Origin of the sequence: Candidatus Phycosocius spiralis, assembly GCF_030158815.1 — a bacterium.
GTDB classification, from domain to species: domain Bacteria; phylum Pseudomonadota; class Alphaproteobacteria; order Caulobacterales; family Aquidulcibacteraceae; genus Aquidulcibacter; species Aquidulcibacter spiralis.
The window spans coordinates 115344-172761 of the sequence record NZ_BPFZ01000003.1; the positions used below are offsets into that span (position 1 = coordinate 115344).

55 protein-coding genes and 1 pseudogene (2 of these 56 only partly in view) are annotated in these 57418 nt (G+C 52.2%); 28 read left to right on the forward strand and 28 right to left on the reverse strand.

The genetic code is table 11. From position 1 onward, the window contains the following. Nucleotides 1-548 carry the 5' portion of a DUF3422 family protein gene (locus tag PsB1_RS03660; protein WP_284359129.1) on the reverse strand. It extends 733 nt beyond the left edge of the window, so 548 of the gene's 1281 nt are visible here — the first part of the coding sequence; it begins with the start codon at nt 546-548; its stop codon lies beyond the left edge, outside the window. 240 nt (nt 549-788) lie between these two features. Here PsB1_RS03660 and bchO point away from each other — a divergent pair, with 240 nt between their 5' ends. Together bchO and PsB1_RS03670 are read left to right on the forward strand one after the other, a co-directional pair. Beyond that, nucleotides 789-1673: an alpha/beta fold hydrolase BchO gene (gene bchO, locus PsB1_RS03665; RefSeq protein ID WP_284359130.1), complete on the forward strand. Its 885-nt coding sequence runs from the start codon at nt 789-791 to the stop codon at nt 1671-1673. Nucleotides 1674-1737: 64 nt separating this feature from the next. Next, entirely contained in the window at nt 1738-3282 is a 1545-nt protein-coding gene (locus PsB1_RS03670) for a phytoene desaturase (RefSeq protein WP_284359131.1), read from the forward strand. Nucleotides 3283-3645: 363 nt separating this feature from the next. Here PsB1_RS03670 and crtD read toward each other — a convergent pair whose 3' ends face one another. Further along, nucleotides 3646-5133, reverse strand: coding sequence for a 1-hydroxycarotenoid 3,4-desaturase CrtD (gene crtD / locus PsB1_RS03675; RefSeq protein WP_284359132.1), 1488 nt, complete (start codon nt 5131-5133; stop codon nt 3646-3648). Next, the gene (locus PsB1_RS03680) at nt 5130-5876 is read right to left on the reverse strand and encodes a hypothetical protein (RefSeq protein ID WP_284359133.1); all 747 of its coding nucleotides are present in this window, start codon (nt 5874-5876) and stop codon (nt 5130-5132) included. The genes crtD and PsB1_RS03680 overlap by 4 nt, the downstream gene beginning before the upstream one ends. 141 nt (nt 5877-6017) lie before the next feature. Here PsB1_RS03680 and PsB1_RS03685 point away from each other — a divergent pair, with 141 nt between their 5' ends. The 3 genes from PsB1_RS03685 to PsB1_RS03695 are packed head-to-tail and all read left to right on the forward strand — an operon-like array spanning nt 6018 to nt 9758. Then, nucleotides 6018-7415 carry a cytochrome P450 gene (locus PsB1_RS03685; protein ID WP_284359135.1) on the forward strand — a complete coding sequence of 466 codons (1398 nt, stop codon included), beginning with the start codon at nt 6018-6020 and terminating at the stop codon, nt 7413-7415. Beyond that, nucleotides 7412-8602 (forward strand): ATP-grasp domain-containing protein, encoded by a 1191-nt coding sequence (locus PsB1_RS03690; protein WP_284359137.1) that lies wholly within the window; start codon nt 7412-7414, stop codon nt 8600-8602. Before PsB1_RS03685 ends, PsB1_RS03690 begins: the two co-directional genes overlap by 4 nt. Beyond that, nucleotides 8595-9758 (forward strand): phytoene/squalene synthase family protein, encoded by a 1164-nt coding sequence (locus tag PsB1_RS03695; RefSeq protein ID WP_284359138.1) that lies wholly within the window; start codon nt 8595-8597, stop codon nt 9756-9758. The genes PsB1_RS03690 and PsB1_RS03695 overlap by 8 nt, the downstream gene beginning before the upstream one ends. 128 nt (nt 9759-9886) lie before the next feature. Here PsB1_RS03695 and PsB1_RS03700 read toward each other — a convergent pair whose 3' ends face one another. Next, nucleotides 9887-10849, reverse strand: coding sequence for a carotenoid 1,2-hydratase family protein (locus PsB1_RS03700; RefSeq protein ID WP_284359140.1), 963 nt, complete (start codon nt 10847-10849; stop codon nt 9887-9889). A gap of 95 nt (nt 10850-10944) precedes the next feature. Here PsB1_RS03700 and PsB1_RS03705 point away from each other — a divergent pair, with 95 nt between their 5' ends. The 12 genes from PsB1_RS03705 (at nt 10945) to dxs (ending at nt 22531) form a co-directional block, all read left to right on the forward strand. Next, nucleotides 10945-11814 carry a polyprenyl synthetase family protein gene (locus PsB1_RS03705; protein WP_284359142.1) on the forward strand — a complete coding sequence of 290 codons (870 nt, stop codon included), beginning with the start codon at nt 10945-10947 and terminating at the stop codon, nt 11812-11814. Nucleotides 11815-11820: 6 nt separating this feature from the next. Further along, nucleotides 11821-12939 (forward strand): methyltransferase, encoded by a 1119-nt coding sequence (locus tag PsB1_RS03710; protein ID WP_284359143.1) that lies wholly within the window; start codon nt 11821-11823, stop codon nt 12937-12939. A gap of 144 nt (nt 12940-13083) precedes the next feature. After that, a complete protein-coding gene (gene bchC, locus PsB1_RS03715) occupies nt 13084-14022 on the forward strand; it encodes a chlorophyll synthesis pathway protein BchC (RefSeq protein ID WP_284359144.1) in 939 nt (312 codons plus the stop codon). Beyond that, entirely contained in the window at nt 14019-15008 is a 990-nt protein-coding gene (locus tag PsB1_RS03720) for a chlorophyllide a reductase iron protein subunit X (protein WP_284359145.1), read from the forward strand. The genes bchC and PsB1_RS03720 overlap by 4 nt, the downstream gene beginning before the upstream one ends. A gap of 6 nt (nt 15009-15014) precedes the next feature. Next, nucleotides 15015-16562, forward strand: coding sequence for a chlorophyllide a reductase subunit Y (gene bchY / locus PsB1_RS03725; RefSeq protein WP_284359146.1), 1548 nt, complete (start codon nt 15015-15017; stop codon nt 16560-16562). Beyond that, on the forward strand, nt 16559-17998 hold the full coding sequence (bchZ, locus tag PsB1_RS03730; RefSeq protein WP_284359148.1) for a chlorophyllide a reductase subunit Z: 1440 nt from the start codon (nt 16559-16561) through the stop codon (nt 17996-17998). The genes bchY and bchZ overlap by 4 nt, the downstream gene beginning before the upstream one ends. Before the next feature lie 9 nt (nt 17999-18007). After that, nucleotides 18008-18184 carry a hypothetical protein gene (locus PsB1_RS03735; protein ID WP_284359150.1) on the forward strand — a complete coding sequence of 59 codons (177 nt, stop codon included), beginning with the start codon at nt 18008-18010 and terminating at the stop codon, nt 18182-18184. A 3-nt stretch (nt 18185-18187) separates the two neighbouring features. Then, a complete protein-coding gene (gene pufB / locus PsB1_RS03740; protein ID WP_284359151.1) occupies nt 18188-18415 on the forward strand; it encodes a light-harvesting antenna LH1, beta subunit in 228 nt (75 codons plus the stop codon). A 12-nt stretch (nt 18416-18427) separates the two neighbouring features. Continuing rightward, nucleotides 18428-18613 (forward strand): light-harvesting antenna LH1, alpha subunit, encoded by a 186-nt coding sequence (gene pufA, locus PsB1_RS03745; protein WP_284359152.1) that lies wholly within the window; start codon nt 18428-18430, stop codon nt 18611-18613. Nucleotides 18614-18766: 153 nt separating this feature from the next. Then, nucleotides 18767-19594 carry a photosynthetic reaction center subunit L gene (gene pufL, locus PsB1_RS03750; RefSeq protein WP_284359153.1) on the forward strand — a complete coding sequence of 276 codons (828 nt, stop codon included), beginning with the start codon at nt 18767-18769 and terminating at the stop codon, nt 19592-19594. A 15-nt stretch (nt 19595-19609) separates the two neighbouring features. Then, the gene (gene pufM, locus PsB1_RS03755) at nt 19610-20542 is read left to right on the forward strand and encodes a photosynthetic reaction center subunit M (protein WP_284359155.1); all 933 of its coding nucleotides are present in this window, start codon (nt 19610-19612) and stop codon (nt 20540-20542) included. 66 nt (nt 20543-20608) lie between these two features. Next, the gene (gene dxs, locus PsB1_RS03760) at nt 20609-22531 is read left to right on the forward strand and encodes a 1-deoxy-D-xylulose-5-phosphate synthase (RefSeq protein WP_284359157.1); all 1923 of its coding nucleotides are present in this window, start codon (nt 20609-20611) and stop codon (nt 22529-22531) included. Between the two features lie 332 nt (nt 22532-22863). Here the strand turns inward: dxs and PsB1_RS03765 are convergent, their stop codons facing one another. The 4 genes from PsB1_RS03765 to PsB1_RS03780 form a co-directional block, all read right to left on the reverse strand. Then, nucleotides 22864-23760 carry an RNA polymerase factor sigma-32 gene (locus PsB1_RS03765; protein ID WP_284359158.1) on the reverse strand — a complete coding sequence of 299 codons (897 nt, stop codon included), beginning with the start codon at nt 23758-23760 and terminating at the stop codon, nt 22864-22866. A 233-nt stretch (nt 23761-23993) separates the two neighbouring features. Beyond that, nucleotides 23994-25514, reverse strand: a complete 1521-nt coding sequence (locus PsB1_RS03770) for a serine hydrolase (protein ID WP_284359159.1) — start codon at nt 25512-25514, stop codon at nt 23994-23996. Nucleotides 25515-25608: 94 nt separating this feature from the next. After that, a complete protein-coding gene (locus PsB1_RS03775) occupies nt 25609-25767 on the reverse strand; it encodes a hypothetical protein (RefSeq protein ID WP_284359161.1) in 159 nt (52 codons plus the stop codon). Between the two features lie 70 nt (nt 25768-25837). Beyond that, nucleotides 25838-26158 carry a DUF1476 domain-containing protein gene (locus PsB1_RS03780; RefSeq protein WP_284359163.1) on the reverse strand — a complete coding sequence of 107 codons (321 nt, stop codon included), beginning with the start codon at nt 26156-26158 and terminating at the stop codon, nt 25838-25840. 219 nt (nt 26159-26377) lie between these two features. Here PsB1_RS03780 and purC point away from each other — a divergent pair, with 219 nt between their 5' ends. After that, a complete protein-coding gene (gene purC / locus PsB1_RS03785; RefSeq protein ID WP_284359164.1) occupies nt 26378-27127 on the forward strand; it encodes a phosphoribosylaminoimidazolesuccinocarboxamide synthase in 750 nt (249 codons plus the stop codon). A gap of 41 nt (nt 27128-27168) precedes the next feature. Continuing rightward, the gene (gene purS, locus PsB1_RS03790) at nt 27169-27411 is read left to right on the forward strand and encodes a phosphoribosylformylglycinamidine synthase subunit PurS (protein WP_284359166.1); all 243 of its coding nucleotides are present in this window, start codon (nt 27169-27171) and stop codon (nt 27409-27411) included. A gap of 49 nt (nt 27412-27460) precedes the next feature. Here the strand turns inward: purS and chrA are convergent, their stop codons facing one another. Continuing rightward, entirely contained in the window at nt 27461-28735 is a 1275-nt protein-coding gene (chrA, locus tag PsB1_RS03795; RefSeq protein ID WP_284359167.1) for a chromate efflux transporter, read from the reverse strand. Nucleotides 28736-28989: 254 nt separating this feature from the next. Here chrA and PsB1_RS03800 point away from each other — a divergent pair, with 254 nt between their 5' ends. After that, nucleotides 28990-31383, forward strand: coding sequence for a TonB-dependent receptor (locus PsB1_RS03800; protein WP_284359169.1), 2394 nt, complete (start codon nt 28990-28992; stop codon nt 31381-31383). Nucleotides 31384-31502: 119 nt separating this feature from the next. Here the strand turns inward: PsB1_RS03800 and PsB1_RS03805 are convergent, their stop codons facing one another. The 7 genes from PsB1_RS03805 to PsB1_RS03835 form a co-directional block, all read right to left on the reverse strand. Further along, nucleotides 31503-32696 (reverse strand): serine hydrolase domain-containing protein, encoded by a 1194-nt coding sequence (locus PsB1_RS03805; RefSeq protein ID WP_284359171.1) that lies wholly within the window; start codon nt 32694-32696, stop codon nt 31503-31505. Between the two features lie 5 nt (nt 32697-32701). Then, complete coding sequence (gene rpsP, locus PsB1_RS03810) at nt 32702-33241, reverse strand: 30S ribosomal protein S16 (RefSeq protein WP_284359174.1); 540 nt, start codon at nt 33239-33241, stop codon at nt 32702-32704. Nucleotides 33242-33276: 35 nt separating this feature from the next. Then, on the reverse strand, nt 33277-34812 hold the full coding sequence (gene ffh, locus PsB1_RS03815) for a signal recognition particle protein (protein ID WP_284359177.1): 1536 nt from the start codon (nt 34810-34812) through the stop codon (nt 33277-33279). Between the two features lie 201 nt (nt 34813-35013). Beyond that, nucleotides 35014-35295: an HPr family phosphocarrier protein gene (locus PsB1_RS03820; protein WP_284359179.1), complete on the reverse strand. Its 282-nt coding sequence runs from the start codon at nt 35293-35295 to the stop codon at nt 35014-35016. Next, entirely contained in the window at nt 35295-35696 is a 402-nt protein-coding gene (locus tag PsB1_RS03825) for a PTS sugar transporter subunit IIA (protein WP_284359180.1), read from the reverse strand. The genes PsB1_RS03820 and PsB1_RS03825 overlap by 1 nt, the downstream gene beginning before the upstream one ends. A 123-nt stretch (nt 35697-35819) precedes the next feature. Next, nucleotides 35820-36140 (reverse strand): 2Fe-2S iron-sulfur cluster-binding protein, encoded by a 321-nt coding sequence (locus PsB1_RS03830; RefSeq protein WP_284359183.1) that lies wholly within the window; start codon nt 36138-36140, stop codon nt 35820-35822. A 40-nt stretch (nt 36141-36180) separates the two neighbouring features. After that, complete coding sequence (locus tag PsB1_RS03835; protein WP_284359185.1) at nt 36181-37410, reverse strand: NAD(P)/FAD-dependent oxidoreductase; 1230 nt, start codon at nt 37408-37410, stop codon at nt 36181-36183. A gap of 218 nt (nt 37411-37628) precedes the next feature. Between PsB1_RS03835 and ftsY the strand changes: the two genes are divergently transcribed. Together ftsY and metZ are read left to right on the forward strand one after the other, a co-directional pair. Then, nucleotides 37629-38918, forward strand: coding sequence for a signal recognition particle-docking protein FtsY (gene ftsY / locus PsB1_RS03840; protein WP_320412715.1), 1290 nt, complete (start codon nt 37629-37631; stop codon nt 38916-38918). Nucleotide 38919: 1 nt separating this feature from the next. Beyond that, a complete protein-coding gene (gene metZ / locus PsB1_RS03845; RefSeq protein ID WP_284359187.1) occupies nt 38920-40137 on the forward strand; it encodes an O-succinylhomoserine sulfhydrylase in 1218 nt (405 codons plus the stop codon). Nucleotides 40138-40143: 6 nt separating this feature from the next. On the opposite strand, the gene PsB1_RS03850 is transcribed toward metZ, so the two are convergent. The 5 genes from PsB1_RS03850 to PsB1_RS03870 all read right to left on the reverse strand — a co-directional run bounded on the left by PsB1_RS03850 (nt 40144) and on the right by PsB1_RS03870 (nt 44524). Then, nucleotides 40144-40623 (reverse strand): hypothetical protein, encoded by a 480-nt coding sequence (locus PsB1_RS03850; protein WP_284359189.1) that lies wholly within the window; start codon nt 40621-40623, stop codon nt 40144-40146. After that, complete coding sequence (locus PsB1_RS03855; RefSeq protein WP_284359192.1) at nt 40620-41153, reverse strand: response regulator; 534 nt, start codon at nt 41151-41153, stop codon at nt 40620-40622. The genes PsB1_RS03850 and PsB1_RS03855 overlap by 4 nt, the downstream gene beginning before the upstream one ends. 112 nt (nt 41154-41265) lie before the next feature. Beyond that, nucleotides 41266-41697, reverse strand: a complete 432-nt coding sequence (locus tag PsB1_RS03860; protein WP_284359194.1) for a hypothetical protein — start codon at nt 41695-41697, stop codon at nt 41266-41268. A gap of 31 nt (nt 41698-41728) precedes the next feature. Beyond that, entirely contained in the window at nt 41729-41944 is a 216-nt protein-coding gene (locus PsB1_RS03865; RefSeq protein WP_284359197.1) for a hypothetical protein, read from the reverse strand. 501 nt (nt 41945-42445) lie between these two features. Continuing rightward, nucleotides 42446-44524 carry a hypothetical protein gene (locus PsB1_RS03870; RefSeq protein WP_284359199.1) on the reverse strand — a complete coding sequence of 693 codons (2079 nt, stop codon included), beginning with the start codon at nt 44522-44524 and terminating at the stop codon, nt 42446-42448. Nucleotides 44525-44759: 235 nt separating this feature from the next. Here PsB1_RS03870 and PsB1_RS03875 point away from each other — a divergent pair, with 235 nt between their 5' ends. The 3 genes from PsB1_RS03875 (at nt 44760) to PsB1_RS03885 (ending at nt 48378) form a co-directional block, all read left to right on the forward strand. Further along, nucleotides 44760-45254, forward strand: a complete 495-nt coding sequence (locus tag PsB1_RS03875; RefSeq protein WP_284359201.1) for an Hsp20 family protein — start codon at nt 44760-44762, stop codon at nt 45252-45254. A 282-nt stretch (nt 45255-45536) separates the two neighbouring features. Then, the gene (locus PsB1_RS03880; protein WP_284359202.1) at nt 45537-46916 is read left to right on the forward strand and encodes a serine hydrolase domain-containing protein; all 1380 of its coding nucleotides are present in this window, start codon (nt 45537-45539) and stop codon (nt 46914-46916) included. Between the two features lie 79 nt (nt 46917-46995). Next, nucleotides 46996-48378, forward strand: a complete 1383-nt coding sequence (locus PsB1_RS03885) for an APC family permease (RefSeq protein ID WP_284359203.1) — start codon at nt 46996-46998, stop codon at nt 48376-48378. Here PsB1_RS03885 and PsB1_RS03890 read toward each other — a convergent pair. The 3 genes from PsB1_RS03890 to PsB1_RS03900 all read right to left on the reverse strand — a co-directional run bounded on the left by PsB1_RS03890 (nt 48325) and on the right by PsB1_RS03900 (nt 51029). Continuing rightward, a complete protein-coding gene (locus PsB1_RS03890; protein WP_284359206.1) occupies nt 48325-48966 on the reverse strand; it encodes an exopolysaccharide biosynthesis protein in 642 nt (213 codons plus the stop codon). The genes PsB1_RS03885 and PsB1_RS03890 overlap by 54 nt on opposite strands. 170 nt (nt 48967-49136) lie before the next feature. Continuing rightward, nucleotides 49137-49715: a TlpA family protein disulfide reductase gene (locus PsB1_RS03895; RefSeq protein WP_284359207.1), complete on the reverse strand. Its 579-nt coding sequence runs from the start codon at nt 49713-49715 to the stop codon at nt 49137-49139. 111 nt (nt 49716-49826) lie between these two features. Beyond that, nucleotides 49827-51029 (reverse strand): acetyl-CoA C-acyltransferase, encoded by a 1203-nt coding sequence (locus tag PsB1_RS03900; protein ID WP_284359208.1) that lies wholly within the window; start codon nt 51027-51029, stop codon nt 49827-49829. 296 nt (nt 51030-51325) lie between these two features. On the opposite strand from PsB1_RS03900, the pseudogene PsB1_RS11915 reads away from it, so the two are divergent. The 3 genes and pseudogenes from PsB1_RS11915 to PsB1_RS03910 all read left to right on the forward strand — a co-directional run. Further along, nucleotides 51326-51652 (forward strand): annotated as a pseudogene (locus PsB1_RS11915) (DNA cytosine methyltransferase); the annotation flags it as partial. A gap of 257 nt (nt 51653-51909) precedes the next feature. Next, nucleotides 51910-52317, forward strand: a complete 408-nt coding sequence (locus tag PsB1_RS03905) for a DNA cytosine methyltransferase (RefSeq protein WP_284359210.1) — start codon at nt 51910-51912, stop codon at nt 52315-52317. A 217-nt stretch (nt 52318-52534) separates the two neighbouring features. Then, a complete protein-coding gene (locus PsB1_RS03910; RefSeq protein WP_284359211.1) occupies nt 52535-53173 on the forward strand; it encodes an O-methyltransferase in 639 nt (212 codons plus the stop codon). Nucleotides 53174-53195: 22 nt separating this feature from the next. Here the strand turns inward: PsB1_RS03910 and PsB1_RS03915 are convergent, their stop codons facing one another. The 4 genes in view from PsB1_RS03915 to PsB1_RS03930 are tightly spaced (at most 36 nt apart) and all read right to left on the reverse strand, a layout consistent with a single transcriptional unit that may run on beyond the window. Continuing rightward, complete coding sequence (locus tag PsB1_RS03915; protein WP_284359213.1) at nt 53196-54092, reverse strand: hypothetical protein; 897 nt, start codon at nt 54090-54092, stop codon at nt 53196-53198. A gap of 36 nt (nt 54093-54128) precedes the next feature. Then, entirely contained in the window at nt 54129-55598 is a 1470-nt protein-coding gene (gene astD, locus PsB1_RS03920) for a succinylglutamate-semialdehyde dehydrogenase (protein WP_284359215.1), read from the reverse strand. Beyond that, nucleotides 55591-56613, reverse strand: a complete 1023-nt coding sequence (gene astA / locus PsB1_RS03925; RefSeq protein ID WP_284359217.1) for an arginine N-succinyltransferase — start codon at nt 56611-56613, stop codon at nt 55591-55593. Before astA ends, astD begins: the two co-directional genes overlap by 8 nt. After that, nucleotides 56607-57418: the 3' portion of a hydrolase gene (locus PsB1_RS03930; RefSeq protein WP_284359218.1), read on the reverse strand. It continues 469 nt past the right edge of the window; the window shows 812 of its 1281 coding nt (coding positions 470-1281); its start codon lies off the right edge, out of view; the stop codon is at nt 56607-56609. Before PsB1_RS03930 ends, astA begins: the two co-directional genes overlap by 7 nt.

Genomic DNA, 57418 nt, shown 5'->3' on the forward strand with positions numbered 1-57418 from the left:
GGATCGGACTGCACCATGACAAAGCGGGTAAATGAATCAGGGCCGGGCCTAAAATCACTGAACACATCAACCGTCCCGTTGGCGACACGGGCAGCGATGGTCTCGCTTTCGGCAAATGGCAAGCGATCAGGTGGTGTAACCGACAAAACCACATGGGCGGCGCACAAAATCTCGCCCGGTAATGCAGCTAGCCAATCTTGAGGAACAAGGTTGAGCGCTGTGCTTTCAAACATAAAATCTGGACTAGGTGGGCTTTCGCAAAATACAGTCCAAGTAGAAATCTCAGTGTGACGCTCCCAGCGAAGGCGCCAGTTGCCACCATCTAAAACACACCATCGCGCATCTGGACCGGGCTCTGAGGTTCCGATTTTTCGACACAGCGCCGCCATATGCGCACGGTCGGCATCAACACCACCTTCACCCGACATGGTTGCAATCCTTGAAGCTAAATGAGGTGCTAGTACGGGCGTTGAGGGGCGTGCATGGGCTTCAGCCAGAAGAACATCGCGTTGGGGATGAAACTTCCATTGTAAATTTTGGCTTCTCATGCTGTGTGTTTTCTCCAATTCGCAACCTTTACGTGGTTGCTAGGCACGGATCGTCAAGCAGACTGTGCCATTATGTGAACGCTAGGCTTTAGCCATCATAGGATCAGATTTGGTGGAACGCGCCTCATTGTCTTTATATCATTCTAGACATGTCCACCAAGTGGACAGGATAGAAGTGCTCTTAAGTTGCTCTAGTTCCCATTTACGAACTCTAACTTTGCGATGGCTGGGTCAAACCTGATGTATCGCAAGCCGAATTGGAACGTGGAAGGACGCGCTTGGCCCCATCGCAATCATAGTCGCTTTATCACCGTTGGGGGCTTTGGCTGGCACGTTCAAATTATGGGTAAGGGACCCTCAATTTTAATGCTGCATGGCACTGGTTCATCGTGTCATTCTTGGGCCGATCTCGCTCCATTATTGGCCGATCGCTATTGTCTGATCATACCTGATTTGCCCGGACATGGTTTCAGTGACACACCTAAAAGAGAGGGCTTATCATTGCCAGGCATGGCCGACATGTTACAGGGTCTATTGGCTGCATTTGACTATCAGCCATTTGGCATTCTCGGTCATTCAGCTGGGGCGGCAATTGGGGCACACATGGCATTGTCCGATCCCATTAAACCAAAGATTTTGATTGCAATCAATGGCTCTTTTGCCCCCTTTGAAGGTCTTGCAGGCATGGTACTTCCCGGAGCGGCCCAGCTTTTAGCCCTCAATGGCATTATCGTGCATGCAATTGCCAGCGGTGCCAAGGACATTGGACGGGTTGAAAGATTGATCCGCAGTACCGGCTCGCAAATCCCACCACAAGCTTTGGACCGATATCGTGATTTATTCGCCGCCCCGGGCCATGTAGCGGGCGTCCTGCGCATGATGGCGGCTTGGGATTTGCGGGCGCTGAACCAACAATTGGTCAACCTTCAAGTACCGCTTTTTTTATTAACGGGATCGCGCGACACGGCAGTGCCACCCCTGTTTGCACACCGGCTGGCCAGGCGGGTTAAGCAGGCGCACGTGGTGGACTTACCAGGGCTTGGCCATTTAGCCCATGAAGAAAATCCAATCGCTGTCGCTGAAGCCATAGAGCAGGCATTCCTCACAATCAAACCACTTGCCTAGCAGGAAGTTCGGCTTTGGACATATTGATACTTGCGCGCAGCTGTTGAGCAGGCATACTGATCTGATGGATCTGACACTCACTCACTCATCCGGCGCCAGCCATTCCTTCGACAACCGTCCCCATGCCTTGGTCATTGGTGCAGGCTTTGGCGGCTTGGCGGCTGCGATCCGATTAGGTGCCAAGGGCTACCGCGTTACGATTGTTGAAAAGCTCGATGGGCCAGGAGGGCGCGGTTATGTCTATCGTCAAGATGGCTTCACCTTTGACGCCGGGCCAACCATCATTACAGCCCCCTTTATCTTTGAAGAGCTTTGGCGGTTGTGCGGTAAGACCCTGTCTGACCACGTCGATTTGCGCAGCATTGATCCATTTTACAAAATCCGCTTCGACGATGGTAGTGTGTTTGAGGCCACCGCTGATTTGGAGGCCATGCGCGCTCAAATCCAACGTTTTGAGCCCAATGATCTCAACGGCTTTGATCGCTATATGAAGACCAGCGAGGCCATTTATGATGAAGCCTTCACGAAGCTGGTAGATCAGCCGTTTCACCAGCTTTCAACCTTGTTCAAATCCGCGCCAGAATTGATCCGCTTGGGTGGGTTTCGCACGGTCTATGGCAAAGTGTCTGAGTTTTTCAGCAATGAAAAGCTGCGTATCGCTTTTAGCTTTCATCCGCTGCTCATCGGCGGCAACCCCTTCACCACCACCTCCTATTATTGTCTGATTGCGCATCTAGAGCGTACCCATGGCGTGCATTATGCCATGGGAGGTACCGGGGCCTTGGTGATGGGCATGGTCGATTTGATTGAAGGGCAAGGCAATAGATTGATTTTCAACACCGAAGTTGATGAAATCCTCATCAAGAACGCTCGTGCAGTCGGGGTGCGTACTACCACGGGCGCGATCATCGCAGCCGATTTGGTGGTCTCCAACGCCGATATCGGCTGGACCTATACAAGGCTTTTACGCCATCAGCCCAGCAAAACCTGGACCGATCAAAAAATAGCACGCGCCGATTATTCGATGAGCCTTTTTGTCTGGTATTTTGGAACCGATCGAATCTATGAGGATTGTTATCAGCATACGATGGTTTTGGGGCCACGCTATAAGGAATTACTAAACGATATCTTTGAGAAAAAGGTCTTAGCAGACGATTTCAGCCTTTATCTGCATCGCCCCACTGCCAATGATCCAAGCCTCGCACCGGAGGGCTGCGACGCATTTTACGTCCTGGCCCCTGTTCCCCATCTCGGTAGCGGCGTCGATTGGCAAGAGAAGGCAGAGCCTTTCCGCAAAAAGATCGAACAGCGCTTGGAGGAAACTATGTTGCCAGGATTGAGCAGCGCGATTGTCACATCCCACATGCTCACGCCGCAAGATTTTCAGGACCGTTTGCTCTCGACCATGGGCGCAGCATTTGGGATGGAACCCAAATTATTCCAAAGTGCTTGGTTTAGACCCCACAATGAAAGTTCTGATGTGCGAGGACTCTATTTTGTCGGCGCGGGTACCCATCCAGGTGCCGGCCTGCCGGGGGTCGTTTCGTCCGCCAAAGTCATCGATCATATGATCCCTCATGCTGCTCATTTGCCAAAGCGGGCGGATTAGGGAGAGGTACTCAACATATAAGGGGTCTGGGACGCGTTTTTGGTGACCTTTAGGATCCCAACCCGCTTTACGAGCATGACCGGGCGTTTTGTCGCGTCAAGTCCAGCTTTCTTTCAGAAAGCTGCCGCCCTAGGTCCGCTTCTTTTCTGCAATAAAAGAGGCGGCCTAATTTTTTGATTTAACGCGCAACTTGGTTCTAAAGAACCAAACGCGTGCCAATGGCGCGAAGCGGACTTGACCCGTCAAAATCGCCTACGAATAATGGAGTTAGGCCTTTGGGGTAGGCATGGCCTGCACCAAAGTCGTCCCAAGAAATGACGCTTTTTTCTGGCAGAATTGAATTTTAATTGAAACTCGAACCCGCTAATCCTTACCATAATCCTTAAGCAATTGCGCCGCTGCCAATCGACCCGAAAGTGTCGCCATAGGGATACCAGGTCCTGGATGGACAGAACCCCCCGCTAAATACAATCCCCGTAAGGCACTTCGCGCACCGGGCCTTTGGAAACTGGCAAAAGGACTATGATTCGCCCGGCCGTAGAGCGCACCACCCGTGCCTGGGAACAATGCATGAAAATCAGTTGGGATGGTCTGAACACTTTGTTCCATATCGATGGTAAGACCACATTGTTGCATGATGCGCCAAGCGGCTTGTTTAGCCTGCGCAGGATCAAAGGCTGGATTGTCAGATAAATCACCATCGGCGGGCGCATTGATCAGGATCAATAGGCGCTCTGCGCCATCGGGAGCAGTGCAGGTGTCATCGCGGTCTTGCGCACAGATATAGACGGTGGGCGATTTGGGCGGCGTTCGCGCCTTAAACACATCGTTGAATTCAGCCCGGTAATCATCTGAAAACAAAACACTGTGATGGGCAAGGGCCATTCCTTGTGTGCGCGCATTTATGCACCAGGTGATAGCAGACTGCGTCCGGTTGGTCGGTGCCACTGGTTTTGCCGCATTGCTAGCCTTTTTGCCCAACAGCCCTAGACCCAAAGCAGACAAATCGCCGTTAAACACAATCGCGTCAGCAACCAGTGTTTCACCATTTTCGAGCTCTACACCGCAGACCCGACCACGCTGAACGAGGATTTGAGCTACCGAGCATTCAAAACGAAAATGCGCACCTACATATTTGCCAAGAGTGTGCATCGCACTACTGACCGCGGCCATACCACCTTTTACGCGCCAAACCCCAGTTTGTTCAACATGGGACACCAGCATCAATGTTGCGGGTGCCCAAAAGGGTGAGGATCCACAATAAGTGGCATAGCGACCAAATAATTGTTGTAATCTTTCATCTTTAAAATACTGACCTAGTGCGGACCACATGGTCTGGTGCGGGGCCGTGTCCAACATGGCACCAAGATTTTGAAAACCCAAGCGCCGCACAAGCTCTAATGGGCCCGGTCTTTGGCTTTCAATGAACGGCCCACGCAAGGTCTCAAAAATTCGACGGCTACGCTCGCAAAAGGCCAAATAACCCGAAGCCTCGCGTGCGCCCGCAAATTCGTCAATCGCCTCGGCAGATTTTTGGGTGTCGGCATAAAGATCAAGCTTCCCCCCCGATGCCCATGCATGGCGGGCTAAAATCTCGACTGGCACTAGCGTCAGATGATCATCAAAGGCGAGACCCGCATCAGCAAAAAGCGCGTCAAACACCCATTTCATCGTAAAAACCGTCGGACCAGCATCAATCGCGGTCGTGCCAATCCTGATTTGGCGCATCTTGCCGCCACACGTGGCGGCGCGCTCCAGAACAGTGACGTCACAATTGTTCCGGGCGAGGTCTGCAGCGGCGGCCAACCCTCCCATGCCGGCTCCAATGACAATGATTTTTGGGCGCTTCAAAACCCCAATCCTAATGACTTATTTGATTGGGAGGTGCTGTGTGCTTCTAAACGCAGACGGATTTGGCGGTGGTGGTATAAGATGATACCAAGCCCTGTGATAAGCGGTATCGCCCAAAGGACCGGATGCAGGGCGATCGTGGGCATAATCCTAACCGCGCCAAAAGCAAAGAATGCAGTATAAACAGAAATCCCAGCCCCAACAATGGCTTTGACGTGCTCTTTTAAATAAGTGAGGGGCGCAGGATTGGGCGTAAACATAAAGAATAAATTGGTGCCAGCGGTCGCAAAGCCAACGATGGAGATTACAACCATCAATAATTGACCAATCAAAATGCCTTCCAGAGCACAACCTAGCGCCGCAACAATTAGGATCGGCTGCAAGAACAGGTTAAGCCCCCTTCGATTAGCACGATGATTGGCCTTATTTTTTAGGGTCTCGACCCCGTACCATGCGAGATTAATGGTCAAAATCGCCAGATAAAACATCATGATGCCAAAGATACCGCGCACGAAAACGGGATCTTTGAGATGGGGATGGGTGCTCAAGGGGTCGATCAGGGTGCATAAGCTTAAGAGGACTGCAATGAAACCTGCCATCAAGATCGTACGAGCGAATATCTTACCCCATAGGCGGTGGTTCGGGGACCCTTTGCGCCCCAAAACCGGCACCCAAAAGCATACCAAGCCCACCGCGCCAAACACGATATGAAAGGCAACGAGCGTGTGAAATAGGGTCAGCATGCAAGGAGCTCCAGCCAGCAGCGTCTAACAGACTGGACATAGTGACGCGTCCAGAGCTAGGCTTCAAGAGGGCGTCAATGCCAAGGTGGCGACGCGGGCACTTTAAGGGGTCTTTCCACATGAATTTATGGATGATCAAGGGTGCTTGAACCAGAGCCAGTCCACAAGGGTTCTAGCCCCTATTGCCCGCCACGACCCGCGCCCTTGGGCCCAATGTCAAGCTTGGTGCGGGTGATCCGCCAAGGCGATGGCGATCTTTTGAGCTTGATGCCAGCTGACGCCTATCGATTACCCATGGGCCCATTGGGCTATTCCAGACGTTCGATCCAAATCATCAATGATCCTGAATTAACCAAGCCGATTTTGGCTGATCCCAACGATCTTTTCCCCAAAAATGATTTGATGGTTGGCGCTTTGGCACCCTTGGTCGGCAATTCAATGTTTGTCTCGAGTGGGGATTTGTGGCGTCGGCAACGGCGCATGATTGACCCGGCTTTTTCCCATATTCGTCTGGCTAAAGCCTTTCCCGATATGGTCGGTGCCATACATGATTTTGAGGCGCGCCTCGCCAGCGCTAGTGCGGCGGCCCAGCCGATTTCGCTGGATTTGGCAATGGGTCAGTTAACCGCAGACATTATCTGCCGCACGGTGTTTTCAACCTCACTTGCGAACGAGACTGCACGCGATGTTTATGATTCTTTTGCTTTTTTTGAGCGAAGCGTCGCCCATGTTGAGTTAACGCGCTTGATCTTTGGCAAGCCATTTGAAGAGATTCCACAGCGTAGAGACGTGCTGCAGGCTTGTGAAAATATCCGTGGCCATATTGGCCGATTGCTGGACACCCATGTCGCAAAAGGTGCCAAGTTTGACGATATCGCAACCGCCATCATTGCCGCGCGCGATTTAGATACTCATGAACGCTTCAGCCGCGAAGAATTGATCGACCAATTGGGCGTGTTTTTTCTGGCAGGCCATGAAACAACGGCCAGCGCTTTAACTTGGGCGTTCTTCATTGCCGCCATGATGCCTGAAGTGGCCGAGCGGATACGCCAAGAAGTCCAAGAAGTGGCAGGCACTGGCGAGATCGGCTTTGATCATATCAAGCGCCTAACCTACACCAAAAATGTGTTTAAAGAGACATTGCGGCTTTATCCACCTATTACCTTTATTCCCCGCGTTGCAGCTGAAGACACGTTGATTGGGGGCAAGAAAATCAAACGTGGCACCATGGTGATGATTGCGCCTTGGGCGATCCATCGCCATCAGTTGCTATGGCTTGATCCCGATGTGTTTGATCCTGATCGCTTTTCATCAAGCCGCGAGCAGGAAATAGTTCCAGGCTCCTATTTGCCATTTGGCGCGGGGCCACGTGTGTGTGTGGGTGCGGCTTTTGCCACAACCGAAGCGACGCTCATTTTGGCCTATATCCTGCGCACCTATCAATTGGTAGTGCGCCAACCAGAACAAATTCGCCCTGTCGCGCGCCTTACCACCAGACCGGCGCAGGAAATTTTTGTCGATGTGGTCAAGCGCATATGACTAAATCTGTTTTATTGACGATGGGCAGGTTACCCAAAGCGCTTGATTTCGCTCGCTCTTTTGCTGCTTTGGGTTGGCGGGTGGTGGTGGCTGAACCCTATCGCACCCACTTGACCGGGGCTTCAAACACGGTGGCAAAATCAGTGCAAACCCCGCCGCCTTGTGCTGGCAAACTGGCTTATTTATCGGCCTTACAAACCATTATTGAAGCCGAAAAAATCGATCTTGTGCTGCCCTTGTCGGAAGAGACGATGCACGTCGCGCATTTGCGTGATCATTTGCCCAAAACTGTTCAGCTTTTCGCGCCACCCACTGAGCAGCTTTTGGGGTTGCACCACAAGGCCCTATTTCAAAAGCGCGCCGCCGCCCATGGCTTAAGCGTACCCGACACGGCTATTTTAGGAACCAAGGCGGCTGAGAAACTGGCACATACCCATAATTACGTGATTAAGCCCGTTTATTCCTGCTCTGGCCGGGGGGTCAGTTTGCACAGAGCGGGCGAGGCGTTGGAGAAAAGCCAGGACCTAAATCCCCATGAAGGGGCCGTGGTTCAACGCCAATTGCAGGGCCAGCAATACAGCAGTTTTGCGATCACCCATCAGGGCAAAATTCAAGCCCATGTCATTTACCGAGGCATCGTCATGTCGGGCAGTGTGGCGGTAGCTTTTGAGCGGGTTGAACAAGGAGCCATAGAGGAGTGGGTCAACCGTTTTGTGGCCGCTGAGCACTATAGCGGCTTTATCTCCTTTGATTTTTTTGTCGATGATCAGGGCCTAGCCCAAGCGATTGAGTGCAATCCACGCGTCACCAGCGGTGTGCATTTTATGGAGACAGAGGATTTGGCCCCTGCGATTTTAGCGCCCTTTTCTCAGCAGATCCGCATGAAACCCGCCCAAAGGATGCAGCAATTTTATCCCACCTTGACTGAAGTTCAGGCCACCATGTTTAAGGGGCCTCAGTTCTGGAGCCACTTAAAGATCTTGCGCACGGCAAAAGATGTCACGTGGTGCGCCCGCGATCCAATGCCATTTGTGACCATGCCGATCACCGCCTTTTCCATCATCGCGATGTCAATGCGGGAACAGCGCAGCTTTGGTCAAGTATCAACCCAGGATATTTCTTGGTTTGAAGGCGAAGAGCTATCCCCTTTGTCTGCGCGCTTGAAAAGTGGCGGTCTCCATGATTAGGTCGGGAGCAAGGTTTGGCGGCACTTTGGTGGATATCCCCCATGGGATGAAGCTTGGATGGAATGGTGATGCAATGAGTGCCCTTGAAAGCCTTATGACCGAGCAGGGCCATCCTCCTGTCTTTGCAAGCCATTTAGACCGCTTGGCCTGCCGGGATTTAATTAAAACGGGCTCCCACTCTTTTTTCTCTGCCTCCCTCTTATTACCCGAAGAGCTGCGTGAAGCTGCCTATGCGCTTTATGCCTTTTGCCGCTTGTCCGATGATGCTGTGGATGTTGAAAATGGCAATGGCTTGGCGATTTTGCGGCTGAAAGAGCGACTGGACGGGGTTTATGGCGGCGAGCCAGAGCCCTTGCCGTCTGATCGATGCTTGGCAGACGTCGTGCGCCGATATGCCATCCCACGCTATGTCTTTGACCTATTGCTAGAGGGCTTTGAATGGGACGTTTCTGGGCGCACCTATAAAACGCTCGACGACGTTGAAGCCTATGGTGAGCGCGTGGCGGGATCGGTTGGTGCGATGATGGCAGCTTTGATGGGCGTGCGCGATCCTGCGATGGTTGAGCGCGCGTGCGATCTTGGGGTAGCGATGCAGTTGACCAATATCGCCCGCGACATTGGTGAGGACGCGCAAAATGGTAGGCTCTACCTGCCGCTGGATTGGTTTGTGGCGGCAGGTCTAGATGCCGGCGATTGGCTTAAGGACCCGCAATTCTTGCCCCAGATCGGCGACATGACATCGCTTCTTTTAAGCCGAGCTGAGAGCCTCTATCGCCGCGCCGATCAAGCCATCGCCCGTTTGCCTGCCCTTGTTCGCCCAGCCATATTTGCGGCGCGCTTACTATATGCAGAAATTGGCAGGGTTATTCACGATCAAGGCTATAATTCTATTCATGAGCGCGCCAATACTAGCCCCGCGCGCAAGGCGTGGTTGGTGGGTGCGGCGATGCAGCGTGCGGCGCGACCTATGCCCAAAGCAGCGCTTACCATCCAAGACGGACTAAACCGACCATTGGTGGCCGCGATCTGCTTAGAGCCACCTCCACCCCGTGCGGCCAACAAACGGCCCGGTGGCGTGAAAGATGACCTCAATTGGGTGTTGGACTTGTTTTCTGATCTTGAAGTGCGGGATCGAACCGGGAGGCGCAGTTCATGAGTCCCAATATGCTATTTTTCTTGGAGTTTGTCGCCTTCAGTGGCTTAGCGCTCGCCTTCGCGATCCAACAAGTAATCTCGCTCTCACCCCAAAAGGGCGACAAGAAAGAGGAAGACGAAAAGCCCACCCTACCAAAAACTTCGGGGCATTCTGAAGGGTAGCATGGCGCGAATGATGGGCTGGCGTAGCCGCTCTAAATTCAGAGTTTCATGCATCATCGTAACGCGTTCTCCATCGATGCTGGTTGATAACGCAGAGCGGGCATAAAAGGGCGTATCTTCCAACGATTTTAGGACACTTATCGGCGCATCGCGATCGCACCAAGCCTTGCGACGAATGCCCCAGAAGCTCGAGGATAAACCTTTATGCGTCATGTGTGCCAAGGAAGTTACCTCGCCACTCTTCGAGACGCTCAGATGCGCAGACCCTTCGCGCTGATCGGGGTAGATAACGTCGTAGAATATACGCAAGTCATTGCCGAGATGCGCGCGCCCCCAATGCCAATGGGTAAATGCCCGCTCTAAGGGCTCAGTTCCATGATTGGTGTCAAAATAGCCATCACCAGACCAAGAGAGAGCTGGGTGACTAAGGTCCAACTCAACCCGGGCACGCGGTGCCAACGGTCGCCATTGATGACGCCCTGCTGGATCAAGATCAAAGGCCGCTTCGGTCATCACTTCGGGAAAAAGGCGGATTGTACCTTTCACGCGCAACGGGATCGGGGCGCAAATCTCATCGATTGTGATGGTCAGAACCCCATCTTCCCAAACCAAACGGCTTGGCCCAATACTGAGTTCAGTGGCCGTGCGCGACAAGGTTCGCGCACCCCGCTCGGTCATCGCCCATCTGCCACGTGCGCCATCAAATCGGTAAAGCGCCACATTGACTGCACAATGGTCCAATGGATTGGCCCAGCCTGACCACGCATAATAAGGAGAAAAGACGCTACCGATAAAAGCAATCAGTGTTAGCCCATGAATGCCGTCATCGCTGATGGCATCAATATACCACCACCCATAGCCGCCATCGCCGCCGATAGGGGTATCAAATTGTGGGCACTGTCGGGTTTGATTGAGGGAAAATTGAACCATGCAGGGCGTGTTCCAGTGCGGATCGGTAAAAGTCAATTGACCTAGACGCTAAGTTATGTCCAAATTCAGTGACACATCAAGCTTGGAGGGCGGACATGTCGCATACAGCACGGATTGAGCGGACCTTGGAAGCAGCGGTCGCTTTAGCTCACGCCAAAGATGCAGCGCCAGGCCTTGCCGCCGCGATACGCTATGCTGTCTTTCCTGGTGGCGCACGCGTGCGCCCACAATTGTGCTTGGCGGTGTCGTCAGCGTGTGGCGGTGCCTGCGCGGATTTAGCTGATGCCGCAGCTGCCAGTATTGAATTATTGCATTGCGCCTCCTTGGTGCATGATGATTTGCCGTGCTTTGATGACGCCGATCTGCGCCGCGGAAAGCCAACGGTCCATACGAAATTCGGTGTGCCTTTGGCACTTTTAGCCGGTGACGCTTTAATTGTGATGGCTTTTGAACTGTTGGGGCGTGCGGGGGCTGATCATCCTGCTGCCTTGCCATCCCTGCTGACAACGATCGCGCGCGGCGTGGGTGCACCTTACGGTATTGTTGCAGGTCAAGCTTGGGAATGTGAGGCTTCCGCACCCATGGCCGCTTATCATCAAGCCAAAACTGGTGCGCTTTTTGTGGCCGCCACCACGGCTGGCGCCTTGGCCGCAGGGGCCGACCCTGCCCCTTGGCGCGGCCTTGGGGAAGGACTGGGTGCAGCCTATCAAGTTGCGGACGATCTTCTCGACGCCCTTGGGGATAGTGAGGAATCCGGCAAAACAGCAGGGCGCGATCAAGCGATGCAACGACCCAGCGCGGTTACATCCTTTGGCGTGCAAGGGGCTGTCGCTTTATTGGAATCGCATTTGGATCAAGCCGCAGCCTCTATTCCTGAGTGTGAAGGTGCTAAGGCTCTGCGCGAAACGGTGCGGGTGCAAGCCACGCGTCTGGTGCCTAAGCAACTCTCCCGCACGGCCGCATAGGCCATTATGCTACCCCAACATTGGCTGGATGCGTGGACAGCTTGGCGTAATCGTTTGGTCTCCAATCCAAGGTTCCAGCATTGGGCAGCGGGATTTCCCTTAACCCGCCCTATTGCGCATCAAAGTGCCGAACGCTTGTTCAATCTGGTTGCAGGATTTGTTTATTCACAAGTGTTGCTGGCTTGCGTGCGCTTGAACTTGCCTACCCTTTTGGCCCCAGGACCGATGACACTAGAGGCTTTGTCTAAAGCCATGGACTTGCCATTTGCATCGACTGTGCGCCTCATGTCAGCCGCCCAATCACTCAATCTTGTCGAATTGGCAGGGCCTGGACGCTATGCCCTAGGCATGCATGGGGCGGCCTTATTGGGCAATGGCGGCTTAAGCGAGATGATCCAACATCATACGCTTTTTTATGCCGATCTAGCAGATCCCGTTGCACTATTACGACAAGGTGGTGGGCAAGGCCAATTAGCTGCCTTTTGGCCTTATGCCGCTTATGACAAACCTGATTCGGCCGATGGCGATGCCATTTCTCATTACTCAGCTTTGATGGCCGCAACCCAACCCATGATTGCCGCCGATATCGTGTGTGCATATCCACTAGATGGTCATAGGCTTTTAATGGATGTGGGTGGCGGGGAAGGTGCGTTTGCCTGCTTTGCCGCCAATGAAGCCACAAAGTTAAAGGTCCGCGTTTTTGATCTACCAGCCGTGGCGGAGCGTGCGCGGCAAAAATTTTCCGCTGAAGGCTTGTCGCACCGCGCAGACGCCGTGGGTGGCAGCTTTTTAGACGGTGATTTGCCCACGGGGGCCGACGTCATTACGCTTGTGCGCATCCTCCATGATCATGACGACCAAACCGTCATGACGCTTTTGCGCGCGGCTTATCGTGCTCTCCCCCCCGGTGGGGTGCTGCTGATTGGGGAGCCGATGTCCGGCGCACCCGCCAAAGACCCAATGGCAGAGGCTTATTTTGGCTTTTATCTGTTAGCCATGGGGCGGGGCCGTGCCCGACGTCCAAGCGAAATCAAGGCTATGGCAAAAGAAGCAGGTTTTGCCCGTGTGGTGAATCGCCCCACGCGAACACCCATGCTGGTTCGGGTGTTGACAGCTTATCGATGAACGCGCGTTTTTGACCGCCTGGCAAAATCATGTCGATGAAGCATGACGATTTAGCGTCAAATAGAATTGACATATTCAAACGTCTAATTAGAGTGACACTTTGGAAAGATGGGCCAGCGCTTGGGTCCGTCGGGGAAGTGTAAGATGCAAACGCGTGCCGTTGTTCTTGAAGCACCTGAAAAACTCTCCCTGCAAACGTTGGGATTGATAGGTGCTGGGCCAGACGATGTAGTGGTTGATGTCCATTGGAGCGGCATAAGCACGGGAACTGAGCGGCTATTGTGGTCGGGCCGGATGCCACCCTTCCCCGGCATGGGTTATCCTTTGGTCCCAGGTTATGAGTCTGTGGGCCAGATCGTGGCTGCCGGTGAGCATGTTGCGCACCGACTTGGTGAGACTGTCTTTATTCCTGGCTCTACGGGTTTTATCGGCGCGCGTGGCTTGTTCGGTGGTACCGCGCAACGCTTGGTCGCACCCAGTGCGCGCACTATCAAAATTCAAGAATCCATGGCCAGTCATGGCGTTTTGATCGCCTTGGCCGCAACCGCCCGTCATGCCATTGTCGATGGTGCTAACCCACCAGAATTGATTATCGGGCATGGGGTTTTGGGTCGATTATTGGCGCGCATCGTCCTTGCAGAAGGATATCCCGCCCCCGTCGTCTGGGAAACCAATCCAGACCGCCTAGGTGGCGCGATGGGTTATGTTGTTTGTGATCCGTCTGAGGATGATCGTCGTGATTACAGCGTTATCCTCGACGCCAGCGGGGCTGGCAGCTTGATGGATAGCTGGATTGGCCGATTGGCACGCGGTGGCGAGATCGTTCTGGCGGGCTTTTACGACCAGCCAATCAGCTTTGCCTTCCCACCCGCTTTCATGCGCGAAGCACGTATTCGTATCGCCGCAGAATGGAGTCCGGCCGATCTGGCCGCAACGTTAGAGCTTGTCGGCGATGGCCGTCTGTCACTGGACGGACTAATCACCCACCAAGCCGAAGCAGGAGCCGCCGCCGGCGCTTATCGAACAGCATTTAGCGATGCTGACTGTCTTAAAATGATCTTGGACTGGAGAGGTTGCGCATGACTGTGACATTATTGGATAGACGTGCTCTGTTAGATGAAGCGGCTCAAGAACCCGATCCGGTTCACACCGGCGAAGTGACCAAAGAAACCCAAGTCATTGCGATTTATGGCAAGGGTGGCAGCGGCAAGAGCTTTGCTTTGTCCAATCTTAGTTACATGATGGCACAACAAGGCAAGCGTGTTTTGTTGATTGGCTGTGACCCTAAGTCCGACACCACATCCCTTCTGTTTGGTGGTAAGTCCTGCCCAACCATCATCGAGACCTCGGCAAATAAGAAGCTTGCAGGCGAAGAAGTGCGCATCGAAGATGTGTGCTTTGTGCGCGATGGCGTTTTCGCAATGGAGCTGGGTGGGCCCGAAGTTGGTCGCGGCTGCGGCGGTCGCGGCATTATTCATGGCTTTGAGCTTTTAGAAAAATTGGGCTTCCATGATTGGGGCTTTGACTATGTACTTTTGGACTTTTTAGGCGACGTGGTGTGCGGCGGATTTGGCCTGCCGATCGCGCGCGACATGTGCCAGAAAGTCATTGTGGTTGGCTCCAACGACCTTCAATCCCTTTATGTCGCCAATAATGTATGTTCAGCGGTGGAATATTTCCGCAAGCTTGGCGGCAATGTCGGGGTTGCCGGCATGTTGATCAACAAGGACGACGGCACGGGTGAAGCGCATGCCTTTGCCAAGGCAGTGGGGATTCCTGTTTTATCAGCCATTCCTGCGGATGAAGATATCCGTCGTAAATCAGCCAATTATCAGATTATTGGTACGCCAGGTGACACATGGGGCCCCTTGTTTGAAGAGCTGGCGGAAAATGTTGCCACCGCACCCCCCGTCCGCCCGACGCCATTAACTCAAGACGGCCTTTTGGGCCTCTTCAGCCCCGATCAAACTGGGGGCGATGTGGTGCTGCGCCCTGCAACTCAAGCCGATATGCGCGGCGGCGTCTTTGCCGAAAAGCCAAGCTTGGAGGTGGTATATGATGCGGTGTAATCTGTCATGACAGATTTTCAAACCGACTTTCAAGCCCCGCCTGCGGCCTCGACAGAGCAGGTTGCATCCCCCTCCCCAGGGGATGGGCAAGGCTGTCACGCCGGTGCTGAAACCATGGCTGCTGCGGCAAAGGCAGCGGGCAAGTCAGATATACTCGATCTTTATGCCGCCGATTATCCCAAGGGCCCCCATGATCAGCCCCAAAGCATGTGTCCTGCCTTTGGCTCGCTTCGGGTCGGACTGCGGATGCGGCGCACGGCGACGGTGCTATCGGGCTCAGCCTGTTGCGTCTATGGGCTAACCTTTACATCGCATTTTTATGGTGCCCGCCGCAGCGTCGGCTATGTGCCATTTAATTCAGAAACCTTGGTCACCGGTAAGCTCTTTGAAGACATTCGCGATGCGGTCTTTGAGCTCGCCGATCCGGCCTTATATGACACGATTGTTGTAACCAATCTGTGTGTCCCCACCGCTTCGGGCGTTCCCTTACAACTCCTCCCCAAAGAGATTAACGGCGTTCGGATCATTGGCATTGACGTGCCAGGCTTTGGCATTCCCACCCATGCAGAAGCCAAAGATGTGCTGGCAGGGGCGATGTTGCGCTATGCCCGCAATGAAGCCGAAGCAGGCCCGGTTCAAGCACCCCAGAACCTCAATACCGATAAGCCCACCATCACTTTGTTGGGCGAAATGTTTCCGGCCGATCCTGTTGGAATTGGGATGATGCTAGAGCCTCTGGGACTTGCAGCAGGCCCTGTTGTTCCAACGCGCGAATGGCGCGAACTTTATGCGGCACTAGATTGCGCAGCGGTTGCCGCCATCCATCCGTTTTATACCGCTAGCGTCCGCGAATTTCAGACCGCAGGGCGCAAAATTGTAGGCTCCGCCCCCGTGGGCCGTGATGGCACAGCAGCGTGGTTGGACGCAATTGGGGAAGCTTGCGGTATTGCCCAAGCCAAGGTGGATTTTGCCAAGAACCACTTTTTACCCGTCATCAGTGCTGCCCTTACAGCCAAGCCGATCAAAGGTCGCCTCACGGTCTCAGGGTATGAAGGCTCCGAGCTACTAGTAGCACGCCTTTTAATCGAAAGCGGCGCGGAAGTGCCCTATGTTGGCACCGCTTGCCCACGCACGCAATGGTCAGAGCCTGATCGCGAATGGCTCGAAAGCCACGGCGTTAAGGTTGAGTACCGCGCCTCTTTAGAGCAAGATATTGCCGCCGTGGATGCCATTCGCCCCGACCTCGCGATTGGGACCACCCCAGTGGTTCAGCACGCCAAGCAACTCTCGATCCCCGCCCTTTATTTCACCAATCTGATCTCCGCGCGCCCACTGATGGGTCCAGCGGGTGCTGGCTCTTTGGCACAGGTAATCAATGGCGCGTTGGCCAACAAGGATCGCTTTGAAAAGATGAGCCATTTCTTTGAAGGTGTCGGGCACGGCGATAGTGCTGGCATCTGGGAAGAAACCCCGATTGAGCGGCCTCAGTTCAAAGAAAGATACGCCAAAATAATGGCTGCAACCCGCGCTGCAGAGGAGGCGGTTGGCACATGACCTTCGTTCTCGATCATGATCGTGCAGGCGGTTATTGGGGTGCGGTTTATGCCTTCACCGCCATCAAGGGCCTTCAAGTCATTATTGACGGGCCGGTAGGGTGTGAGAACCTGCCGGTGACTTCGGTCCTGCATTATACCGACGCTTTACCACCCCATGAATTGCCCATCGTTGTAACCGGGCTTGGCGAAGAAGAATTGGGTCAAACTGGTACTGAAGGCGCGATGAAGCGCGCTTGGAAGGCTTTAGATCCCCATCTGCCTGCCGTGGTCGTCACGGGCTCTATCGCCGAGATGATCGGCGGGGGCGTGACCCCTGAAGGCACCAATATTCAACGCTTCTTGCCCCGCACCATTGATGAAGATCAGTGGCAAAGTGCGGACCGGGCACTCACCTGGCTTTGGACCAATTTTGGCAGCAAAAAAGTGTCGGCCCTGAAACCGCGTAAAGAAGGCCAAAAGCCAAAGGTCAACATCATTGGTCCAACCTATGGCATGTTTAACTTACCCTCTGATTTGGCCGAAATCCGCCGTCTGATCGAAGGTATTGGTTGCGAAGTCGGGCTTGTTTTCCCACTGGGCAGCCATTTGGCCGACGTCAAGAAGCTGCCAGAAGCCGAAGTGAATGTGTGCCTCTATCGTGAGTTTGGCAGAAATCTCTGCGAAACCCTTGAGCGGCCCTATCTACAAGCACCCATCGGCTTGGAATCAACCACCTTGTTCTTGCGCAAATTGGGTGAGATGACGGGGGTTGATCCTGAACCCTTCATCACGCGCGAAAAGCACACCACGATCAAGCCGATTTGGGACTTGTGGCGCTCGGTTACGCAAGATTTTTTTGGTACGGCCAGTTTTGCAATCGTCGCCAATGAGACCTATGCGCGCGGGGTCCGCAATTTCTTAGAAACCGATATGGGCCTGCCCTGCACCTTCTCTTTTGGGCGCCGGGCCGGGGTGAAGCCCAATAATCAGGACGTGTTGGCCGCCCTTAAGGCCAATCCGCCCTTGATCATGTTCGGTAGCGTCAATGAGCGCATGTATATGACTGAGCTTGGCTCGCGTGCTTGTTATATTCCCGCAAGCTTTCCGGGTGCCATTATCCGCCGTCATACCGGCACCCCGTTCATGGGCTATTCGGGCGCGACTTATCTCATTCAAGAGGTGTGCAACGCCTTATTTGATGCCTTGTTCCACATTCTGCCCTTAGCGGGTCAGATGGACAAAGTCGAAGCAACCCCAGCGCGCCGACATGTTGAATTGGCTTGGGATGATGACGCCAAAGCCGCGTTTGAAGCGATTGTTGAGGCTCAGCCCATTCTGGTTCGTATCTCCGCAGCCAAGCGCTTGCGCGACAGCGCTGAGCGGGCAGCGCGGCTTGCTGGCGAAACCAAAATCATGCGTGCGCGTGTCACGCTCGCACACCTTGAGATGGCATAGGAGGTTTTGGTGCAGTTTTCCCACCCAGCTCCGGCCCCCCATTTTGAGCATGCCTTACTGGCTTGCACTCACCCCTTTGGCTCAGACCCTTTGAGCCTAACTCGCCGCCGCGACGGTTATCGCCGCGATCGGTCCAGCTGCGGGGATTACCGCAGCAATAGCCGTCCCAATCAAAATGGAGGGTAATTTATGGCTAGAGACCCAAGTACAGACACATTGTCCGGTCTGACAGCACAAGAGGCGAAGGAATTCCATCGTCTGTTTATGCTGGGCTTCATCGGATTCACTGTGATCGCGATCATCGCACACTTCCTAGTTTGGTCGTGGCGTCCATGGTTCCCAGGGGTCGGCGGATACGCCGAACTTCAGGGCACTGCGGCGCACGTGGCCCAACTGGCACAGACCTTTTTCGGTTAAGGGAGATAATTCATGTATCGGATTTGGCTTCTGTTTGATCCCCGTCGTGTTCTGGTGGCCCTCACGGTCTTCCTGTTCACCTTGGCGATTTTCATCCACTTCATCTTGCTCAGCACGGACCGGTTCAACTGGATTGAAGGGCCAAAAGCCCCTGCACCAGCTGCTGCCTTGCTGCATGATGGCTTGGCCAACGGCTAAGCACAATCAAGAGCGCGTTTCCGAAAATCCTTTCGGTCACGTCCGTGGTGGCAGACGAAACAAGGCAAATGTTTTGTTCGTCTGCCCCGCATTTCATTCATCGGATCGGCCTTTTGAAGCATGGGCTTCTTGGGGCCAAGGAGGACGCGGATCATGGCCTTGCTGAGTTTTGAACGCAAATACCGTGTTCGGGGTGGGACGCTGATTGGCGGCGACCTCTTCGACTTTTGGGTGGGCCCGTTTTATGTGGGCTTTTTTGGAGTAACCGCCAGTTTCTTTGCGATACTAGGCACCGCCTTGATCTTATATGGCGCGTCCTTAGGGCCGACATGGAACCCTTGGCTAATCGATATTCAACCGCCTGCTGAATCCTATGGATTAGCACTTGCCCCACTTAAGGAGGGCGGCATTTGGCAGGTAGTGACCATGTGTGCCATCGGGGCCTTTGTCTCTTGGGCGCTGCGCGAAGTGGAGATTTCACGTAAACTAGGGATCGGCCTGCATGTGCCATTTGCTTTTGGCGTGGCGATTTTTGCTTATGTGACCTTGGTTGTCATCCGTCCGGTTCTTATGGGTGCTTGGTATCATGGCTTCCCCTATGGGATTTTCACCCACTTAAATTGGGTTTCCAATACGGGCTATAAATATATCAATTTTCACTATAATCCGGCGCATATGGTGGCTGTGTCCTTCTTCTTTGTGAACACCTTCGCCTTAGCCTTGCACGGCTCGCTCATTTTGTCGGCGACCAATCCTGGCAAAGGGGAAGTGGTGAAGACCCCCGAATATGAAGACACTTTCTTCCGCGACATTTTGGGTTATTCCATCGGCACTTTGGGGATTCACCGCTTGGGTCTTTTCCTGGCTTTGTCTGCAGGCTTTTGGAGTGCGGTTTGTATCGTCATTAGTGGCCCGGTCTGGTCACTCGGTTGGCCCGAGTGGTGGGATATGTGGCTTAAACTCCCTATTTGGGGCTCATAGGCAGGAGCATTTAACATGGCTGGCTATCAAAACATTTTCACTCAAGTTCAAGTCCGTGGCCCTGCTGAATTGGGAATTCCACTTCCCAAGGGGAGTTTGGAACGCGATGGCGAAGGCTTTATCGGCATATCGCGTCTCCTAGGCACGATTGGTAACGCCCAGATCGGCCCCATTTATCTGGGCTGGACTGGGATTGCGTCGCTCTTCTTTGGCTTTCTTGCTTTTGAAATCATTGGGCTCAATATGTTCGCATCTGTGAACTGGGATCCCATTGAGTTCATTCGCCGACTGCCCTGGTTGACCTTAAATCCACCCCCACCTGAGCAGGGGTTCAATCTGTTTCCCCCGCTCGATCAAGGCGGATGGTGGGTGATGGCTGGGTTCTTCCTGACCACCTCACTCCTGTTGTGGTGGGTACGCACTTATAACCGCGCCAAAGCCTTAGGTTTGGGTACCCATGTTGCCTGGGCCTTTGCCTCTGCGATTTGGCTCTTCTTGGTGCTGGGCTTCATCCGCCCTGCTTTGATGGGTAGCTGGAGCGAGGCGGTGCCATTTGGGATCTTTACCCATTTGGATTGGACCGGGGCTTTCTCCATCACTTATGGCAATCTGTTCTATAATCCGTTCCATTGTCTTTCCATCGTGTTTCTCTATGGCTCTGCCCTTTTGTTCGCGATGCATGGTGCAACCATTTTGGCTGTGAGCCGTTATGGTGGGGAGCGCGAGATTGAACAAATCACAGACCGCGGCACGGCTTCAGAACGCGCTGCTCTTTTCTGGCGCTGGACCATGGGCTTTAATGCATCCATGGAATCGATCCATCGTTGGGCTTGGTGGTTTGCGGTTTTAACAACCTTGACCGGCGGAATTGGTATTTTATTGACCGGCACCGTGGTGAGCGACTGGTATGGGTGGGCACAGGTCCACCATTATGCCCCACCCCTCTAAATCGCTTATTTGATCGGGGCCAAAGTATTTTCTTTGGCCCGCCTTCAACCTCGAAGGATCCATGCCATGCTCGAAACACCGTTATTGGATACAATCCAAAACACCTCTGACCTTCGCTTATTGGCACGTGATCAGCTTGCCCCTCTAGCAGAGGAAGTGCGCGCCACCATGATTGATGCGGTTTCGGTCACCGGCGGGCATTTAGGCGCAGGCCTTGGTGTGGTTGAGCTCACCCTCGCACTCCATCATGTGTTTGATACCCCAAGTGACATTTTAATCTGGGATGTTGGGCATCAGGCCTATCCCCATAAGATTTTAACCGGCCGACGGGATCGTATTCGCACCTTGCGCCAAGAAAATGGCCTGTCCGGTTTTACAAAGCGGGCTGAAAGCGTGTTTGATCCATTCGGTGCCGCTCATGCCGCCACCTCCATCTCAGCTGCGCTTGGCTTTTGTGTTGCACGCGACCTTAAAGGGGCCAGCAACCATGTGATCGCTGTAATCGGTGATGGCTCGATGACAGCGGGTATGGCCTATGAGGCGATGAATATTGCAGCCGCTTCGACCAAGAGACTTATCGTCATCCTTAATGATAATAATATGTCGATTGCCCCACCTGTAGGTGCGATGAGCAATTACTTTGCCCGCCTCCTCTCTGGAAGATCTTTCCTGTCCTTGCGCAAAGCCGCTAAGAAAATGATTGAAGTGTGGCCCCAGCCCTTGGCAGATGCAGCCCGAAAAGCTGATGAGTATGCGCGCGGTATGGTACAAGGGGGCACCTTTTTCGAAGAATTAGGCTTCCATTATATCGGTGTCGTCGATGGCCATGATTTGGAAACTTTGGTGCCAATTTTGCACAATGCCAGTGCGATTGATCATAAACCTGTTTTAATTCATGTGCGCACCCAAAAGGGCAAGGGCTATGCCCCTGCCGAAAGTGCCGCTGATAAATATCATGGCGTGGCTAAGTTCAATGTCATCACGGGCGAACAGCAAAAGGCCCCCGCTGGCCCCCCCAGCTACACCCAAGTCTTCGGTCAATCCTTGGTGCACGAAGCGCGCAAGGACAGCGCGATTGTAGCGATCACCGCGGCAATGCCCAGCGGTACAGGCCTTGATATCTTTCAAAATGAGTTTCCAGATCGCATGTTTGATGTCGGCATCGCAGAACAGCATGCCGTTACGTTTGCAGCAGGCCTTGCCGCTGACGGCATGAAGCCCTTTGCCGCGATCTACTCTACTTTCTTACAGCGCGGCTATGACCAAGTGGTCCATGATGTGGCGATCCAAAGGCTGCCTGTTCGTTTTGCGATTGACCGCGCAGGCTTAGTTGGTGCCGACGGGGCGACCCACGCGGGGTCTTTTGACATCGGGTTTTTAGGCGCTCTGCCTGGATTTGTCCTGATGGGTGCGGCTGATGAAGTAGAACTCGCCCGCATGGTCGCCACCTGCGCCGCCTATGACCATGGACCCAGTGGGGTGCGGTACCCCCGCGGGGAAGCCTTGGGCCTTGACATTCCCGCCGATCCACAGCCCTTAGAGATCGGGCGGGGGCGCATTCTACGCGAAGGCACTAAGATCGCGCTTGTTTCGTTTGGTTCCAGACTAAAAGATACATTGCGTGCGGCAGATCGTCTTGCTGCGATGGGCCTCTCCACCTCAGTTGCAGATGCTCGCTTCGCCAAGCCTATTGATGAAGAGTTGATAGGCAGACTTGCACGTGAGCATGAGGTTATGCTTACCATCGAGGAAGGTGCGGTTGGCGGATTTGGCGCATTTGTTTTGCATTTTCTAGCTCGTGAAGGCGCTTTCGACAAAGGTCTTTGCATTCGCACATTGACCTTGCCTGACCGCTTCCAAGATCAAGCAAGCCCTGCGGCCATGGTGGCTGCAGCAGGTCTTGACTGCGAGGGGATCGTGTCTGCTGCCCTTCAAGCGCTAGGTTTAGAAGTGGAAGCGCCACCACGTATGGCCTCTTTCATGGCTTAATGTCTGATCGCATTACCAAGCCAATAAAACCATCTATTCTTTTGAATAACCCTTCAGGACGCGAAGAATTATGGCACTGCGCAATAGTCAACGGTGGTTTATGCTGGCCAACTCTGTGTCGGAACACTATTGAAATAGGAACACTTCGGCCAAGTTGGGTTTAGAGCACTGGTCATCTGATCCCTGGTTGTGCCACCCCCTTTTCAAAGGGTTGCGGCATTTGAATAGGGAAGTTCGGGAAGCAGCAGCTTGAAGCAAAGCTTTTAAAGACTGAATATGGAATGTCGCACTCCAGTTTGAGCCAATCATGACCCGTATTGCACCAAGCCTAATCAAACGTCTGGTAATAGACCACTATCTTCAGGGTCGCCAAGTCGCTTGAGCAAAGCGGATTTAAGCTTCTTCATTGCCTGATGTTCAATTTGGCGGACACGTTCTTTGGAAATACCCATACGAGTGCCCAATGCTTCTAGAGTTACACCTTCTTCGGTCAGGCGGCGCTCTTGAATGATCATCGATTCACGGGGGTTTAAAGATCGTAACGCTTCTTCAATCCATTGCTTGCGCCGACTTGCGTCGGTACGTTCCATCACATCTTGGTCAGGAAGAATACCCTCATCGGCCAATAAATCCTGCCATTCGCCACTGTCATCGTAACCTTCCGACATCGGGGCATTAAGTGAGCGGTCATGGGCGGACACTCGCGCCGCCATGTGTTCAACTTCCCGCTCGCTCACTCCCAACTTGTTAGCAATGAATGCGCGGTTTACCTGCGACATCATCGCGTCGCCCGTATCGCTGATCACGGCGCGCAAGCGGCGTAGATTAAAAAATAAGGACTTTTGCGCCGCTGTTGTTCCCGTACGCACGATCGACCAATTGCGTAATACATAGTCTTGAATAGCCGAACGTATCCACCAAGCCGCATAGGTGGAAAATCGCACATCGCGTTCAGGTTCAAATCGTGCAGCGGCTTGCATCAGACCAATATTACCTTCTTGCACCAGATCGCTCATTGGTAGACCATAATTGGCAAACCGTTTGGCCATTGAAATAACCAAGCGCATATAGGCCGTTGTGAGTTCGTGCAGGGCTTTTTCATCGTGGTGATCACGCCATTTCGATGCCAGCACCCGCTCATGATCATGTTCTAGAAGCGGTGCCTTCATTGCCTGCTTAACGAAGCGCCGCGAAGCATTAATGGAATCGGTGGTTTCATAACTGGCCATGTGATCTCTCCGATCGTACACCCAAAAACGAGGCCCATTGCTCCACCAGAGCTTTCAATTGCTATGATGGCGATTAAGGTGCCAAATTGCTTATCTGGTCGAATTTAGATGTTTTACGCGGCCTGTCTTGGTTCGGATCAATGGTTTGTTTGGTGAGGGCAGGTGCCAAACGATCACTAATAGGATTAGGCCCAAAATCCTTTTGGCCATTGTATGATCAATCCATTGTTGGATTAGCTTAGTCGCTTAAAGGCAATGGGAGGAAAATCGGCGTCCATCTCAACTTGTAACTCGCCGATGTGGCCTGCCATATTCGACAAAAAACTAAACCCAATCATAGCAAGATCAATATCATCTTCACGCAATGGCTTGGCTTTGAACACATCATAATGCCAATGCTGCAACCGAACAGGCATGTCATTATAGGTCGCCCGCAAACCAAGATCATCCATTTCTACCTGCCATAGGCCATAACCGTGATGATGATAGGTGCCAGTAAAGGCGGATAAGGACCGCGACGGACTGGTCAGTGGGATCGGCGTGGGAGGAACAAGACTTGCCGCTTTGGCTTCATGGATCGCACGTCGCGCAAGACCATTTTCGGACCAATTCGCAGGCTCAAGACCTAAAAGTGCATCACAAATATCAAGGCTGACATGCCCTGGCAATGGTGTCCCGCGCAAATTGGCAAAGGCAATGATACCCAAATGATGGTCCGGAAATAGTGTTAGGCGTGAAGAATAGCCGTTGAGATTGCCGCCATGGGCGACCCGACGCATGCCGCGATAACTATCAATCCGCCATCCCAAACCGTAAAAGCCCCGTCCGAAATGAGGGGTGTCAGGTTGGCCACCGGTTGGGATCAATGGCTCCCACATCGCGTCGCACTGGGCTTGGGAGATCAGTCGTTGCCCTTGATAGACGCCCCGTCCAAGTTGAAGGGCAATCCAGGCGCTAAACTGTGTGACAGAAGCATAGAGCGCTCCGGCTGGACCTATCGCATCTTCAGGTCGCAACGGGATTTGCTTGGCAAGATGTAGTGGGTCCAGAGTATGGCCAAAGGCGAAATCTGGGTCTTGAACCATGCTAAGTGGACTAAAGCCGGTGCGCGCCATAGCGAGAGGCTTTAATATGCGGGCTTGGATAAAATCTTCCCAAGTCTGGTCTGTGACCCGCTCTACAACAAGGCCAACGACAATATACATCAAATTGGTATAATGATAGCTGCTTCGTAAAGGAGAAAGCATCGGCAGATACGCCATCCTTTCCATCACATCAGCTTTGGTGAGTAAACTATTATGATACCAAACTAGGTCATGGGAGCCCAGTCCGGTGCGGTGCGATAACATATCACGCAAGCTTAAGCTGGCATACTCAAGCCCACCTGCAACTTTAAAACCAGGCAGATAAGTGGTTACCGGTTCATCCCAATCAAGCTTACCTTCATCGACCAAGAGCGCAATCGATGCAGCCGTAAAAGCTTTGGTCAATGAAGCGCATCCAAACAAGGTGTCGGGATGGATCATACGGGTTTGAGCGCCATCGGCCCACCCAAAACCCTTAGCATAAATCAACATGCCATCCTTGACGATGCCAAGCGCTAGACCAGGTACCCGCCATTGCTGACGGGCTAAATCAAGTTTGCCATCCAAGCCAACTAAAGGATTTTTGATCGGGCTTTTCCCAAAAGCGGGCCCAATCATAGTAGAACTTAAACCCGTCCCCAATAAGGATATAAATGCGCGTCGCTGCATCACCTTGGGCCCTCAATCGCGCTTGGCCAGGCAAGCCAGAAATCAGACTAGTAAGGGCAGAATTGACAGGAATAAACGACCATTTGCAGTCTCTTTAGCGGCGCATCGGATCGGCACCCACACACGTACCAACTGCTTCACTCCATGTACCACCACGTCGATAACAATCTTGGCGCATAGCCGAGGCGCGTGCTTCAGCTTCGGCGGGGTTTTTGGCGACTGAATCAAGAGCACATCCAAAACAGATAGTCATGGCCAAGGCGGCACAACTCAGCGCGCAAGCACAACGGTTTATCTTGGTCAAAGTCAGGAACTTTGTCATCTTAACCAGCTGTGAGTTGTTGGCGGGCAACATCCAATAGACGTTCAATTTCACGACGGATCTGGTGTTCACTCACTTCACATTGAGCGGCGGTAAAATCAGCTTTGATTTTGCGATAAACATCTTCATCGCCAGCTTCTTCAAAGTCAGCAAGTACGATAGACTTGGCGTAGGCCTCAGCCTCTTCACCCGTCAGGCCCAAAAGCTCAGCAGCCCAAGTCCCCAGCAGCTTATTGCGGCGGGCGGTGATTTTAAACGCAAGCTCACTGTCGTGGGCGTATTTTGCTTCGTGCGCGGTCTTGCGCTTATCAAACTGGCTCATGATCAAGCTTCCTTGTAACACGGCTTCCGACTTGGGGCATGTAGGGATGAATGCTGGGTTTGGAAAGGTGTGTGCGCAGACAAGTGCAAGGGATGCACCACATGATTGAGGCATCAAGCGCAGCCTGTTAGGGTGGTAGTGCTGTTAGGAGTTTCGACTCAACACCAAACCGGTTTTGAGGGCGTGCCTTGCCACCTAACCATTGAGGAGAGCGCGACCATGTCCCGCCGCAAGAAAATTTACGAAGGCAAGGCGAAGGTCCTTTATGAGGGGCCAGAACCTGGTACCTTGATCCAGTATTTCAAAGATGATGCCACCGCCTTTAACGCCGAAAAGCATGCAATCATCGAAGGTAAAGGGGTTTTGAATAACCGAATTTCTGAATTCATTATGACGAACTTAAACGCGATCGGCGTGCCAACTCATTTCATCCGCCGTATTAATATGCGTGAACAATTGATTCGCGAAGTAGAGATTATTCCCCTTGAAGTTGTCGTGCGCAATGTGGCTGCTGGCTCCATATCCAAGCGTTTGGGTATACCTGAAGGCGAATTACTGCCCCGCTCCATCGTCGAGTTTTACTATAAGAATGATGGCTTAGGCGATCCGATTGTCGCTGAAGAGCATATTACCGCCTTTAACTGGGCCACAACCCAAGAGATTGACGATTTGATGGCTCTGGCTTTGCGGATTAATGATTATTTGTCGGGTCTGTTTGCAGGGGTCGGCATACGCTTGGTCGATTTTAAGCTTGAGTTTGGTAGGCTCTATGAAGGCGATATGGTGCGCACGGTGCTGGCCGATGAAATCAGCCCTGATTCCTGCCGCCTTTGGGATGCGCGCACCAACAATAAGCTCGATAAGGATCGATTTCGGCAAGACTTAGGCGGCATTTCAGAAGCCTATGCCGAGGTGGCCCAACGTTTGGGCATATTTAAAGACCCGCGCAGCGCATTTGTAGAGGGCTAAGCCCAAGCCTTGAGCCCACAACCAATGAAAGAGCCTACCTTATGAAAGCAATTGTCAACGTCCGTTTGAAAAATGGCGTCCTCGACCCGCAAGGGCGGGCGATTGCCGAAGCGCTACGAGGATTGGGCTTTTATGAAGCCAAAGATGCACGTGTAGGTAAAATGATTGAGATTGAGCTTGATGAAACCGATCCAAATCGAGGCGCATTAAGGGCAAGGGAAATGGCGGCCAAGCTGCTTGCCAATCCAGTCATTGAAAGCTGGACCATCGAAATCGCTGCTTAAGCCAATTTACCCATCGCGCTAATTTAGGGCGGTTACCAAGGCAAAATCCCTAGCGCCAGTGGACCACAGCCAAGGCAATGCTGGTTAAAACAGTCACCATCAAGGTCAGCGCTGGGCCAAGCTTGGCTACTTGCAGGCACCAAATGGCAAGGGGCACCAATACCAGCATGATTGGATTAATGGTAGCCCAATCAGGTAGAGTGAATGTCGTGTCAGCAAAGGTTTTATACTTTATTTGGGACGTAAAAAGTGTTTGCTCACCAAACCAAAGGGCCAAATTCGCCATCACCCCAACTACGCCCGCACTTACCCCACTCAAAGCACCCCCAACCTTAGCATGGCTGCGCAACTGCTCTGCATAAGGCGCGCCAACGAATATCCACAAAAAACTTGGAGCAAACGTGCACCACGAGGCCATAAATGCAGCGGCAAATGCCAACCCAATGCCACCTTCACGCCAGCCTGCCATAAAGCCGACAAATTGGTTAATCAGAACCAATGGGCCAGGAATGGTTTGAACCAAGCCTAGTCCATCGATCATATTCTGAGACGTCAACCAACCGGCCGTTTCAACGCCATATTGGTTAAGCCAAACAGTCGAGGCGTAAGCACCACCAAAAGTAACCATCGAAAGGCCAGAGAATGCCAGCCCAATCTGTGTCAATAAAGCCATCTGCGCCATAGCAACTCCCATGAGTGGGACGAGCCATACCGATAACCAGATTGCGCCATCTTGCCATGCACGCCCTCGAAGACGCCCCGCACTGGCTACCACCCCAGGTGTAGGGAGGGAGGGTGCCCTAAACCATCCGATCAACAATGCAACCAGTATCACCCATGGGAAAGGAATTTGGAAAAAGAACAAGGCACTAAATGCTGCCGCGCTTATAATCCACCCTGCATAATCCTTGATGGCCTTATGTGCCAACCGATAGACCGCGACACATACAAGAACCAGCACGGCCGCCCGTATAGCTTGCAGGACAGGCTGAAACAGAGCCAATTGGGTAGAGTGGACATAAATCAAGGATAGGCCAAGCATAAGGGCCGCCCCTGGTACGATAAACAACAACCCACCAATCAGCCCACCGCGCACACCATACAGACGCCAGCCTATATAAGTTGCCAATTGCTGCGCTTCTGGACCGGGCAAGAGCATGCAATAGCTTAGCGCATGCATATAGGTTTCCTCACTCACCCATTTGCGAGTTTCCACAAAACGACGGTGCATCAAAGCGATCTGACCAGCAGGTCCACCAAATCCCAACATCCCAATCCACAAACTTTCGCGGATGAAATCGTGCAAGCTTGGATTTTCTGACATGACTGCGCCCTTCTATGGCCACGATGGTACCCCCCTACGCGATGTTTTCCGATGTTTTTGAGACCTCTTCCGTAGAATAAAGATCATCTTACATTAGAAAATCTTCAGATTAGATCGATTGAAAAGCCAATACTAAACTGTAAATATAGTCAATGGGCCAATTATTATATAGAATGGCTAATAAGTTATATCAAGACTACTAATTCTAACTATGAGTTTTATAGTTTGGATTAGATAAAAGGAAAAATATGCTCATGCGTAAACTTGCTGTAAGTACCTCAATACTCGCTTTCAATTTCGCCCTTTTTGTACCGATTTGTGGTTTTGCAGCACCCCAATCCACCCCAACTCTCACCGTAAACATTGAACAAAAGGGGCGAGGGATCGAAGCGACCAGTAATTCTGAAGTCATTATTGTGTCGGCGCGACGACGCGATGAGACCGCTCAGAGTGTCCCAATCGCATTAACGGCGATTGGTTCTGAAGCATTGAGCAAACGGGGGGCCTTTTCCATTCAAGCTGTGTCTACCCAAGTCCCCACCTTGCAATACACATCATCCAATCCGCGCAATACCGCTTTAAATATACGTGGACTTGGTGTGTCTTTCGGCCTAGCCAATGACGGCTTAGAACAGGGGGTCGGCTTTTATGTCGATCAAGTTTACAATAGTCGCCCAGCCGCCAGCGCATTCGATTTACTCGATATTGCACGTGTTGAGATCCTGCGTGGTCCCCAGGGCACTTTATTTGGCAAAAACACGACAGCGGGTGCTGTTTCCATCACGACCAAACTACCAAGTTTTGACCATGAGGCTGAGATTGAGGTTTCAGGTGGCTCAGCAGGTTTTGTGCAGGCCAAGGGCGTAGTAAGCGGCCCAATTCTTAAAGACCATTTGGCCTTTCGGATTGCCGCTGGAATAACCCAGCGTGAAGGATTTATCCGTTTAGTGCCTTCCAACCGGCTGGTGAATGATCTGGATAATCAAGCCATACGCGGCCAGCTCCTATGGGTCCTTGAACCCAGTTTGAAGCTGCGTTTGGTTGGCGATTACAACCTCTCCGATGCCGATTGCTGCACCCAGGTCTATGCTGGCTATGGGCCGACCTTGCGAAGTGCTGGGCGTCAGTTCCCGGCTCTGGCCAGCGCCTTAAACTATGCACCGCCCAGCTTGAACCCCTATGATCGTATAGCCGATGCAAATGCGCCGATTGCGGCACGCTCCGAATTGAGTGGTGTCTCCTTGATTGCAGACAAGGATTTAGGGGGAACAGCGCTAACCCTAATCAGTGCTTGGCGTAGCTGGGATTGGCGTCCGGCCAATGATCGCGATTACACGAGTTTAGATATTCTACGCCAATCGGCCAACCCCGTTCAACAAGAACAAATCACCCATGAATTGCGCCTCGCTTCAAAGGGGGTTCAGCGTCTTAATTATACCATTGGGCTTTTTGCATTTCGCCAAAAGTTAAAAGGCCAAAACGTAACCGAATGGGGCCGTGATGCATCCTTCTGGTTGTTGGGAACGGCCACATCAAACGGCACACCCATCAGATCGAACCTTCTAGATGGTTATATTACTCGTTCTAATGCCGTATCGACCATTGATAGCCGCGCCGCCTTTGCTCAAGTGATCTGGCGGGCATCAGAAACAATCACATTAACCACGGGCCTTAGATACACCGATGAGATCAAAAAGGCCGATTATGCAGCCCAAGTGGAGGGTGGCCTTGCAACTCCCAATAATGCTCTGATCAATGCCAAACTGTCGATCTTCAGGCCGCAAGCATATCGCGTTCGGTTTGGGGATGATGCCTGGACTGGTGATATCAATCTATCTTGGCAACCCATCTCGTCCATTAATCTTTATGTGAATTACGCTAAGGGGTTCAAATCTGGCGGGATTAATCTTGCAGGTCTACCCTTTAACGCCACCAATAATCCTGCTCTAGACCGGGCCATTATCAGCCCAGAAGAAACGCAAGCCTATGAATTAGGGCTTAAATCCCAATGGTTTGAACGCCGACTGACCGCTAATGTCGCTTTGTTTAAATCCGATGTTCAAGATTTTCAGGCCAATGTTGTCGATACCGGACCTGGTGCTTTGCGGGGCTATCTGGCTAATATTGAAGCGGTGCGTTCGCAAGGGGTTGAATTGGACTTAACGCTGGCTCCAATCCAGGGACTGTCAGCCTATCTGCGTACCGCCTTCACAGATGCAACCTATCGGTCCTTTAAGAACGCGCCATGCCCACTTGAACTGATCGGAAATACCACAAGCTCTTGTGACTTATCGGGTAAAGAGCTGCCGGGGACTTCGCCCGTGGCTTTAAGCCTTGGGGCTGAATATCGCTGGGCTGCTAAGGCCCAAAAGGGAGAATATTATATTGGGGTGGATGGGACCTCGCGCTCTAGCTTTTTTGCAGATGCATCCGATAGCGCCTATTTGAAAATTCGCAGCTATGATCTCTTCAATCTGCGGGCCGGCTTTACCGCGGAAGCCGGGTGGGAGGTGTTTGTCCTTGTCCGCAATGTCACCGATCATGACTATATGACCCTACTAACTCCGCAATCGGGTAATAGCGGCTTTTTCTCTGGCGTGCCGGGTGACCCACGTACAACCCAGCTGACCTTGCGCTATCATTATTAGGATGGTCTCATATGGATGTTGAAGGTAGATGTAATGGTTATATGTTCAGCGGCTCGATCAAAATCTGCCACACATTGGGACATGTCTATGAAACAACATGGGTCAATTATAAGTCTCATTCATGCCGCAACAAGACCTAAATCGACTGCTGCTGCCTGCATGACTTCTTCTTCGATGAGATAAAGGCCCGATATACGTCCGGGTTCTGGTTCATAAAGTCCCCCATTAACAAACCAAGCAAAGCCTTTGGAAGACTTTGGGTCGACCCATATTCCGCCTAACAGGCCGTAAGCCTCACCATAATGGCCGATCATCTCGCACTTTAAACCTGTTATTGGGCAGGCATGACCTGGGATCAATCGATGGACGCCCAAGCCAAACCCTTGAAACGCCCCCCCAGAGGTATCGCCATTGGCTAAGCGTGCATCAAATGTCCAATGTGGTGTAGTGATTAAAGCACGCACATCAGGGCTCAATAAAGCCTTCGCACCTGTTAGGGCCATGCCAATCTTGGCAATATCTTCGACACTGGCCCGCAAACCGCCTTGAGGAGAAAACAAGAGACCATTGGTTCCGATTCTATAGCCTTCCAAGCTTTGGCCAGGTTTCGCAGCAATCAGAGGTAATTTGGCGGGGTCTAGATCTTGATCAATCTGTGATTCCCATGCACCGGAGGGATAGCGCCGATAGAGTGTCACCCCATTTTGGACTGCCCTTTCAGACACACCAGACCAATTGAAGCCACAGTCGAGCCCTAATGGGTGCAACACCAGTTGTGCGGCCAGCCGATCAAAGCGTTCGCCCGTTGCGCCTTCACAAACCTGCGCCAAAAGGCCCATGGCGAGATTAGAATAGGTAAAAAAGCCGAGTGGCTTGTCAACATCGGCCCAATGGGCACCCTCATGCCATTGTTCCCCGGTTGGAACAAAGAAGCTCTCGAGCGTCTCCCCCACCACACCACGATAATTCTCACCATCGCGGATGCCGGAAGTGTGGCTCAAGATCATACGGGCTGTAATCGGGCGATGGTTGAACTTAGGGTGGCGCAGCACAAATCCAAGATGATCAGATATATCTCCGTCCAGCGTCACATGCCCCGATTGAACCAATTGGATATAGGTTAACGCGGTAACCACTTTGGAGATTGAAGCGACGCGCGCTTTGCTGGATACTTCCATGGGCGTGTCAGGTATTTTGCGCACCCCAAACGCACCAGACCAGATGATATCTTGGCCTTGAAATAAAATGGCGGTGCCGCCGGGGACATCTAGGCGGTCGATGCAGGCACCAAGCACTTCGCCAAGGTGCCACATGGTGCTTACTGAGCCGCTGGCTCTTCAACTGCTTCGGCGGTGGTTTCTTCAGCCACTGCCTCAACAGCAGCTTGTTCCTCAACAAACTCTTCAACTGGGGCAGCGGCGGCTTCAACTGCAGCAAGCTTTGCGGCCTGTGCTTCGGCTTTGGCTAGTGCGGCGGCTTCCTTAGCGTCTGCTTTGGCTTGTTCAGCCGCTGCAGCGGCGTCTAAAGCGGCTTGGGCTTTTTCTGCGGCACGCTCGGTTGCTTTTTGGCCAGGCTTGCCTTTGCTAGGATTATTGCCATTGACCCAAACGCCCACACCTTTTGTAGCCAAGAAACGGGCAACGCGATCGGTCGGTTGTGCACCTTTTTTCATCCACTCTGCGGCACGGTCCGCATCAATGACTAAACGGGCCACATTGTCATCTGGCAAAGTTGGGTTGTAACTGCCTATCTTTTCCAAGAAGCGCCCATCACGGGGGGAACGCGCTTCAGCGACCACGATCCGATAGACGGGTTTTTTTTTGGAGCCACCACGGGCCAAGCGAATTTTCAAAGACATAAGATTTACCTTTCAGAGTTTTATGTTTGTTCTTGTCATTTTTTCCCAAGTGGGAGACCCGGCAGGCCACTAAAGCCGCCGGGGGTTTGTGTGCTGCCCAATCCGGGCAAACCTTGTGGTGCGGCTGATGTTGGCCCCGATAGACCTGGCAAACCCCCAGAGGCCGCAGACGCCTTTTGACCTAATGCTTGAAGAGTAGCGGGGTCCATCGGCGGCATTTTCCCGCCGAACATCCCACCCATTTTTCCCATCAGGCCTTTCATACCGCCTTTGCCCATGGCCTTGACCATATCGGCCATGGAGCGGTGCATTTTAATGACTTTATTGACTTCCGAAACATCGACCCCAGCACCAGCGGCAATGCGTTTACGCCGACTCGCATTGAGTACATCCGGCTTGGCGCGTTCCTGTTTAGTCATGGATTGGATTACCGCAATCTGACGCTTGACGGACTTATCGCTGACAGCCCCAGACTCCATGGCCTTTTTGGCCGCTTGCGCGCCAGGCAACATACCCATCACACCGCCAAGGCCGCCCATGGCTTGGATCTGCCGCAATTGCATCGCCAAATCATCAAGGTCAAACTTACCCTTGGCCATTTTAGCGGCCAATTTTTCAGCTTCATCCTGCTTGACGCTCTCAACCGCGCGCTCAACCAGACTGATAACATCGCCTTGGCCCAAGATGCGCCCGGCAATACGTTGGGCGTCAAAAACGTCCAAGCCGTCGATTTTTTCGCCAATACCCAAGAACTTGATTGGCAGGCCGGTGACGGCGCGCATCGACAACGCAGCACCACCGCGCCCATCGCCATCGCCGCGGGTTAAAACAATGCCGGTTAGCGGCAAGCGCTCATGAAAGCGACGCGCGGTTTCCACCGCATCTTGCCCGGTTAGGCTATCGGCTACCAGCAAGGTTTCAATCGGGGCGGCTATGCGCGCAATTTCTTCTGCTTCGCGCATCATCTCTTCATCGATGGATGTGCGCCCTGCGGTATCAAGCACCACGACGTCATAGCCACCAAGCCGCCCAGCGGTGATGGCACGGCGCGCAATTTCAGCCGGCATCTGGCCTGAGATGATCGGCAAACACTCAACTTCGGCTTGCCCGGCCAAAACTGCCAATTGCTCCATCGCGGCAGGGCGACGCACATCAAGGGAAGCAACCAGTACTTTTTTGCGCAATTTGATGCGCATACGCAAGGCCAGTTTCGCAGTCGTGGTGGTTTTGCCAGAACCTTGCAGACCCGCCATCATGATGATCGCCGGAGGGCCTTGGTTCAGCATTAAATCAACCGGGCCGTCCGTGCCACCTAAGGTCTCAACCAACGCGTCATAAACGATTTTGACAACTTGCTGGCTGGGCTTAACAGCCCGGATCACCCGCTCACCAACGGCCTCCTCTTTGACCTTGGCGATAAAGGCTTTGACGACGGGCAGCGCGACATCGGCTTCCAACAGCGCGACACGCACTTCACGCAGCGCCGCATCGACATCGCTATCCGACAAGGCCCCACGGCCCGTCAGCGTGTCAAATACACCCGTCAATCGTTGAGTTAGCGCGTCAAACATGCGTGGTTCCCAAAAACAAACACGCAACACAAAACACCCCGCCGGACGATCACGTCGGACGGGGAAACCCTGTCCACCCCATCTGCTTAACCCCCGATTGCTCAGTTCGTGCAGGACCGTGTGGATCAGAGAGCGCGTTTTGATTGCGCGAAAGAGTGGGGCCTATAGCGAAACGAAGGGCAAAGGGCAAGGTCTTATGCGCTATTCATCCTCACCAAAGCGACTGGCGACCAAGTCGGTCAAAGCATCCAGAGCGGCTTCAGCGCGGGGTCCTTCAGCTGAAACGACGATCTCAGAGCCGATGCCCGCAGCCAGCATCATCAGATCCATGATGCTCTCACCATCAACTTCTTGGTCTTCCCGGCTCACACGGATGAAGCAATCCGCATACTCGCCCGCCAGCATGGCAAATTTGGAGGAAGCGCGGGCATGTAAGCCCCGTTTATTGACAATTTCAAAGGTGCGCGAGAGCCGTTGAGTCATCAGCCACTCGCCAGCAATGAGGAGGCGACTGCAATATATTTACGTGCCGCATCCTGGGCAGCAAATACGGCGCGAGGCAGGGTTTCGCGCCCGCGTACCTCAGCCAATTTGATCAGCATGGGCAAATTGGCCCCGGCGATTACTTCATAATCACCACGATTCATAATGGAAATCGCGAGATTTGATGGGGTTCCACCAAACATGTCGGTGAGAATAATCACGCCCGCGCCAACATCTACTTTCCGGCACGCGTTCAAAATATCATCGCGCCGGGTTTGCATATCATCATCGGGGCCAATGCAAATTGCCACCATATTGGTTTGAGGCCCAACAACATGTTCAGCTGCGAGAAGCAGCTCTCGCGCCAGTAAACCATGACTGACCACCACGACACCAATCATTGGATTCCTAACTCATCACATCTTCACGCAAGTGACGTGCTCTGCCCGCGCAATACGCCACATCTACGTCTTATCCATCTAGCAGTGATCTCCATTCAAGATCGAACATTAGGTGCATCATACTTAATGTTGCGCCGCGGGTAAGCGAACAATAATGCCGTCGAGTTCTGGCGTCATGGAGATTTGGCAGGATAGGCGCGACAAGGGCGTTATCCCTTCGGCAAAATCAAGCATACTTTCTTCCATACTACCAAGTTTTCCAGTCTTCTCGATCCAATCCGCATCTACAAAAACATGACAGGTGGCGCATGCGCAAGCTCCGCCACAATCGGCATCAATCCCTGGAATTCGGTTCTTGACGGCCCCTTCCATTATAGTGGTGCCAGGTGCTAGATCAAGGACATGCTCTTTTCCCGAATGTTCAATATAGGTGACCTTAGCCATGCTGGATTATTCCTTTTGAGCGATTAGTCGGATTGGACACTTAAGCGCCAGCCCCGATCTCTTTCATCGAAATAGACATATCAGCCAACCGCGCTGGTGCAAGATGTCCTTGCCGTGCGATGATCTGCTTACCCACCATGAATGCAGGGGGCATGTTGATAGCGTCCACCGCCAATAAGCGATTTGCGCCATCGAGATGGAAGACGGCAAACTGCCTTGATGCAGCATCCCCGCGGACCACCGATTGGGTTGCCCCCATAGAAAGGCCGACAATCTGCAATTTGATGTCATATTGATCCGACCAAAACCAAGGTACTTCTTCAACCGGACGGGGTAAGCCAAGGATGGACGCTGCGGCAAACTTGGCTTGCTCCAAAGCATTATGGACGCTTTCAAGGCGGCTACGGCGGTGATCGTAATGAACCAAGGGGCGACTGGCGCAATCCCCAATCGCATAGATGTGCGGGTCACTGGTGCGGGCATCTAGGTCAGTTTCAATGCCATCACTTGCAGAAAGACCTGCCGCTTGCGCCAATTGGGCATTGGGCACAATACCAATCGCGACTAACACAAGATGAGCGGCAATAATCTGCCCGTCTTCGAGTTTAACACCGCGAACCTGTTTATCGCCCACTAAGGCGGCAATTCGTACATTGTTTAACATTGTCACGCCCGCTTGGCGATGCAAGTCTTCAAAAAAGGTAGAAATAACGGGTGGTGCCACACGTGCCAGCATGCGGGTCGCGGCTTCTAAAATCGTGACCTCAAGCCCGGCCTTGATGGCAATTGCTGCAACTTCTAGCCCAATATAGCCCCCGCCAATGATCACAAGCTTCTTGCCAGGCAGAAAATTCTCTCGCAAACCGTCTGCATCGCCAATGTTGCGCAGATAATGTACACCAGCCAATTCAGCGCCCGGACAGGATAGACGACGCACGCTAGAACCGGTCGCAATAATGGCCACATCATAGTGAAAAGCTTGTCCATCACTAGTTTTGACCACTTGGGTCACGCGGTCTAACTCGGTGGCAGGCACATCAAAATAGGTTTCGACATGCTCTTGGTCCCAAAATTCTTGGGGTTTCAAAGTGATCCGGTCGAGGCCCGTGGCACCGGAAAGATAGGCCTTTGACAGTGGTGGGCGCTGATAAGGTGCCAAGCCTTCGTTCCCCAACATCACCAAACGGCCCTGATAATCCCCAGCACGCAGACTATGGGCGGCTTGTGCGGCCGCTTGCCCAGCGCCAATGATGACAATGCGATCAACCATGTATGACGTGCCACCCCTATGCTTGCCTATTGTTGCTTGGTACTAGAATGTCGCAATTGGGCTGTGAAGCAATCTACTGACAAAGCTCAACACCATGCTGACTCTTTTGTCTAATAGCCTGTTTGGCTAAGTTGGGTTCTGTTCAATACGGCCAGAATGGGAATGAAGCAATGTTTGGGTGGGGAAAAAAGAAACCAAATCAGGCGGCGACACCGGTCATGGCATCAAAAGCCGACGGGGTAGAAATCGCAAACTCCCATCCATTCGCTGCCCTCCTTAATGTGCAAGTCGACGACCCCGACATGTTACGTGAAGTTGGCCCCTTGGTTGAAGCAGCAGCCATGGCGATGACGGGTGTGACGGGAATTGAAAGCACCTATGAACCTACTTCCATTGCGATCCGCTTGTTGTGTGCACCAGACGCTGACCCTGATTTGATTTTCTTAACCGCTCGGGCTGGCTCTTTAGCGATTGCAGGCACGTTGGAAGGTCGCGCAAGACTTACTATCCTTGAAGCGCGAGCCGATGGGTCCTTAGGTCATGCCTATGCCATCAACCCAAGCGCTGTCCCAACTGAGCTTGCACCCACCGATATGATCGGCAAATTGGTGGAGGGATTACAACGCTCCTCCTCCCGCTTGGCCGAAGGAGTAAGTGCCGTATTGACCAAGGCAAAACTTGATACCCAGACCTTGGACGATCTTGAAGAATTGCTGATCACCGCTGACCTTGGTGCGCCCGCTTCCGCACGCATTCGCGCTGCACTCAGCAAGGAGCGCTTTGGCAAAGATATCACCACCCAAAAAGTCAAAGAGGCTCTAGCAGCCGAAATCGCGGCCATACTCAGCCCATTTGAAACCACACACTCACCCTTTGAAGGGCCGGGGCCACGCGTCATATTATTTGTTGGCGTCAATGGGTCAGGCAAAACTACAACCATTGGCAAGATCGCCTATAATCTGAGTGCGGCAGGCCATAAGGTCATGCTAGCCGCGGGGGACACGTTTCGCGCCGCAGCGGTTGAGCAATTAAAAGTTTGGGGTGAACGCTGCAATGTGCCCGTTGTGGCGCGAGAAACGGGCTTAGATGCTGCGGGCCTTGCCTATGAGGCTTTTGAGCGCGCTAAAGCCGAAAGGATGGATGTGCTTTTGATCGATACGGCTGGGCGACTGTCAAACAAGACGGAATTAATGAGTGAATTGGCCAAAATTGTGCGTGTGATCGGTAAAGTTGACCCATTGGCCCCACACGAAACATGGCTAGTCCTCGATGCAACCGTGGGCCAAAATGCCATTGCCCAAACCGAGGCTTTCCGCCATGCTGCCGGCATCACTGGCCTTGTGATGACAAAGCTTGACGGCACAGCAAAGGGTGGTGTTTTGGTTGCCGTCACAGACCGACATAAGTTGCCCATCCGTTTCATTGGTGTCGGTGAACACGCCGACGATCTCCAACCTTTCTCTGCGCACGCTTTTGCACACGCCTTGGTTGGATTGAGGACGCTTTGATATGACAGACGAGAGCCAAGAGGACCAATCTAAGCACATGCTGGGTCTTGAGACGATCTTGGTGCGCGGCGGTCAGACCCGATCGGCGCACAAAGAGACCAGCGAAGCCCTGTTTTTGACCTCAGGCTTTGTCTATGACAGTGCTGAGGAAGCCGAAGCGCGCTTTAAGGGTGAAGCGCCCGGCTATCTCTACGGGCGCTATGCCAACCCAACCAACACGATGTTACAAGAACGACTGCGCGCTTTAGATGGAGCGCAGGCCTGTCGCTTGACAGCTAGCGGCATGGCGGCGGTGACTGCCGCCCTGATAGCACCCTTAAGGTGTGGAGATCATGTTATTGCTGGAAAAGCATTGTTTTCGTCGTGCCGCTGGGTGATAGAGACGTTCATGCCGCGTTACGGCATTGAAGTGACGTTAGTAGACTCGACCGATCTTGCTGCTTGGAAAGTCGCTATACAACCCAATACAAAAATGCTTTTCTTGGAAAGCCCCAGTAATCCCACTTTAGAAATCAGCGACATTGAGGCCATAGCCGCCATCGCACATTCGGCTGGCGCGCGCCTGATTGTCGACAATATTTTTGCCTCTCCCATCCTTCAGCGCCCATTTGAACATGGGGCAGATGTGGTGGTCTATTCAACCACCAAACATATGGATGGGGCGGGGCGTACGCTGGGTGGTGCCATTTTGGGTTTATCCAGCTTTATAGAAGAGCATATTGACCCCTATCTGCGCCACACGGGTCCTGCAATGTCGCCGTTTGTAGCCTGGAATGTCCTCAAAGGCCTTGAAACCTTATCGATGCGGGTGGAGCGGGCCAGTGACAGTGCAGCCAAACTAAGCGACCTAATCGCCAATCACAAAGCTGTGCGCGCCGTACGTTATCCCTTTAGGCCCGATCATCCCCATTATGAATTAGCCAAGCGTCAAATGAAATCTGGCGGCACCTTGGTGGCTTTTGAACTGGTCGGTGGGAAGAAGGCAGCCTTTGCTTTCCTGGACGCGCTCAAAATTGTTGACATTTCCAATAATCTTGGCGATTCAAAGAGCCTGGCTACCCATCCTGCGACAACCACCCATTATTCCTTTGCTCCTGACGTGCAGCTTGATTTGGGCGTGACACCGGGATTGATACGCCTTTCTGTGGGCATAGAGGCCTGTGACGACCTTTGTCGCGATATAGCCGTGGCATTAGATGCAGCCCTGACTGTGGAATAATTTGGATTATTCGCGCCCCTCTCTATGTCGCTGTGCAAGGATAGCACGCGCACCATCTTGTACCAAAACCTTCATCATTGGATCGGTATCTGCGTCATCGCGAAGGGCTTGAAAGGCGATGATTATAATGGTTTGCATAACCTCTTGATCGGGAATGAAATCGCTTTGGGTATCTTGTAAATACTGACAGATTAGATTTGCGGCTAACCCCAAATAAACTTTGCCTACGCTTCCAGCTAGCCCCCTTATCTCATGGGCATTATCCCAGATCAGGTCCCGAATATTGCCTGTTCCATTTTCGAGAGTTTCAGAGATTTCCTCCAGCAAGCGATGCACTTCAAGTACAAGAGGAGGGATCATTTCAGCCAAAATCATTTCAGCCTTATAATAGACTTCTGAAGTGAGTACGTTAGCAGCGGGTTCACCCACTAATCGTTGCAACCGAAAACTTGGCGGGGTGAGTTGGGCGGGGGTATTGAGACTCATGAAGTGGGTTCCTGGTATAGATTGCGTTGGGCTTCCTTTTCTTTTTCATCACCTTTGCGGCGCCATGGGCCTAAAAACTCCTTGCCAATTCCCCTTCGTCGACATGGGCCAGTATAGGAACTGGTTTTAACAAAGGCTCGCGGCCGATCGATCACCGCGACGATACGATCCAATAAAGTCTTGGCAGAGATTGGTTTGGCTACAAGTTCATTTATCCCCGAATCGCGCGCTGACATGACTTTGGTTCGCTCGGTGTGGCCAGTCATCATGATAATAGGGACGAACGGAAACGGGCTATCAGCAGCTGTGCGGATCATTTGGGTAAATTCCAACCCATCGATCGGAAACATGTTTAGATCAACGATCACGATATCTGGAACCCCCGCGCGCATAACTTCCATGGCATCTGCGCCATCGCTGGCTTCTTTGACAGTCCCAATCCCAACCCCACGCAAAATCGCAACCACAATCGACCGCATATGCGGGTTGTCGTCCACCACCAAAACATGAAGAGAGGCTAATCCAGCCATTCACAGAAATTCCACACACATCAATCAGCTTCAGCAACAAGGGCTAGTTTGCCTTAAGTTCGTTAAATCGATCTTACTGAAAGTCGGCTTAACCCGTTTTTGACACGCAACCTTATCGGGTAAAGCCAACATCTGTTGGAACGACATCAAATTCGAGATGGGTGGCCGATTTTAAATTCGGATGCGCTGGGCGGAATACCGGTTTTTTGGCTTCCAGTGGCAGACTAACTTTACGCCCATCCGCTAGGATAGCACGACCAGTGCTAACACCTTCAAAGCTGACACCTTTTAGCTTTGGAATCATAAAAGAAGCGGGCCCCATCCTTGAAACTGCGGCCGCATAATCCGTCAAGCTATTATTAACCGCCTGAACTGGAATAGATTTAGCTAATGCGATCGTAGGCTTCAAACTCAATTTAACGCTGCCCTGATTTAGAGAAGCTTGAATTTCAATCACACCATTTTTGAACATGTTCACATCAGGTAGATTGAGGACTTGGCCCTGACTATTAAGCTCGATCGGGGTCCGTGTTGTAGCCTGCACATAGTCCATTCGCGGACGAGCACGAGAGTCCCTACCACTCAAAATATTTGAGTGTAAATCCATCGCGATCCTCTGGCGGCAAACTTAAATACAAATCATAATAAGGAAACAATTTTGCAACAGGAATTTGGTGCGGCTTGTCGGCCTTATTGAGCTTTTGTGAACCAGCTTGAGCATGGACACTCAACCCCAGCATCGATGTGGCACACATCATGCCAAAGATAAGCAAATGGGGAAACATCTTCATGGCTAAACCATGATGGTTTGTTCGCACTTTGTCACATTACATTTCTGTATGCCACTTTAAGAGCACATGTTTGGCATTCAAACAGGTTAGGCGATCACTTTCCCCGACCCCCTAACAATGAAATGATCAAAACATGCTGAATTAGCAGGTCGCTTTGTACCATTTGGAGGGTGGGGGTCAAAGGCTTAACTCCAATAAAGACCCATTTATCAATCGGCGGCACCTTATTCACTTCAGAAGCCACACATTCGAGCAAGGTGCATCTGCGCCATGTTTGGCGTCAAAGTCGTTATTGGTAACTGAGGCAGCACTAAGATGCCACGATGTTGTTCAATGCCAACCCAGCAGGGGAACGAACAATAGATGAGAAGTCAAACTAGACAAATCGCTGGTAGATCCATGCCTCTATGGATCCACTATCTTTGCCACCCCATGAATAGGCATTATGGCGCAGATCAAGGTGAACTGGGTGCTTTGACGAGTAAAACGACTGCTAGATTTCTAAGTCGATCGTTTATTTTTTGCCTTTGTCTTTGATGGGGTCTTCCAGTCTGGCTTTTTTGTAGATGGCCGCTTGGTGCCTGTTTTTTGCTTGGATCGTTCAGCCTTCGTCGACATTTTTGACCCTAAAGAGACTTTATTGCTTGTTGTTTTGCTGCGCTTACCGGCTAGTGCTATTTTTTTTGTCTTTGACTGCTTCAACTGCGCTTTTTTCTTGGGCGGTTGGTTTTGAGTAAAGGTTTTTGTTTTTGGCTTTTTGCGATCCTTTACCTTTGCCACCTCCTCTTTACGAGTTCGCGGAGAAACGGATTTGGCTTCAGGCTCATCGCGCTTCACCTGACTTTTGGCAGTGCTTGGTTCAGACTTGGTTGGCAGATCTTCAACCAACTTATCTTTGTGGGTTGGTTTGGCGTTGGCGAGATTTTGTTCAGACAAAGTGGTTAGAATTTCGGTATTACCCGACTGATTTGGTTTGATTTCCGGCAATGATGGTTCAGCGCTGCGGAACTGAGGGGCCGGTAAATCTGGGCTATTGGCTTCAGAAATATCCTCCGGTGCTGAGGATTTTGAACGAGAACCAGCTGCTCTTGTGCTTGTGCCTGATTTGCTTTCCGCGCCCAACTGATTGACGAAAGCCGGGTTGGATTGGAGAGGGGCTTGCAACCCCTCAGCAGGAACCGTGGTGGTTGGCGAGGTGATTGGCTTTGTGGTTACGATCGGTTGGTCAGCTACATTTTGGTTAAAAGCTGGCTTGCGTTGATCAAGTTCGGATATCGCACTCTGGGGCTTCTCACTCTGGGGCTTCTCACTCTGGGGCTTCTCACTCTGGGGCTTCTCACTCTGGGGCTTCTCATTCTGGGACTTCTCATTCTGGGACTTTTTATCAATTTCTGGCTTGGATGCTAATTGGGCTTTGTCCTCTGCGGCCAACCGCTCCATGGTAGGATTTGTGGGCGTGGCTTGACTGGTTGTTGGCAACGATTGTGCACCAACCACTGGAGCTTGGTTAAATGACTCACGCCGACCTCGCCTTGATGATCTAGGTGGAGGGGGTGGGGATGGTAGAATTGTGATCTGAACTTGGTCAGCAGCCATTTTCAGCGATGGGTCGGCTACGCCTGTTGCCGTGAGGGGTTTACGAAACCGCAATGTCATACGGTCACTCTCGCCGATCGCATCGTAGCGTCGTCTGTCAAAACTTGGATCGTCTGGCTCACCCACCATGGAAGTGCGCGACACCGGCGGCAAGGTCCACACCCCAAACGGATGATCTTTGGTATCGGCTGGATTAGCGTTGATTTCAGAGCGACCCGCAAATTCAAAGCCAGCCTCACGGGCAAGTTGAATCACGTAATCTTCGCGCACATAGCCATCCTTAGCTAAAGGATCTTGGGGTTCATCTGTGCGACCGCGATGCTCCTCAATACCCAAAATGCCACCTGGCTTGAGAACAAAAAAGAAGTCGGCAAATGCTTTTTCAACCCAACCTTGGGCCATCCAATTATGGATGTTACGAAAGGTCAAAACTCTGTCCACGCTATTGGCAGGGGCAAGCGGACTTGATTTAGGGCCAAAGGGCTCAACACTAACTGTACCGTAGACCGATGGATTAGCTGCGAACCGGCTTCGATAGGCTTCTACGATTTGACGGACCACATTAGAGTTTGACGATTCTGCATCAAAGTGGCCCACGATCAATTTGCCATCACCTTGTTTTAAATATGGCCCCAAGATCGAAGTGTACCAACCTTGACCGGGCCAAATTTCAACAACTGTGTCGCTTGGCCGTACAGCAAAAAATTGCAAACTGGCTTCAGGGTTACGCCAGCGATCACGCTTAGTGTCGATTCGTTGTTCGCTATGAATAGCTCGGCGCAAATAGGATTTTGCAAGTTCATCTAAAACCGGAATGGGTTCGATGCTTCGGGATGATAGGATAGACGATGCCTGATCGATGGGGCTAACGCCCGCCTGAGGCTCGCTTGATTGGGGGAGTATGCCTTGAGCCGAAGCAGAAACAACCCAAATGACCACCAGCAAGCTGGTGGATACGGCGAGTGCCAAAGCGCGATGTCTCATGCGCCTATATCTCTCATTGACCACATGCAGCCTGCCTTGAACAGTTCCAAAACTGAATTCAAGAAAATATGACTAGCCCAGTTTGATTAGCTGGCTCAAGCCTAATCGACATGAATTCTTTGTCAGATTTTAATCCAACGCCTCTTGAACGGTAATAAAGCCGTGCCCAAATCAAGCATGCGGCGCTGAAATTCAGGCCGTTATATACTCAAACCGTCGCTTTTAGGAGGACAACATGCGTACAATTGATCTTACACCCTTATACCGTACCATCGTCGGTTTTGACCGGATGGCTCATCTGATCGAAAGCGGCTCGCGCCTAGACACGGCAACCGGATGGCCGCCCTATAATATTGAGCAGACCGGTGACGATGCTTACCAAATTGAGTTGGCAGTCGCAGGCTTTGGTCCAGATGATTTGTCGATTGAGCTGAAAGAAGGCCTTTTGACCATCACTGGGAAAAAGCTCGGCAGCGATGAAAGCCGTAACTTCTTGCATCGCGGCATTGCAGAACGTGGATTTGAACGTCGGTTCCAATTGGCCGACCACGTTCGTGTAACCGGGGCCAATTTAGAACATGGCATGCTAAGCCTTGAATTGGTCCGTGAAGTGCCAGAAGCATTAAAGCCCCGCAAAATTGCGATCCAAGTTGGCGCAGCTAACTCAAGCGCTGGCGCAAATGACAGCCCATTGATTGAGGCAAAGTCTAAAGCCGGTCGTGCCGCCTAAAATTTTGTGATGATGAAAGGCTGGTTGGGCATTGGGCCTAGCCAGCCTTTTGTGCCAGGGTAATGTATAAATGTGATGCCACATTTGCTAAGCCACAAGTCCTTTCGGTTTGGCAATATTTTCATCGACACGCGTTTAAATAAACTTGATTATTGACCTTAAATCATGGTCATGTCCGCCATCGAAACGTGCCAGATGCTGATATGATTTGTCAGCCTCCTTCACGATCATCAAGCCACATGACTTTAAGTCATTGATTAATCGTGGGGGAACGAGCTGTTCATGTCACCAAATAAACCCTTCATTGCGCTGCTGGCCTATAGTATCGGTCTTTTTGCTTTTACTGGCCAAGCGACTGCACAAAGTCTGCCTCATGCTAAGCACCTTACCCTTAGGACGCTGCCAGCTTCGGTCCTGCCCGCACGAATGGCAGCGGTGCGCGCGGTTTTACAAGATGGGGTGGATAAGAAAGTTGCTCCAGGGTTTTCAGCCGCCCTTATCGATGGCTTTGGTCGAATTGAAACCACATATGTGGGCGTGGCCGATCTATCTGATGGTAAAGCCATCGATGGTGATACTATTTTTCGTCTCTTTTCAATGACTAAACCAATCACCGCAGTGGCCGTGATGATTTTGGTCGAAGAAGGAAAGTTGAAGCTAGATGCCCCCTTATCCACTTATATACCATCTTTTGCCAACACCGTTGTTTATGTTAGCGGTGAAACGGTTGAAAGCCTCAAAACAGAGCCGCAATCCCGCCCGCTAACGTTGCGCGACCTGTTGCGGCAATCGGCCGGCATGCCCTATTTTGGAGCTGAGAAGCCTGTAGAGCGCCTTTATGCGATGAAAGGGATTGAGCGCTCTCCGGGTGAAATGATACCAGACTTTAAGGGTCCAAGGGTCGCCAGTTTACAAGAATTAACTGATCGTATTGCAGCGATCCCCTTAGCCCATCAGCCTGGTGCAACTTACACATACGGCAATGCGATAGATGTACTTGGTCGGGTGGTTGAAATTGGCTCTGGTCAGAAACTGGGTGAATTCTTCAAAGAACGAATTTTTGCGCCTTTGGGCATGACCCACACAGGCTTTCAGGTGCAACCAGGGGATAGCGCGCATTTGGCAAATCTCTATGTCGCGGTCACGGCAAGCAAAAATTCCGAAGCTTTTTTTTCTCATAAAAGCCTAAAGGACATTCCACCCCATGAGGTCCCCCGCCCAGTAGATCCCCCAGCCATCAGCCCATGGCAATCCCCGGCACAGCTTGAATTTGGTGGTTCTGGCCTGGTTGGGACTTTGGGTGATTATACACGGTTTGCGCGTATGATTGCGGGTGGCGGAGAACTTGATGGTGTTCGCCTTTTAAAAGCCACCACCATTGCAGAAATGGGCTCTGATCAATTGGGTAAAAAGGCAAGCGGTCATATAGCACAATATGGCTATAGCTATGGATTGGGATTTGGACGGGTAATGGATAGCGCCCTTTCTCATAGTGGCGCACCAAGTGGGACCATGTTTTGGAGCGGTGCCGCTGGAACCTTTTTCTGGGCTAATCCCAAAACAAAAGAGGCCGGCGTAATCATGACACAAGTGATTGGGGATTTTATTCGCGTCTACCAAGGGGCAGCCTGCCGCGCCGCGCATGGCGTTCCAGTCCAATAAAGATACAAAGCCTTCAAAGCCTTTATGACCCTCACCTTTAGCTATTGACGCCCCTTCATACGGGCGACACTGTTGGGGGATGACTGATCCAGATACGGCCGCCCCAACCCGCCACCTCTCGATATCCTATGTGGTGTTGATTGCGGTTGGTATGGTTGTAGGAGCAGGGATTTTTAAATCCCCAGCTTTGGTGGCCCAGAATGTGGGTACGCCTTTGGCGGTTTATGGTGTGTGGATCTTTGGCGGTTTAATCACTATGATCGGTGCCTTGTGTTATAGCGAGCTATCAACCGCTTATCCCCATGCTGGTGGCGATTATCATTTTTTGACAAAAGCCTATGGTACCACCTTTGGCTTTAGCTTTGCTTGGGCACGGTTTGCTATCATCAATACTGGATCCATCGCGCTTTTGGGCTTTGTCATTGGCGATTATCTCAATCTAGTCTGGAACCTCGGGCCCCACGGCCCCGCCCTTTACGCGTTTGGGGCCGTGGTGATCATGACAGCCTTTAATCTGCGTGGCACCCAAGGTGGTGTCGCCGCAGATTATGTCATCACGTGTCTGGAAGTCTTGGGCCTATTGATGCTGGCCGCTGCCGCAGCGTGGCTTGTATTGCAAGCTATACCACCCACCACAATAGGTTCTGGAAACCCGCCTGATCTGGCTGGCGTAGGTTATGGCTTGGTGTTTGTGTTGCTGGCTTTTGGGGGATGGAGTGAGATGGCCACCCTTTCTGCTGAAATCAAAATTACCCGTAATGGACCAAATCAAAGCATGGTGATCGCTTTGGTTAGCGCCGTTGCCATCATCACGGCTTTATACCTTCTAGCCAATTGGGCATTGTTGCGCGGCTTGGGTATCGAAGGACTGGCGCGATCGGAGACGCCGGCCGCTGATTTGATGGTACGTGCTTTTGGGCCAGATGCGGGCATCTTATTAGCTATTGGTGTCGCAGCAGCTGCGATCACCTCCATCAATGGGACCATGATCGTTGGTGCACGCACCACTTATGCCGCAGCCCATGACCGAGAGGCCTTTTCATGGATCGCAACTTGGGACCGCGCCAGAGGCATTCCAAGCCAAGCTTTTTTAGCCCAAGGTGCCGTCTCGATTGCCCTCGTAGCACTTGGCGCATTTTACCATGGATTTGCGACCTTAGTGGATTATACTGCACCGGTCTATTGGGCCTATTTGACAGCCAGCGGGCTAGCTGTGATCCGATTACGCCAAACACAGCCACATTTTTCACGCCCGTTCAAAGTGCCTTTTTATCCGTTTTTGCCGCTATTTTTTGCTGCAAGCAGTGCCGCGATGCTGTGGTCATCGCTGAATTATGTCAAAGTTGGAGCGCTCTTTGGGGTTGGCGTTGTGGCTGTTGGAATTGGCTTGGCGCTTATCACAAAGCCTTTAAAAGTGAAAATGATGAAATCCACTGGCCAAAACACCAATAAGCCAGTTTAACCCAGCAAAAGTCACCCCAATAGCCAAGGGCACGACCAAAAGGCTAATCAAGAAAAAAATGAAAGAAATAAGCGAAAACAGGCCGTCGCGCTGTAAAAGCGCAATAGCAAGGGCTGCAATACTCATCCCAGGAAGCCAATTGCCACCCATAATCGGCAAAACCAATACGCCAGCCAAGATCAAGGTTTGTATGCCAAACCAAATAGTTGCAGGCTTTTGGGTCAGAAATTGAATGCGCGGGGAAACGAGTTTTTCGATTCGAAGCAACATTGGCATGGAAACATCGATACATTTGCGAAAGGTGGTGGTTTCAATCGTTAAGTCGCCAATCCGCTTGGGAATCCAAGGCCGACCCGCCCCAAAAATCATTTGTAGGGCTGGGGCAACCAATAAAAGTCCGAAAATCGTTGAAATTCCCGGCACATTGGGGATGCAATTGGGCAGCGCCAAAATCAAGAGCAACAACCCAAACGCGCGCCCGTCAAGGCGCATTAAAACATCACGCACCGCGATTTTCTCTTCACCTGGAAATGCTTCATGCAAATCTTTGAGAAGATCTGAGGTTTTAGGCGGCAATGGAGCGCGCAAGATCAAAGTCCTATTTAGCAACCTACATGGCGCTCGACCGCACATATCGTAAGCAATGACGGCAGAAGAAGGGCCACCGCTGCGCAAAAATATAAACTGTGACCCTATCTATCACAGACTAAGTTATTGTTCAGTTAGCAACGCTTTTAATGTTCACTTTTTTGTATCTGTTAAGCTGGGAATTTGCTCTGATTGGCTTTAGCAATGCCGCGTGCTTTAGCGATCAAGCCTGCAACACCAATGCCCGAACCGGCCTTCAGATCGGTTGTATAGTCGCGAATCGTACCATCAGGGCCAACGATGACAAAGCTCGGCACCCATTTAATCTGCCACGCTTTATAGGCAGCGCTATCGTCATCAATGGCGACAGGGAAACGGTAGTTCTTTTCGGTAAAAAAGGGCTCCAACCCACCCCATCGGCCATACCGTCCACGCGTATGAATCCCGATAAATCTCAGTTTTTTATCACCTTTAATCAGACGATTAAGCGCTGCGACATCATCAACATCGGCCAAACAATCTGGACACCAAATGCCCCAAAATTGCACTATGGTTGTTTTGCCGATAAAGTCCTTATTGGTAAACCGACCCCCATCAAGCCTTGCCAAATCTGTAGCAGGGGCTTTTTGACCGATCAGATCATAGCTACGTGGACGCGGATCGACGGGCGGGGTCGTTGGCGCTGTGGTTTGAGCCAAAGCAGGATTTACACCCAATGCACAGCCTGCGGCTAAGGTTTTTAAAGTCATACGGCGATCTATGCTCAACATCCTATCTCTATTCCTATCTATACAGGCGCGAATGGCCATAGCGACCATTTCTTTAACCCATTACCAATGATGTGCACCAGAGTGTAGGGTTTAGTAAATCTCAAACAAACCGGCAGCACCCATGCCACCACCTATACACATGGTTACTACGCCCCATTGGATGTTGTGGCCAGCTTTTTTCCGGCGCCGGCCCTCTAGTAAGATGTGGCCTGCACAACGCGCACCTGTCATACCGAATGGATGGCCAATCGCAATCGAACCGCCATTTACATTGAATTTCTCTGGATCAATCCCCAAACGATCGCGCGAATAGAGGCATTGGCTGGCGAAAGCCTCATTCAGCTCCCACAAATCAATGTCATCTACGGACAAACCCGCCCGCTCCAAAAGACGTGGGACAGCGAATACGGGGCCAATCCCCATTTCGTCGGGCTCACACCCCGCAACCGCGAAACCAGCAAATCGGCCAAGCGGTTCAATCCCGCGCTTTTCAGCTGCCTTGGCTTCCATCACTACCACCGCCGCTGCACCATCGGATAATTGAGAGGCATTGCCAGCGGTAATGAAATGCTCTGGCCCGCGAACTGGCTTTAACGAAGCCAAGCCTTCCAATGTGGTATCAGGGCGATTACACTCATCGCGGTTGACTGTGACATCCACGATTGAGGTTTCGCCCGTGGCCTTGTCCACGACCTTCATCTTGGTGGCCATGGGGACGATTTCGTCCTTATAATAGCTCGCAGCTTGGGCAGCGGCGATTCGTTGCTGGCTGCGCAAAGCATATTCATCTTGATATTCACGGCTCACATTATATCTCTTAGCAACAATATCAGCGGTTTCAATCATTGGCATCCAAAGCTCTGGCTTGATGCTCATCAGATAATCTTCGCGATAATTAGACAGGTTCATCGTGCCACTGGCCGACACCAAAGAGATCGACTCAACGCCGCCGCCAATTGCCGCTTCAGCTCCGCTTTGGGTAATATAATTGGCGGCCATTGCAATGGCTTGCAAACCGGAGGAGCAAAAGCGATTGATTGTGGTTCCAGACGTCGTTACAGGGCAACCCGCCCAGATCGCTGCATTGCGGGCAACATTGGCACCTGTTGCACCCTCTGGCTGCCCAGCACCCATATAAACATCCTCAATAAAGCCAGGCTCAATGCGCGCGCGCTCAATCGCATGTTTAATCGCATGGCCGGCCATGGCTGCGCCATGGGTCATGTTAAATCCACCACGAAGTGACTTTGCTAAGCCCGTCCGGGCAGTTGATACAATTACGGCATCGCGCATGATTGCAGCTCCTCTATGAAATGGTGCTTCGATGTGTGATCCAACGTTAAACAAGTCATAGCGGCTGCGCGCATGATTGAAAGTGCAAAATTGAGATTTACCCTAGCCGGTTTGCACAAAAACGCGCTCTGCATGGGCAAAGTCTTAATCCAACCTTAAAAGGATACCATGTTGCTGACAACCAAACCAAAAGCGCTAGAATTTTTTCCGGGGGTGGCTTGGCCCGATTGAGTTTGAGCAGGCAGTTTGTCATTGTCTGGGCCAATGATTAAGATGCTGGAAAATACCAAACTTACCACGCCAATTTTGGTTCATCTGAGCTGGTTGAAGCTGATATTGCTGACCTCAGTGGCGCTGACTTGCCGAGAAATATCACCTTGGCCTGGGCGAGTTTTCCCTGTCAAGACCTTTCCCTTGCGGGGGATCGATTGGGCCATGCAGGCCAACGATCAGGCACATTCTATCACTTTACAGCGAGAATACATGAGCTGGTCCTGCGTGGTGACCCCCCCAGCGTTTTGGTGATTGAGAATGTCATGGGCCTATTAAACTCCAGAGGTGGCCAAGATTATGTGGCTGTCGTGACAGCGCTGCGCCATCTAGGCTATCGGTCAGGTTGTTAGGAGATGGATGCATCTTGGTTTTTACCCCAATCAAGGCCCCGCCTATTCATCGTCGCGATCGCAAAAGATCGCCCAATTCCAGCTTATCTGCTGGCTTCACCCATAAGACCTTGTGTCTTTATAACTCCTGCGGTGCGCAATGCCGTAAGATGACTGCCGCAAGAATTGGTGCGTGCCAACATTGATTGGTTTGTCACCAATCCTACACCGCCAAACCAAAATCTGATCGACCTATTAGACGATATCGATCCGCCTTGGTGGAGTGTTTCACGTACAGCGCGACTGATCAGCCAACTCAGCCCGAAGCATCTGGCCGCCGTGCACGCCCCCAAGCGACAGGTCAGCGCCTGATTGGCACAGCTTATCGAAGAACCAGAACAGAAATTGATAAAAAGTATCAGCGCGCCGAAGTCCGCTTCGACATTAAAGTCGGCTGTTTGCGAACCCCGGCCGAGGGATCTTCGTGGCAATTTCTTCTGATGATCGAAGGCCCGTCCATCAAAGCGCGCGCCTTGACCCCCCGCGAGGCAATGCGTCTTATGGGGGTCGATGCATCCTACCAGCTCCCGCAGGGTCAACTTGCGGCCTTGAGGATTGCTGGCGATGGTGTGGCGGTACCGGTGGTCTGTTGGCTTAGTGAGCATCTACTCAGCCGCCTTGTCTAAGTCGGCAACACCTTAGTCTAGGGATCCTATAAACACCACAAAAGCGTATGCATTCTTGGGCTGCCGCGTGTGAACCAGTGGTGCTATAACACCAGTGCTTCTGCCCTCACTGGGTAGCTGCGGCTGACAACGCGCATGATCATGCCGTCATAAGCCTATGACTTTTATTTATATTAGGGTCCATGCACTATAGCAGACAGTGAGCCTGGGAATTGAGATGTCAGCTTCCTTCAACTTCAGTGACCCATGGTTGCGATTTTTAAACGAGGTAAATCCTTGTGAACCTCAGGCCATTCAGGCGCATCGGAATCAAGTGGCAGAGGGTGAAGCTCTCCCAGACCCGATGCCGGAAGACGAAAGCGCTTTTCTTGGCTTTTTGCTGCGCCAACTCGATGTGCGCTTAGCCGTTCAAGTGGGTGGCTCAGCCGGATATGCCGCATTGATCGCAGCCGAAGCGGTGCGTCATAATGCAGGACCGGGCGGCAGAGTTTTTACATTCAGCGATACGGGGGACTTTACTAAGACTGCGAGGTCACTTTGGCAAAGCGCAGGTGTTGAGAGTACCATCAATTGCGATCCTTCCCCAGCCCGGCAAGGCCTAAACGATTTAGCACTATCAGGCTATGAGGGTCGGATAGACTTTGTTTGGATCGACCGCGACGTCATTGTTGGTCTTGAGCTTTATGAGCAAGCGCTCACTATTCTGCATACTGGCGGTACTCTTGTGTTTGCAGGCGCGCGTTCTCAAACCAGTGGTGTTCAAGACATCGCACGCTTCGCGCATAAGGATCAGCGCGTGCGTTCGGTCGTGTCAACAAGTGGTGACGGACTATTGCTGATCACAAAGACCTCATGATTAGCGCGCTCAAGCATTGAATTTAGTTCACGACCCAATTTGAGCCGCGCCGGATCAAAACAGTGCTGGACAAGGCTCCAGATCCACTGCTGGTAGCGGCAATGGCTTTCAGGCGCTTTATGTCACGCGGACGATCCGCACGGCCAACCACTAGCCGATCACGGGTTGGGATGGTTACCGCCACCGGGCCACCCAATTGACGTTGCAAGCCCGACCAAACCGCATCAATCGTCAGCAGACTGGTGGCATATACCAAATCTGAGGGTGCTTCTAAAAGACCATCCTTTGCAATCCAATGTACTTCTTGGATCGCAGCGGCGGTATTGGCGCGCGCCAAATCAAATGCTTGGGTTACCCCCAAATTTAAGTCAGCTAAGCGACCAATTGGCATCAAAGCAATTGTCGTTGGGGTATCGCCAACCACCACTTCCTCTAAGCCCTCAACGAAAGGGCGACGTAAAACCGCATTAGGATGTCCCTGAAATGCGGTTTGCTCTTCAAAGAGGTTGATAGCAGTACTTGTCCGGATAACCACGCGCAATTGGGCGAGCTTAAATGGATCATTACGCGTCAAAAGACTTGCCACATTTGACACAAAGCGGCGATACTCGCCCTCTCGGTTTGCACCTGGTGCATTTAACCGAGTATGTAATGTATCAAGGCGGACATTGATCTCAGAATAGGCCATGATTCGCAATTCATTGGGCTTTGCTTCAATAGTTTCTATACCGCGCACACTTGGCAGTTTGGCCAAGCGCGTTTGCATCTCTAAGGCGACCTCTTGCATGGAGATCGCCGCCGCAACCGGAACTGGGGCAGGCGTTGGAATGCTTGGTTCCCCGACAACTTGAGGTGATTGCGCCTGCGCACTACCGATACATGCCTGCGCGCAGAGGGTTGCGCCGAGCAAGGCGAGCATACGCCGAAAAAGAGAATGACCTAAGTGCAAGCACATCTATGCCAGACCCGGTGCACTGAGGCGCTGAGCCGTATCGGCTTCCTGACGCGCTGCCGGATAGGCGCAATAATCGGCTGCGTAAAAAGCGCTAGGTCTGGCGTTTCCAGAAAGGCCCGGGCCACCAAATGGCAAGGCCGAAGAGGCCCCGGTTGTGGGTCGATTCCAATTGATCAGACCAGCACGCAAGCTTAAAACCGCGTCATCCCACCGCGCACGGTCATCACATACAAGGCCAGCTGCAAGGCCAAAGCGCGTTGCATTGGCCCGCCGGATCGCCTGATCAAACGACTTCACCCGATAAACTTGGGCATAGGGGGCAAACATTTCTTCATCGGCGGGTTCTTGCGCATGGCTCATATCCATCATGCCTGGGCGAACAAAGGCTGGGCCTTCAACCCCAATGCGGGCTTCCACCAAAGTAGTACCTCCCAAGACCTGTAGCTTGTTTTCATATGCGCCAACCAAATTGGCCTGTGCGACACTAATCACAGGACCAATAAAGGGGGCTTCCGCGCCATTCCAAGGCCCCAACACCATACGCTCAATACGGGCCTTTGTTGCTTCTAGAACTTGATCGCCAAACCGTCCCTCTGGCAAAATCAACCGCCGCGCGCAGGAGCAACGCTGACCGCTTGTGATAAAGGCTGAATGCACAATCAAGTCGGCTGCAGCCTCAAGATCGGCTGGGTCCCAAATGATGAGAGGATTATTACCGCCCATTTCTAGCGCCAAAACAACCTCAGGCCGACCGGCAAATTGGGCGTGAATGGCTGTCCCGGTGGTGACTGAACCTGTAAATAAAACCCCATCAACACCGGGTGCCTCCAAAAGGGCTGTCCCAGTTTCCCGCGCCCCCATAACAACCGATAAAACACCTTCTGGAAGACCTGCTTCCACAAAAGCCTCCGCCATAAATCGCGCTGCACTTGGTGCAAGCTCTGATGGTTTAAACACCACACAATTGCCAGCAAGCAGAGCTGGCACAATATGGCCATTGGGCAAATGGCCTGGAAAATTAAAGGGACCTAATACCGCCATCACACCCCAAGGGCGATGATCAAGCGCTGTGCGGCCAAAAGCAGAGGCTTCTTCACGGCTCCCGGTGCGTTGATCATACGCGCGCACAGAAATGGCAATCTTGGCAACCATAGCTGCAACTTCTGCTGTCGATTCCCATAAGGCTTTACCCATATCGCGGGAAATTGCCTGGGCTAGCTCTTGACCACGAGCTTCTAGGGCTTTGGCATAGGCTTCTAGGATCGCTATGCGCGAAGCGCGGCTGGTTCTTGACCAAGATTTAAACGCCAAACGTGCGGCTTCAACCGCTTGGGTTACTTGCTCGCGCGAGGCAGCATGTGCGCTAAAGCTTGGGCTTTGGGTTGCAGGATCGATGGTTGTGAAAAGCCCACCTGTTCCAGCATGCCAGGTGCCATTGAGAAATACCCCATTTTGAAGAAATTCAGACATTAAAACTCCGTACACGGCCTATTTGACCTTTATCCATTTCTAATGCTTCTAACACTTCATTTTTTAAAACAACACCGTCGGGGGTGATGCGGCCAGGTGCCAGCGTGCACGTAAATCCTGCTACCCGATCGTTTGATACCATCACGCGGTCTTCGCCATGGGTATTACCCACTAAAAAGGGTAATTGTTGAGACTCTCGGACCGTCCGTGTATCCTCGATACGCGCCGCCAAAAGTGGACCGCCGTCAAAGATATCAATGACACCTTCAAAGCGTAGCCCTTCACGTTCCAACAGGCGACGGGCGGGGGCACCGTCTGGATGGGTTTCGCCGATCGCGCCACGCGCGCTTTCAGGCAGTAGATCAACATATATGGCATGCTTGGGGGATAGATCGATAATGAACTGATTGTCGGTGGTTGCAGAAATTTTATCGGCTTCCTCAAAGTCCATGCGGTAAAAAGGCCGCCCCACAACTTCCCAAAAAGGCGAGCGCCCATCAAGATCAACAAGGCCACGCAATTCACTCACCACGATACCCTGAAAGCGCTGCGGATCGGTAGCCATGAGCATAAAGCGTGACAGACTTAAAAGTTTGCCAGCCCCATCACCTCGGCGCTCAGGTTCCAAAAATAAAGTGCCAACTTCAGTACAGCCGGTATAATCATTAACCATTGTTAAGGCCCGCATCTCAAAGCGACGGTTTGCGGCCTTGGACGCTTGGCCATAGGTAACGATGCGATAATTGAAAAATGGCACATCGCGGCCGATATTGGTTTTAACCGCAGCGCAGCCAAAGGCTTGCCCACCTTGAGCTTGTTCAATCATCAACAAATATATGCCGCCATCACCCTCTAAACTTGCTGCGGGGGATGAAAAGGAAGTTATGCTCTTTTCCAAACGGCTTGCCAATAAAGTCGTATCATCAGGCAAGCTGGTAAAACCTGGGCCCGATTGCCGCGCAAAGCCCATAAAGGCATCAAAATCATCCAGTCGGGCCGGACGAACAATCAACATGCATTTAGTTCCGATGTTTGTGCCAATAAGCGCCTAGGTGCCTTGGCATCCAGTTGACCTGTCGCATAGCCTACCAGTAGCGCCAAGGACAGTTTCACCCGCTCTGAGAAGCTGTCTAAAACTGCAAATTCCTGATTTGAATGGATAAGCCCGCCGCGCGGACCAAGTGTATCCACATTCGCACAGCCCGATGCGGCTAAATTATTTCCCTCACACACCCCACCTGTATCGGTGAAGACAAGGTCCAGTCCTATCGCCCTGCCAGCAGTTGCAACATGTTCAAACATCAAGGCCTGTGCAGGCGTACGTGGTTTTGGTGGGCGGTTGAACCCACCATGTAAATGGGCATGGAGATCACCTTCCAAGACAATCTGCTTTATAAAGCCTTCAATTTGCCGTGATGCCCATTCAATAGCGCCCTCGTCGGGTACACGGACGTTGAAGCGCACAATAGCTAAATCTGGCACCACATTGTTTGGGCCACCACCATCGATGCGACCGGTATTAAAAATGACACCTGGTTGGGAGCCATTCAAGGCTTCAAGCGCAACAACAAATCGCGCCGCCGCTGCAATCGCAGATTGGCCTTCGTGATGCGAGCGACCGACATGGGCTGCCTTGCCATGAATGGTGAGGGAAAAATTGCCAGAACCCTTACGTGCACCCGACATCGAGCCATCCGCCAAAGCAGGCTCATAGGTCAAGCCAACATCGGACCGCGCTCCGATTTCAGCCAAAAGCGCTGAAGAACCCGGTGAGCCGATCTCTTCATCGGGACTGAGCAGGACCTCATAGCCCACGCCTT

Bases quoted from the DNA above. Each gene is read 5' to 3' on its own strand.
- PsB1_RS03680 (WP_284359133.1), bottom strand. From the start codon at position 5,876: ATGCTGACCCTATTTCACACGCTCGTTGCCTTTCATATCGTGTTTGGC.
- purC (WP_284359164.1), top strand. From the start codon at position 26,378: ATGTCCCGCCGCAAGAAAATTTACGAAGGCAAGGCGAAGGTCCTTTAT.
- pufM (WP_284359155.1), top strand. From the start codon at position 19,610: ATGGCTGGCTATCAAAACATTTTCACTCAAGTTCAAGTCCGTGGCCCT.
- PsB1_RS03875 (WP_284359201.1), top strand. From the start codon at position 44,760: ATGCGTACAATTGATCTTACACCCTTATACCGTACCATCGTCGGTTTT.
- PsB1_RS03700 (WP_284359140.1), bottom strand. From the start codon at position 10,849: ATGGTTCAATTTTCCCTCAATCAAACCCGACAGTGCCCACAATTTGAT.
- PsB1_RS03895 (WP_284359207.1), bottom strand. From the start codon at position 49,715: ATGACTTTAAAAACCTTAGCCGCAGGCTGTGCATTGGGTGTAAATCCT.
- PsB1_RS03800 (WP_284359169.1), top strand. From the start codon at position 28,990: ATGCGTAAACTTGCTGTAAGTACCTCAATACTCGCTTTCAATTTCGCC.
- PsB1_RS03885 (WP_284359203.1), top strand. From the start codon at position 46,996: ATGACTGATCCAGATACGGCCGCCCCAACCCGCCACCTCTCGATATCC.
- PsB1_RS03765 (WP_284359158.1), bottom strand. From the start codon at position 23,760: ATGGCCAGTTATGAAACCACCGATTCCATTAATGCTTCGCGGCGCTTC.
- PsB1_RS03710 (WP_284359143.1), top strand. From the start codon at position 11,821: ATGCTACCCCAACATTGGCTGGATGCGTGGACAGCTTGGCGTAATCGT.
- bchC (WP_284359144.1), top strand. From the start codon at position 13,084: ATGCAAACGCGTGCCGTTGTTCTTGAAGCACCTGAAAAACTCTCCCTG.
- chrA (WP_284359167.1), bottom strand. From the start codon at position 28,735: ATGTCAGAAAATCCAAGCTTGCACGATTTCATCCGCGAAAGTTTGTGG.
- PsB1_RS03835 (WP_284359185.1), bottom strand. From the start codon at position 37,410: ATGGTTGATCGCATTGTCATCATTGGCGCTGGGCAAGCGGCCGCACAA.
- PsB1_RS03825 (WP_284359180.1), bottom strand. From the start codon at position 35,696: ATGATTGGTGTCGTGGTGGTCAGTCATGGTTTACTGGCGCGAGAGCTG.
- pufL (WP_284359153.1), top strand. From the start codon at position 18,767: ATGGCCTTGCTGAGTTTTGAACGCAAATACCGTGTTCGGGGTGGGACG.
- PsB1_RS03705 (WP_284359142.1), top strand. From the start codon at position 10,945: ATGTCGCATACAGCACGGATTGAGCGGACCTTGGAAGCAGCGGTCGCT.
- PsB1_RS03775 (WP_284359161.1), bottom strand. From the start codon at position 25,767: ATGACTATCTGTTTTGGATGTGCTCTTGATTCAGTCGCCAAAAACCCC.
- PsB1_RS03690 (WP_284359137.1), top strand. From the start codon at position 7,412: ATGACTAAATCTGTTTTATTGACGATGGGCAGGTTACCCAAAGCGCTT.
- PsB1_RS03870 (WP_284359199.1), bottom strand. From the start codon at position 44,524: ATGAGACATCGCGCTTTGGCACTCGCCGTATCCACCAGCTTGCTGGTG.
- pufA (WP_284359152.1), top strand. From the start codon at position 18,428: ATGTATCGGATTTGGCTTCTGTTTGATCCCCGTCGTGTTCTGGTGGCC.
- PsB1_RS03820 (WP_284359179.1), bottom strand. From the start codon at position 35,295: ATGACTCAACGGCTCTCGCGCACCTTTGAAATTGTCAATAAACGGGGC.
- PsB1_RS03695 (WP_284359138.1), top strand. From the start codon at position 8,595: ATGATTAGGTCGGGAGCAAGGTTTGGCGGCACTTTGGTGGATATCCCC.
- PsB1_RS03865 (WP_284359197.1), bottom strand. From the start codon at position 41,944: ATGAAGATGTTTCCCCATTTGCTTATCTTTGGCATGATGTGTGCCACA.
- PsB1_RS03915 (WP_284359213.1), bottom strand. From the start codon at position 54,092: ATGCTCGCCTTGCTCGGCGCAACCCTCTGCGCGCAGGCATGTATCGGT.
- metZ (WP_284359187.1), top strand. From the start codon at position 38,920: ATGACAGACGAGAGCCAAGAGGACCAATCTAAGCACATGCTGGGTCTT.
- PsB1_RS03805 (WP_284359171.1), bottom strand. From the start codon at position 32,696: ATGTGGCACCTTGGCGAAGTGCTTGGTGCCTGCATCGACCGCCTAGAT.
- pufB (WP_284359151.1), top strand. From the start codon at position 18,188: ATGGCTAGAGACCCAAGTACAGACACATTGTCCGGTCTGACAGCACAA.
- astD (WP_284359215.1), bottom strand. From the start codon at position 55,598: ATGTCTGAATTTCTTCAAAATGGGGTATTTCTCAATGGCACCTGGCAT.
- ftsY (WP_320412715.1), top strand. From the start codon at position 37,629: ATGGCATCAAAAGCCGACGGGGTAGAAATCGCAAACTCCCATCCATTC.
- PsB1_RS03830 (WP_284359183.1), bottom strand. From the start codon at position 36,140: ATGGCTAAGGTCACCTATATTGAACATTCGGGAAAAGAGCATGTCCTT.
- dxs (WP_284359157.1), top strand. From the start codon at position 20,609: ATGCTCGAAACACCGTTATTGGATACAATCCAAAACACCTCTGACCTT.
- PsB1_RS03670 (WP_284359131.1), top strand. From the start codon at position 1,738: ATGGATCTGACACTCACTCACTCATCCGGCGCCAGCCATTCCTTCGAC.
- PsB1_RS03910 (WP_284359211.1), top strand. From the start codon at position 52,535: ATGTCAGCTTCCTTCAACTTCAGTGACCCATGGTTGCGATTTTTAAAC.
- PsB1_RS03850 (WP_284359189.1), bottom strand. From the start codon at position 40,623: ATGAGTCTCAATACCCCCGCCCAACTCACCCCGCCAAGTTTTCGGTTG.
- bchO (WP_284359130.1), top strand. From the start codon at position 789: ATGTATCGCAAGCCGAATTGGAACGTGGAAGGACGCGCTTGGCCCCAT.
- PsB1_RS03900 (WP_284359208.1), bottom strand. From the start codon at position 51,029: ATGCGCGATGCCGTAATTGTATCAACTGCCCGGACGGGCTTAGCAAAG.
- bchZ (WP_284359148.1), top strand. From the start codon at position 16,559: ATGACCTTCGTTCTCGATCATGATCGTGCAGGCGGTTATTGGGGTGCG.
- PsB1_RS03780 (WP_284359163.1), bottom strand. From the start codon at position 26,158: ATGAGCCAGTTTGATAAGCGCAAGACCGCGCACGAAGCAAAATACGCC.
- PsB1_RS03770 (WP_284359159.1), bottom strand. From the start codon at position 25,514: ATGCAGCGACGCGCATTTATATCCTTATTGGGGACGGGTTTAAGTTCT.
- purS (WP_284359166.1), top strand. From the start codon at position 27,169: ATGAAAGCAATTGTCAACGTCCGTTTGAAAAATGGCGTCCTCGACCCG.
- ffh (WP_284359177.1), bottom strand. From the start codon at position 34,812: ATGTTTGACGCGCTAACTCAACGATTGACGGGTGTATTTGACACGCTG.
- PsB1_RS03880 (WP_284359202.1), top strand. From the start codon at position 45,537: ATGTCACCAAATAAACCCTTCATTGCGCTGCTGGCCTATAGTATCGGT.
- PsB1_RS03855 (WP_284359192.1), bottom strand. From the start codon at position 41,153: ATGGCTGGATTAGCCTCTCTTCATGTTTTGGTGGTGGACGACAACCCG.
- bchY (WP_284359146.1), top strand. From the start codon at position 15,015: ATGACAGATTTTCAAACCGACTTTCAAGCCCCGCCTGCGGCCTCGACA.
- rpsP (WP_284359174.1), bottom strand. From the start codon at position 33,241: ATGTCTTTGAAAATTCGCTTGGCCCGTGGTGGCTCCAAAAAAAAACCC.
- PsB1_RS03720 (WP_284359145.1), top strand. From the start codon at position 14,019: ATGACTGTGACATTATTGGATAGACGTGCTCTGTTAGATGAAGCGGCT.
- astA (WP_284359217.1), bottom strand. From the start codon at position 56,613: ATGTTGATTGTTCGTCCGGCCCGACTGGATGATTTTGATGCCTTTATG.